The organism is Halonotius aquaticus (assembly GCF_003605575.1).
Lineage (GTDB): Archaea > Halobacteriota > Halobacteria > Halobacteriales > Haloferacaceae > Halonotius > Halonotius aquaticus.
The window spans coordinates 110,844-167,524 of the sequence record NZ_QKNY01000009.1; the positions used below are offsets into that span (position 1 = coordinate 110,844).

Sequence of the window (56,681 nt, forward strand, 5' to 3'; positions counted from 1 at the left end):
CGTAGAAGGCGAGTTGGTGGTCGGGCGTCTCGTACTCCTCGCCGGCCGCCCGGAGGTACGCCCGGGAGGCGCGATCGGAGTGGGTGAGCCAGACGGGGATCGCGCCGATGTCGCCACACTGCTCGTAGAGGGCGACAGCGAGATCCTCGGCCTCGGGTGGGAGTTGGATGACGACACGGTCGCCGGCCGCCAGATCGACCGCGTGGTCGACGATGGTGGCGGCGTGCTCGCGGATGCGTGGATCCATACCGGTGTGTGGGTCGCCCGGTGGAAAAGCGTCATCGATCAATGGGTTCGGAGGAAACGAGATCGGTTAGCGTTTTGACAGCGACAACATGGCTGGAAGAAACACGAGAAACGAAAACACAGTCTCTATTGAAACACTCAGAAACGGATACGAACCGGGTACTGAATACAGAGAATCGATTTAGCATTCGAATGGCGTTGATTCTACCTTACCACTTAGGGGTTAATTGTATGAAGATAAATTCACAGAACAAACCTTGTAGCAAGCAGACCTCCCGTCAATGTAGTTATTATAAGATAACACAAAAATTTCGAAATATCCGATGGCCCGAAATGTGTGGTTGGATGCCTAAATTCGTCAGCTTTGTTTAATACTTGATTCGGTAGTATCTAATCCGAATCATACTCTTGATCTTCCGTCTCTGGTAGTTGGAAAAAGTCGTTTGCCTCAAACTCTTGATCATCCATAGCCATGATTTCCGTTGTTAGTTGCATGGCAGCAGCGACGTATACTCGCCCCTCGTTTTTTAGGTCAAACTGGTTTCTTACGTACAGAAACACGAGCGTAGCCACAATCAGAATAAATGACGTATATAGGATATCATACGCAATCTCATTTGGACCCCGTAATTGGATCGGCAGTAGTGTTCCCGCAAACAAGACATACAGAGCGACTCCCGCCCATGCTGATTTCTCTTTATGTTCATGATAGTTGTTGTAGTGCTCTCTGATATCCTGTAGATACTCGATTGCATCCTGTTTGGTTGTCATATATTAGAAATTCACCCCATGTCATATATTAGAAATTCACCCCATGGAAGAATGTCGTTAGGTTACAAACGTACGGCTAATAAAATAACAATTACGCTAGTGATATCTATCAATTACTGCTCTCTTTGGGACCTCGTTTTAGATATAGACTGGTCACTGTGAACTCAATCACCGACGCGCGCTATGCGGAACTCGCGCTCTGTATTCAGCAGTTGGCGAATCATTCTACCCAGTCGTTGATAGAGAGCCAAGTGACCGGTAGAGAGAAGCGATGCAGCCCGACGACTATTTTTAGGGTGGGAATTAGTGGTCGAGGATGACGAGCCGACCAGCGCGGTGTTCGTCGTCGAACACCCGTTGCACGAGCCGTATATGGCGTGCCGGTTTCGAGTCGGCGAACTCCGTTCATTCGCGTTCAGCGATGGCACAGAATGGCGCACCTGTCGGTAAGATTCTCAAGCCAGTGTGGGAAGACGAGGGAGTTCATCGCCAGTTCGGCGTTGATACGCATAGTATGAGAGTACTGGAACTGAAATAAGAAACAGTTCTGTGAAGAGAATACCTCCCAAGTGAACAACGCCTGAAACCCCCCACAGGAGACTCAGTAACCGCGCGCTATCCGTGTTGAGTGCCCACAGATCTGCGAGTAAACAAACGAGGACGACGACCGCGACGAGAAGCCCGATCCCCAACGAGAGTGTTTGGAGAAGGAACCAGATAATGGAGATACCAGCAGTTGTGTCGGGTGATCGAGTCGTAAGGAAAAACGACTTCGACGCGAAATCGGAGATCAACGTCATCAAAACCACTATCGGGAAAAGAAGAATTCCGTACCACCACGGTGACTGTGACACGTCTCGTGGTTGCAGCTGAGTCGTATAAAATGAGCGAAATGTGGTATTCGGTTCGCTGGCCGTCCGCGGGGGCTATATCGGCGATGGATTCGCGGCGAACCGAGCGGTCGGGGCTCCGATTGTCAGCCTCACAGTGATTTGGATGAACCAACCAGGCAGTAGACTTCCGTAGTCAGCATACCAATAAGAACTACTCAACTGATGACAGTAGCCAAAACAATGAGCGACGAACCGGACGCCGAGCCGACACAGCAAGACGGCACGGAGCGGTCACTGTGCGAACTGGCAGGGATACTCACAGACGAGGAAGCCGAAGCGATGCGCACAGCGATTCGAGACCGAAGACAGCGAGACGCCGAGGCAGCAAATCGGGTTGTAGACCTACTAGACAGCTAACTGGTAGCCGCCATTTCTCAGCCGTCGTCGGAATGCTTTTAGCGAATCGTAGGCCAACACAGGCGTAATGAGTGATCTCGAAGCGGAGTACCGTCTCGATTATTTTGCGGAGGAGGATTTCGTCCGGAAGGAGTGTCCCTCCTGTGGGGCGCACTTCTGGACACGCGACCACGATCGAGAACTCTGCGGGGAGCCACCGTGTGAGGATTACCGATTCATCGGCGAGGAAAGCTTCGCGGAGCCACGGAGCCTCGAGGAGATGCGAGAGGCCTTCCTCTCGTATTTCGAGGACAACGGCCACGAGCGCATCACGCCCTACCCGGTCGCCGCCAACCGCTGGCGGGACGACGTGCTGTTGACGCAGGCGTCGATCTACGACTTCCAGCCGCTGGTCACCAGCGGGCAGACGCCGCCGCCGGCCAACCCGCTCTGTATCAGCCAGCCCTGTATCCGAATGCAGGATATCGACAACGTCGGCAAGACCGGTCGGCACACAATGGCCTTCGAGATGATGGGCCACCACGCGTTCAACGTTCGGGAGGACGCCGAGGAGGAGTACGCCTACGAGGGCGAAGTCTACTGGAAGGACGAAACCGTCGAATTCTGTGACGGCCTCTTCGAATCATTGGGTGCCGATCTTGAGGAGATCACCTACATCGAGGATCCGTGGGTCGGCGGCGGCAACGCCGGCCCGGCCATCGAGGTCATCTACAAGGGCGCGGAGCTGGCGACGCTGGTCTTCATGTGTATGGAGCAGGATCCCGACGGCGACTACGAGATGAAGGACGGCAACACCTACTCCTTCATGGACACCTACGTCGTCGACACCGGCTACGGGCTCGAACGCTGGACATGGATGAGCCAGGGGACGCCGACCGTCTACGAGGCGGTCTACCCCGAGATGATCTCGGTGCTCAAGGAACACGCCGGCATCGACCACACCGACAGCGAGGCCGAACTGATCCACCGCACCGCCAAGCTCGCCGGGCGGATGGATATCGACGAGGCCGAGGATATGGCGACCGCCCGCCGTGAGATCGCCGACCGCCTCGATGTCGATGTCGACCACCTCACCGCGCTGATGGAGCCACTAGAGGATATCTACGCCATCGCCGACCACTGCCGGGCGCTGGCGTACATGTTCGGCGACGAGATCGTCCCCTCGAACGTCGGCACCGGCTACCTCGCGCGGATGGTGTTGCGACGCACCAAACGCCTCGTCGACAACGTCGGGATCGACGCACCGCTGGACGAACTCGTCGACATGCAGGCCGAGCGACTCGGGTACGAAAACCGAGATACGATCCGGGAGATCGTCCGCACCGAGGAGGCCAAATACCGCGACACCCTGGAGCGCGGCGGTCGCAAGGTCGAACAACTGGCCGCCGAGTACGCCGACAGCGACAAGCCGATCCCGACCGAACAGCTGCTTGAGTTGTACGACTCCCACGGGATTCAGCCGGATATGGTCGCTGAGATCGCTGCCGACACCGACGCCACCGTCGAGGTGCCCGACGACTTCTACTCGCTGGTGGCCGCTCGCCACGACGACGCCGGCGACGACGGCGGCGATGCCGACCGCGACGAGCGGTTTGCCGACCTGCCCGAGACAGAGAAGCTCTACTACGACAATCAGGAGCGCACCGAGTTCGAGGCCGTCGTCATCGACGTCTTTGAGGCCGAGGATGGGTACGATGTCGTCCTCGATCAGACGATGTTCTACCCCGAGGGCGGTGGTCAGCCCGCCGACCACGGGACGCTCGCCAGCGATGAGACGGTCGCGGAGGTAACCGATGTCCAACTCGTCGACGACGTGGTGCTCCATCGCACCGACAGCGACCCCGGCAAAGGCGAGTTCGTCCGCGGACAGATCGACGCCGACCGCCGCCGACAGCTCATGGCCCACCACACCGCGACCCACATCATCGGCCACGCGACCCGCCAGGTCGTCGGCGACCACATCCGGCAGGCCGGAGCCCAGAAGAGCACCGATTCTGCCCGCCTCGATGTGCGACACTACGACCGGTTAGCCCGCGAGGACATCAAGGAGATCGAACGCGTCGCCAACGAGATGGTGCGGGCAAACCACTCGGTCAGCCAGGAGTGGCCCCACCGCAACGACGCCGAAGCCGAGTACGGCTTTGACCTCTATCAGGGCGGGATTCCGCCGGGAACCAACATCCGGCTCATCCACGTCGGCGACGATGTGCAGGCCTGCGGTGGCACCCACGTCAGCCGCACCGGCGAGATCGGCGCGATCAAGATTCTCTCGACAGAGCCGGTACAGGACGGGATCGAACGAATCACCTTCGCGGCCGGCGAGGCCGCAATCGAGGCAACCCAAGCCACCGAAGACTCGCTCTACGATGCGGCCGACGTACTCGATGTCAACCCCGAGGATGTCCCCGACACCGCCGAGCGGTTCTTTACCGAGTGGAAACAGCGCGGGAAGGAACTCGACCGGCTCAAAGATGAGCTCGCGGAGGTGCGGGCGACCGCCGGGGCCGAGGAGGTCGAAATCGACGGCCAGTCGGTCGTCGTCCAGCGACTCGACAGCGATATCGATGAGCTCCGGGCGACCGCTAACGCCCTCGTTGAGGAGGGCTCGGTCGCCGTCCTCGGCAGCGGCGCGGGCGGCAGCGCGCAGTTCGTCGTCGGCGTCCCCGACGACGCCGGGATCAACGCCGGCGAGGTCGTCAGCGAACTCGCGGGACGGGTCGGCGGCGGCGGTGGCGGCCCGCCGGATTTCGCCCAGGGTGGCGGCCCGGATGTCGACGCGCTCGACGACGCACTCGATGACGCGCCCGAAATCCTGCGCGGCGTGTTGAACGCTTGAGTGTGTCATAGAGTTGAATTGAAACAGTGATCCAAGATGCAGTCGGATGCTGTAGAAGACGGCATGCTGCCTTGACAACGCTCACCGTCCAGTCGGCCTCAAAGCGACCACATTGACTAGTAGGCGGCAGCGATATTTTTTGTTTTAGACAATACTATCTGTCCGCGACAGGAGTGAGGAGCACGGGTTGTATTTGTTCGATGTGAGTTATGAGCTATTTCAGGGGGTATTCTCGCGTGCTCAAACGGTTATTGTGTCCATAGAGCGCATATGGTCTCTTCGATTACGCAGTGCAGCAGGTTTAATACTGTGTAGCTAGTATTGTGCTTAAATCCCTATACTATGGACGACCACAACCGATCACGAGTCGGCCGAATTGTTGCAATAACGACACTATCAATACTGCTTATCATCGGAAGTACCGCTGGTATCGGAGCCGCTCAGTTCGTTCCTAGTGGCGACCCCGATCCAGAGGCGTATGTGCCAGAGCCAACGGTGGAGCCTGGAACAACGACGACGCTATCCGTGCAAATCGCAAACGATGCACATGTAAACACTGGTGCACCAGCGAGGCGTGACCGGGTTACTATGGCGCGGAACGTCGTTGTCAAACTCAACGCTGGTGGCACACCAGTGACAGTTGAGACGCCGGAGCACTCTATCGGATCGGTAAGTGAAAACGAACCGCGGTCAGTGCCGTTCAAGATTGATGTGCCTGAGAGTGCCAAACCAGGACAGTATGAGGCAACCGTGGACATCAGTTACTCATACACTGAAGCAATCGCGAGCAATACTGAGCGAGAACTAACCGAGACACGAACTGAAACGATCACCTTTGAAATCAGCGACGACCCACAGTTTGAACTAACGCGGGCCGATGATACGCAGTTGCGAGCCGATGAAACAAGTCTCTTCCCGGTAACTGTGGAGAATACCGGGGGTAAAGCTGCGGAGGATATCGCCGTGTCACTCTCCTCACAGAGCCCAGAAATTAGATTTGGTAGTGGGACAGGTGCTGTTTCACGCATCGATTCACTCGAACCGGGTGAGACGACAGAGGTCACCTACGAGGTCACGGTTGGATCGGGTGCTCCAGCGAGGTTATACAACCTCAACGGGCATGCTACATATACCGACAAACAGGGGATCGATGGCCGAGATGACGACCTCTCAGTCGGAGCCAAGGTTGGCCCACAGCGTAATGATTTCAACGTCGCTGTCGAAGATTCCACAGTCACAGTCGGTTCCGCTCGGCTAGTAGCGGTAACAGTAACCAACAACCGCGACCAGCGACTCACCGATATCCAAGCGAGTTTGGGTACGAGTGCCCCGCTTGATAGCGATGATGACGATGGCTATATCCCGTCACTTGACCCCGGTGAATCTGCGACTGTAACGTTTGGGCTATCCGCAACGACCGATGCCAACCCGAAAACCTACGCCGCAGACCTCGACTTCAGCTACGAGGACGAACGGGGCATCTCTCGGATGTCCGAAACATATCAGCTACCGGTTGATGTGACAACCGACGATGGCGTCCAGCTGCTCTCGATCATTCCCTTTGCGGGGGGTGGACTACTATTCGCAGGAGCAGCAGTGTACGCCCGGCGGCAACAGGAGATCCTCCCGTGGAGCTAACCATTGTGTCCCACGCTGTCGAAATAGTCGACACTAGTGACTCACCACCAGCAATACGCTATCGGTAATCTATGAGCGATCCATCGCAGCTACTTCGTGACGGGCTCGAACAACTCGGCCGGTTTGCCGCAACAAACCGCCGAACGGTGTTTAGCGCTGTTGCCGTCGTCGCGCTGCTGTCGCTCGTTGTGGCCGGAGCGTCCGTCCAGATGAGCCTGGGGATGGAGCTGTACATCGATGATGATTCACAGACGAATCAAAACTGGCAGGAGGTGAAAGCAGATGACAGCTTCGACGTTGGCAACAACGTCTTTGTCATGGTCGAAACAAATCATCTGTACAGTCCAGAGACAATACGCACGATTGATCGACTCGATCAGAGCTATGCCGACTCCGGAACGTTCTCAAGCGTTACCAGTCTCGCAGATGTAGTGCGACAGGGGAATGGCGGCACCATTCCGAACACAGAAAGAGGGGTTCGGCGATCAATCGACCGCGTCGAGTCGATGGGGACGAGTGCCGAAGCATTGGTCAACAATGTCAATCCCGATGATGAGACGGCACTGTTGGTTGCGACATACGGTGAGGCTGATGTCCCTGACGCAAATGATCAGTACTTCGGCTTCCTCCCGGGAACAGCAGCGGGATTCCTCACCGACACGGTGAATGATAAGACGGACGATGTGCAGATTCCGCCACACGTGGATGTCACTGTCACCGGCGCGCCGGTCTTCGAGAACGCGGCGTTCGGGCTAATGTTGCCGGAGATGATCCAACTGTTTGCGGTCGCCTTTGCGATTATCTTTACCGTCGTCTTCCTCGTGATGCGCGGTCGGTTGCGACATACCTGGAAGGTATTCCTGCCGGTTGGAACGGCCCTTGTCGCACTCGTCTATATGTTGGGCATGATGGGACTTGTCGGCTTCAACTTCAATGCGATCATGCTCGGTGTGTTGCCGATCGCACTGGGACTTGGGATCGACTTCAGTCTCCAGTTGCAGACGCGGTATATCGAGGAACGAGAGGCAGGCCGCCAACCTGTTGAAGCCGCTGCCGCCGCCGCGCGAGTAACAGGCAACACGCTGCTGTTGGCCATGGCAACAACCTCGATCGGGCTCGGCGCGTTGCTTGTCTCTGCAGTGCCACCGACCCGACAGTTGGGCGCCACCGCGGCGTTCGGTGTCATTGCGGCGACGGGCCTCTCGTTGACACTGCTTATCGCCTTGCTTGTCCACTTCGATACCGACGAGTATCCGGCCGAGCGGCAGGCGACAGACCCGTCGAACGACGGAGCATCGACAGCGACTGACGGCGGGAAGCAATCCACCGCCGAGCAGCCGCTGTTTGAGCGGGTTGTGGGCTATCTTGCCGACGGTATCTCCGCCTCACCGGTGCTCGTGGTGTTGCTATTGGTTGCGTCGATCGGCGGTGGGGCAATGGTGTATCACGATGTTTCAACGACCCAGGAGATGCTTGACTACTGGCCGGATATCGAGGAGCGTGATGATCTGACCTCCCTCGAAGAGACCGCTGAAAGCCCGAATGTCATGTATCTCGTTGTCGAGGGGCAGGACACATACTCACCAACAACGTTCCAACGGGCCGCAGAGTTTGAGTCCGCGATCGAAGATCATGAGGATGTCAACGCCGCGATGAGTCCCGTCACGGCCGTCGAGATGACACACGGAAGCATTCCACGCGATCGTGAGACCCTGCAGACGATCGTCGATAGACAGGTCGAATCAGAGCTGATGCCAATCGGCTCGCGGGCAGCGACGCCGAACCGGTTTTTGATTCAGTTGTTCGTCGCTGATATCGAGGGCAAGGAGGTTCGGCATCTTATCGACGATACGGAGGCGATCGCGGATCGCCATCTCCCAACCGAACGGACAGCAGTAACCGGGAAACCGGTTGTCAACCGAAACGTCATCGAGAACGTTACCTCCGGGCGCGACCCGATGACGGTGTTGAGCTTCGGGATGGCAACGCTGTTTCTGATTGTGGCGCTCCGGTCGGCTCGTGAGGCGGTGTTGCTCATCGTAAGCGTCGCGGTCAGTGCGGTGATGTTGATCTCGATGGCAATGTACGCGCTTGGCATTCCATGGAACCCCTTGACCGTGGCGACAGGGTCGATCGCACTGGGAGCCGGGATCACATACGGGATCCACGTTCACCAGCGGTTCAAGGAGGAGCTATACGTCCATAATTCCACGCCGGCAGAGGCGATGTGGGAGGCGATGGTACAGAAATCACGGCCGGTTGTCGGCTCCGGGGCGACCACGCTGTTTGGCTTCGGCGCGCTCGGCATCTCACAGTTCCCGGTACTCGCCAACTTCGGGATCGCCGTTGCCCTCGCGATGACATTCGCGCTTGTGACCGCGTTCGTGTTCCTGCCCGCAACAGCACTCCTACTGGCACGGTTGACAAACACCTACAAGGCCGTCTGATCAGCTGACAGCTCGGGAACCCGCACCGACGCAAAAAAGCCGATTCAGTCGTCGGCGCGGGCCTTGTTGAACCGGTCAGCCGGGAGTTTGAGATCGGCGAGATCATCCCGCTGTTCGAGGTTGTAGACGACCTCTAAGGAGTCGCTTTCTGGCTTGCCGTTACAGGAGAGTCGAATCCCTTCCTCGGTGAGTTCGTCGGGAAGAATGTGGTCGACGAGCTGGGAGAGTTCGCCATCAGTAACAGCGACCGCGCAGTTCGCACACGCCCCGCCCCGGCAGGCAAAGGGCCAAGCGTGGCCGCTGGCCTCAGCGGCGTCAAGCAAACTTTGCTCATCTTCAACGGTGAACTGGCCGTAATCGACCTCGTCGAGATCGGCGGCCGCGGCCTTCTCAAAGAGGTCGTCGTCATCAAGTGACCAGCCGTGGTCGGAAAGTACCGCGTAGTTGAGATAGGTGACCTCGGTATCAGGCTCCGGTTCGGGCTGTGGCTCTTGATCGACTGTCTCCGCGCCGAGGTCGTCGACGAAGGCCTCAGTGTCGTCGTCGACCTCGCCAGCCTGAATCGCCTCGTAGGCGTCTTTGACCCGTTTGAACTCAGCATCGCTGCCGCCGCGGTCGGGGTGGGTTTCCTTTGCCCGATGGCGGTAGGCCCGCTTGATTGTCTCGTCGTCAGCATCGCGGTCAACACCGAGCACCGCAAACGGATCCATTACTGTCAGATGGTAGGCGACAGACGGGGATTAAACGTTCGCTCACAGCCGATCGGTGCCGACGTTTCACACGCCCAACTCGGGAGTCGCGCCCTTTTCGTAGCTGGCCGACCAGCCCCAGGGTATGCCTTCCGTCGACACCGGTGGCTGTGCGATCCACTACACGCAGGCCGGCGAGAACCCCGACGCGCCAGCTGTTGTCTTCCTCGGCGACCTCGGCTTCGGCGCCTGGGGATGGAGCTGGCAGTACGGCGCGCTCGCCGGCCCCTGCCGGGTCGTCGTCATCGACACCCGCGGGGCAGGCCGCTCGGACGCACCCGAGGGCCCCTACGCGATGACCGATCTCGTCGGCGATCTCGAAGCCGTCTTGACCGACTGCAACATCCGAACGGCCCACCTCGTCGGCTGCGGGCTGGGCGGCGCGGTCGCGTTAGTGGCTGCCCGGCGGACGAACCGCGCGAAAAGCCTCACGCTGATCGGGACGCCGCCGAGCGAGGAAGCGTTCGATCCCGAACCACTCAGTCCCGATCCGACCGACGAGGCTGAGCTGCGGGCGTCGACAACGACGCTGCTGTCGGCGGCGTTTTGCGAGCGCGAGGACGCGCCGATCGAGCAGATCATCGAATGGCGACGCGAAGAGGACGCGACGCCGGCCGCCAGGGAGGCCCAACTGGCCGCATTGGACGGATTCGATCCCGAACCGCTGTATGAGCTGACCCTCCCAGTTCGGATCGTTGCTGGCGGTGCTGATCCGGTTGTCGACCCCGAAGCGAGCCGGCGGCTGGCCGAGGAGTTGCCAAACGGAGAGTTCAAACTGTATCCGGAGGCGAGCCACCTCGTGACGGTCGAGCGATCGGCCGCGCTCAACGATTTTCTGCTTGGATTTATCGAGGCAGTCGCCGATCGCTGATTTTGGCGGTTCACGGATTCCCGTCGGCGAATCCACGTGATCGAGCGACACTGGCTGGCTCCGAGGGACCGGCAGTCCTCGCGGGCGACGCAAGGCACTTGTCGCCGGGCGACCGAGAGGCTGGCAATGCGACGACCGCGGATCGCGCTGCTGGAGGCAGCGCACAACGACGACAACAACCTCCGGAACTTCCGGCGGGAGCTCGACGCCGATCTCGTCGAGTTCGACGCCGCCAACGGCGACCTTCCAGCGTCGACGGCCGGCTACGATGCGATCGTCATCACCGGCTCGCGGGCTTCGGTGTACTGGGATGAAACGTGGATTGATCCGCTGATCGAGTTCATTGCGACAGCGGTCGACGATGGTCTGCCGGCACTTGGCGTCTGTTACGGCCATCAAGCGCTCGCGGAGGCGTTGGGCGGCCGGGTCGCCGGCATGGACGACTTCGAGTTGGGGTACAACGAGATCGAACGCGTCGGCGACGACGAACTGTTTGCGGGGATCGACGAGCGATTCACCGTCTTCACGAGCCACGGCGACACGGTGGTCGACCTCCCACCGGGGGCGGAGCTGCTGGCGCGCAACGACCACGGTGTCCATGCCTTCCGGAAGGGCCACGCGTGGGGCGTGCAGTTCCACCCCGAGTACGATATGCAGACCGCCCGTGAGATCGCTGAGGACAAACGCGAGCAGGTCGGCGACGCACAGGTCGACGCCGTCTTGGAGTCGATCACGCCTGACGCCTACGAGGCAGCCTGCGAGGCCAAGGGGCTCTTCGAGAACTTTACCCAGTATGTTCGTGAGGTCACCGCCGAAAAGAACCGCGCCGAGGCCACAGCCTGACGGCGCGTTTAAGTTGTTGACAGCCTGAGATTCGTCAATGGCTATCGATCCGAACTTTGACCAGAACCGCGAGCGCGTCGGCGAGGAAAACGGGGTGACCGTCTGGGGCCCCGTCGACGAGCCCGAGCAGTTGGGTATCCACGGCACCCACGTCGCCGTCGACTACGACATCTGCATCGCCGACGGCGCGTGTCTCGAAAACTGCCCGGTCGATGTGTTCACCTGGGTCGACACCCCCGGCCACCCCGCCAGCGAAGAGAAGGTCGAACCGACACGGGAATCCCAGTGTATCGACTGTATGCTCTGTGTGGATATCTGTCCGGTCGATGCGATCGATGTCGACGCCAGCCGAAAATAAGGTTAGCTGCTGGTATTGCTTGACTGCAGTCGTTTTGCGGTTCTCACCCACTCGTGATCCGGGAACGGGGCTGGCCGTACCTGATAGCTGTAGTTGGCGGTGGTGTCGTCGGCTTCGATCGTGAGATCGTAGGCGTAGATGAGGCCATCGTCGACGCCGAGCCGCAGCGTTCCAGCCTCGGCTGGCTGAGCGCGATCAGCGTCCGGCTGCCGACCGGTGAGCCGATAAGTGATGACGGGAACGCCGTGGTGGGTTGTGGTGTTGACCGCCTCCCAGGTGTACGCTTCGACAATGTCGGTGTGGCGACCGATCGTTGTCGGCGCAAGCTGGCCGTAGCGTGGATCGTACCGGTAGTACGTGTCGGTGGCGTTGTCGTAGCTGTATGCCTCGTCGTCGGCCAACTCCCCGCGGTGGCGGTCGGTCGGCAGCTCCCCGGCAGGCTGGCGGAACGCGTAGGTCGATCCGTTGCGGTAGGCCGTCGCGCCGTGGAAACGGTCAGTGATGATCTCGCCGGTCGTGGCGTTGATGTAGTAGGTGCCTTCCACCGGCAGGGTGTCAGGCGTCTCCGTGAAGCCGAGAACATAGCTCTCCCAGTGGGCACGCGGCGTATGCGTGAGATTTGTCTCGGCAGCGTCGAGTGCGGTGAAGTTGATCGCATGTGGCCCCGCACCTGGTGGATATTGCTGGTCGTCGGAGAGAGCGTTGTCATCGCTCGTCGGTGCCGGCCCCACAGCAACGAGTAATCCGACGCCGACAACGACGACGAGAGCGACGACAAGCAACCATCGACGCTGCATACCCCACTCTCTCCGGCCAGTAGTAAATGGGTGGCGAAGGTTCAAATCGGCGTTTGGGGAAGCGCACTCAGAGGCCAAGCAGATCGACGACAGCAACAACGACAAAGGCGATCGAGAGGAGCCACACCGGAACGTCACGCCGGCTAAACTGGAGTCGTGGAAGCGTCGGATTCCACGCGAAACAGCGCGCCTGCAGCGCGATCGCCAGCTGATCGGAGCGACGAAGCGCACGATCGACCAGCAACACCGTGAGCCGCTGGCTGCGTTCCCACAGCGAGCGAGTGTCGCCGTTTCGTGCCCGGATCGCATCGCGCACCGATCGGAGATCCGCTCGCAACACCGGCACATACCGGAAGGTGAGCGCGACACCAACGCCGAGCAGTTGGCCCGGCCGTCCGGGGATCGTCCGCTGGATCGCCGCCCTCGTCTCACGGATCGGCGTGGTATGGATGTAGGCCGCGCTCACAAACAGGATCGGGACGATCCGCGCGATCGAACGCAGCGAGACGAGCGCGGGATCGAGCCGAAGCCACGGCGGGCCGAGCGTCACGGCAGCAAGCACCGGGCCGAGCGCCAGGATGAGGAGTACGACCCAGTAAGCCCGCAGCACCGCCCGAACCGCCAGCTGGGCAAGTCGGAGTGATCCGAGTCCGACGACGAACAGCCCGATCAGTTGCGGCGCGGTCGACGCTGTGAACGCCACAAGTGCAAACGCAAACTGAACGGCCAGCTTCGTCCGTGGATCGAGCCGGTGGACGAGCGTCGATCCGGGCGTGTAGGTGAGCATCGCTTAGGGTGGCGGTCGCACGTCAATCTCTGGGAGGCGATCACGGGCGGCGTCCGGCGGGAGGTCGAAGCGAACCGAGCCCGCATGGAGCCCGATCACGCGATCAGCGCGGTCAAGGAGGTCACGGAGCTCATGGCTGACGACGATGATGCTCATGCCCGCAGCATGCCGGTCGTCAAGATGTTCCAACACCGACCGCTGGGCCGGCCAATCGAGGCCGGTAAACGGCTCATCAAGCACGAGATGATCCGGCTCCATCGCCACCGCGGCGGCGATGGCGACCCGTGCCTGCTCGCCGCCCGATAAGGAATCGATGCGTTCGTCGTGGCGGCCCTCTAGATTCACCGCCGCGAGCGCGTCGTCAACGCGGCGGTCGATCTCGTCGTGATCGAGTCCAAGGTTTTCGGGGCCGAAAGCCACGTCCGCGCCGATCGTCGCGCCGACGAATCCGTCCCGGGGCGACTGAAACACCATGCCGACGCTGGTGCGGGCGGCCACCGGCTGGTCGGCCGCAGGTGTTCCGTTGACTCGAACCGTCCCGGCGTCCGGTTCGAGCAGGGCGTTGAAATGCCGGACGAGCGTCGTTTTGCCGCTGCCGTTCGGGCCCGCGAGAACGACCCACTCGCCGTCATCGATCGTCAGCGACACGTCGTCGACGGCGGTCGTCTCGCCGAAGGTGTGTGTCAGGCCGTCGACGGTGATCATCGTCGGTCGGCGAAGAGTTCCGTCCCACCGGCAACGATCCCGGTCGTGATCGCCGTTTTGAGCAGATCACCGACAGCGAACAGCGCCATGAACGACGCCGCCCGGGTGAGTGTCCAGCCGTTGACGCTTGCAAGCCACGGCAACCCGATCAGATAGATGACAACGAGGCCGGCAAGCAACGCGATTGCTGTCGGGATCGCCGAGAGTGACCCGATCGGGGTCGGCGTCAGCGACCGGTGGGCGACAGCACCGATGACAACAGCGGCGACCGCAAAGCCGACCAGGAAGCCACCGGTCGGGCCAAACACGTAGCCAAGGCCGGCAGCCGCATTCGAGTACACCGGTGCGCCGGCCAGCCCGACGAGCACATAGAGGCTGATCGAGAACCCACCCCACACCGGGCCCAACAGGAGCCCGGCGAAGAAGATCCCAAACGGCTGGAAGGAGAATGGGACGCCGCCGGGCAGATCGATCGAAAACTGTGCGAGCACCGCGGTCAGGGCGGCGAGCATGACGGCCACGCTCAACTGCCTGACCGTCTCGGCATCAACAAGGTCTATCGACGCGGTCTCTTCGCGTGCCATGTTGCATCCGGTGCCGTCAACCTGATTTAATCTATTGGTTTACGGACGGGAGCTACACCACAGAGACAAGGTTTTATATCCGCATCTGCTGGGCTTCGATCCATGGACGAAAAGACGGAAGAGCTCCGGGACATCTTCATGGAGACCACCGACTCGGAGACCGTCACCGAAACCCAATCGGAGTCGCCGGGGTCGCTGACCGACGACGCGGCGGATGTTGGCGATCGACTCCGGACGCTCATCGAGCGAATGCGCGACCAGTACGACTTCGAGACATCGCTGGAGACCGACGACCTGATCACGGTGCTGCGTGGCTTCCACGACGACGAAGACGACAAGTCGATCGCGGCGACGCTGGACTGTGAGCCGGCGACCGTGCGACAAGCCCGGCTCGACCTCCATCTGGTTCGAGACGCCGAGCGAGAGGCCCCCTTCGAATTCGACCAGCTGCGCCGACTGCTGGCGGAGGACGTGTCGCTGGAAGAACGCGCTGAACAGCTTGCTGTCTCCGTCGAGACTGCCCGCCAATACAGCGAAGTGGCGGCTGCCGACCGGCGATCAACACGAGCCAACAGCCGCTTCCGCGATGAGTTTGCCGAACTGCTGACCGACGCTGATCTCACGAATCGCCTCGCCGCCGATGCCCACGAAGACGGGCTGCAGGAGGCCACTGAGGATATGGAAACTGACGTCTCGTTCTGAGCTACACCGTTTATCGGAACGTCGCTTGCGCCCCGAGAGTTCAAATATCAAGCCGCGGCAACCCGAAGCTGTGCCGACGTTCAGCGAACTGAGTCGGGCGGCATACTGTCCCCGCCAACTCTACTACGCCCGCAAACACGACGATGAGGGGCCGCCAGCGTCGGTCGAGAACACACAACAGCTCGCCTTTCGCTACCGCGAGCTTCGGGAGGCCGACAACGAGACATTGGCGGCGTTGCCGATCGAGCGGTCGCCGGCGGCCTACCGTGAGGCCCTTGAGTCGCTATCGACGCGACCGATATGGGAGGATCTCTGTGAGCCCGTTGAGACCGACTACTACGTCGAAGGGAAGGACTGTGCTGGGCTGCTCCACAAGATCCTTGGCGGCGAGCTACCGACGCCGACGCTGATCTCGCCGGGCAACCCACCTGAAAACGGTGTCTGGAAGCCCCAAACTGTTCGGGCGGTTGCCGCCGCGAAAGCCCTCGCCTGGGAGCGAAACGAGGAGATCCCACGGACGCTCATCGAATATCCGGCTGTTGGCGTTGTCCGAGAAGTGCCGCTGACAACGCGGCGCACAGCGACCTACCGGCGGGTGTTGCGAACAGTCCGCGCGATGGATGGGCCACCGCCACGCGTCAACGACAGCAGATGTGACTCCTGTGAGTACCGGACAGAGTGTGGCGTATCGACCCGGTCGCTAAAATCGCTACTCGGATTATAACGACGATCAGTGCTCAGCGAGCCACACCTCGATCTCGTCAGCCAGCGGGCCGCGGCGGTGGATCTCGGCGGTGGCAACGTTGACCACGGTGCTCTCGCCGCCCGGCGTCTCACCGGTGTCGATGACCGCACCGACGGCGTCGGTGATCGACGCGGCGAGGGCGTCGACGTGGCGAACGCTCGGCGTGCCGCTTTCGTTCGCGCTGGTGGCGGTGATCGGGCCAGCGCGGCGGGCTAACTCACGGGCAACAGCGTTGTCTGGGATGCGGATGCCGACGGTCGCTCGGCCGTCGACCAGTACGTCCGGAAACACGCCATCGCGATCAAGCAGGACGGTCACCGGGCCTGGAAGAAAGCGGTCAATGAACGCTGTCTCGCGGTCGGTCGGTGTGACATACTGGGTGAGCATGTCGCGGTCGGCAACACCAACCGACAGCGGCTTCGATCGGGGGCGACCCTTGATCTCGAAGAGCCGCGCAACCGCATCGGCGTCGGTTGCGTCGACGCCGAGCCCGTAGACTGTCTCGGTTGGGTAGACGACAGCCGCGCCCTGCTGGATCGCTGTGGCGGCCGCCACAAGCGCGTCGTCGACAGCGGGGGCGAACGTGTCAGCGTCGGGGGCTGGCTCGGAGCGATCAGCAGGGGCCATACCGCAGGGTCGCCGGGCGGTTGAAAAAAGGGTGCTGATCGATCCCACCGACGCGTTCCAAACCGTTTATACTGGCTCCTCGAAAACAACGGGGCATGCCACGAGAGCAGAAGCAGGTTCGTGATCTCCAAGAAGGCAGCTACGTGATGATGGATGACGCGCCGTGTAAGATCAACCACTACAGCACGGCCAAACCGGGCAAACACGGGAGTGCGAAGGCCCGCGTCGAAGGCAAAGGCGTCTTCGATGAGAAAAAGCGGAGCTTCAGCCAGCCGGTCGACGCGAAGGTTTGGGTGCCGATCATCGAGCGGAAACAGGGTCAGGTCGTCTCGGTGACCGGCGATGACGCCCAAGTGATGGATCTCGACACCTACGAGACGTTCACGATGCGGATTCCGGAAGACGAATCCTTCGAGAGCGACCAGGATATCGAATACCTCGAATACGAGGGCCAGCGAAAGGTCGTGTGATGTTTCCGGGCGCGACCGCCGACCGCGAAGCTGCTTCCTATGTGGTCGTCGGCGCGCCGCTGGATGCGACGACCACGTTCCAACCGGGCACCCGATTTGGGCCCGACGAAATCCGGCGATTTGCTCGTTCCTTCGACGATTACGACCACCAGACAGCCCAGCACTTCACTGAGCTTGGCATCCACGACGCCGGCGACGTGCGTGCATGGGACGATGTAGCGGAGTACGTTGACTACCTCGGCGGCCAACTCCGCGATATCGTCTGGGACGACGCCATCCCACTCGTTCTCGGTGGCGAACACACGGTGACCGTCCCGGCTGTCGAGGCGGTCGATCCTGATGTCTTCGTCTGTCTTGATGCTCATCTCGATCTCCGTGAGGCGTACGATGGCACCGCATGGAGTCACGCTTGTGTGACGAACCACGCCCTTGACACGGCCGAGGAGGCGATCATCATCGGTGCACGCACCGGGTCAGAAGCCGAGTGGGAACGCGCTGCGGAATCCGATGTCACTGTCGTCGAACCCGACGCTGTCGACGACTGGCTGGCAGATCCACCAACGTTCGACGACAAGGCAGTGTATCTGAGCGTCGACATCGACGCCGCGGATCCGGGCTTCGCGCCGGGAACGGGGACGATGGAACCCGGCGGGCTGACACCCCGGCAGCTACAGGGGCTTGTTAGCGCGGTCGCGCCGGCTGCGGCGGGCTTCGACGTCGTCGAGGTCAACGACCGCGATGATGGGCAGGCCGCTACGCTGGCGGGCAAACTGCTCCGAACGTTTGTGTATCAGCACGCGGCGGCAAAGGCGACATCGTGAGATCGATCGTAGACGAACAGTACGGCAGCCACGATAGAACGGATCGATAGCGGTCATCCGTCTGTGGGCGATAGTCGGAGAATCCGACTGCTTTTGCTGTGGGCGACGCAACATTGACTCACAATGTTACCGAGAGGGACACTCGCTGGGGCAGGGCCATTTGAGATCGCGGTTTTTCTTGCAACCGTGACCGCCGTTGCCGGTGTCGTTGCCTACGTGTTGTGGCGGCGTGGCGTCATCCCTGTTGAGTGATCTCCACGCGAAAGCCTCCCGTTTGGGTGTCCAATGACACAATAGCACATGGGTCGATGAAAAACAGCACAGAGCCCTGCGAGTAGTCGATGAGATGAGCGACGAGTACGACGGCAGCCGGGTCGACGATTTGGAAAAACGGGTGCAGTGCGAACCAAAGCGTACTGCTGTTATTGTGGGGTGCTAACGGAGGGACTAATGAACTTCTCGGCCGGTCGCGCTTCGTGGGTTTCCTCGGCGGCGACAGTGATGAGTTCATCATTCCGCCAATCGTAGGCCGTTAGCTGATTGCCGTACACACAGCCGGTATCAAGTCCGACCGCATGCTCGCGGACGATCGGTGCCGAAAGTACCGTGTGGCCGAAAAAGACGCGTTCGGGGCCGTCGTATCGGTCGAACCAAAACGGCGGCTGGTAGCTGGCATCGGGTACCATCGATCGAACAGTCTGGAGGTCGTCGACCGTGTGATCGGCTCGTGGTTTGCGAGGGTCGACGCCGGCGTGGGTAATCAGTGTCTCCGGCAGCGAGATGACCGCCGGTCGGTCAGCGATCCAATCGAGGTCAGCCGCGGTGAGCGCAGCGACGGTCTTCTCGCCACGAAGGAGTTTCTCCTCGTTGTTGCCGCGAACCGTCAGCATGTTTGGTGCCGATCGAACGAGATCGACAACCCCCTTTGTGTCGGGGCCTTTGCGAACCAGATCGCCAACAAAGATGAGTAGATCCGAGTCGGTGAGCGACAGCCGATCACAGAGTGTTTCGACGGCCTCGCGGCACCCATGTGGATCGCCGACGATGTAGATACCATCCCACGCAGCCGGGTCGACGTGTGTGTGTTGGACATCGAACGCGACGGAACGAGCCATAGGGCTAGTGAAACCACACTCGCATGTAAACACTGGTAAGAGTCCTCTACAGCACTATATAGTGCACTGTGACCGACGGCGAGGGCAACGAAGCGGGCCATCGGCGTTGTGACCCGGATAGTTCAGGTGGAGTCCGCCTGCCGGCGACCGGCTGTCCGACCACCGATCCGCAGTCGAAGCCACCCGACCGAGTGTATATATCGCTATTGAAACCATGTATTCTATATATTGAAACGCCATAATTCGGGCGTTCCAAAGGGTTAAAACACCAAAATTCGAAATTCACCTGTGCCAGTGACACGACGACAGTTGCGCCGGCGTGGAGCGGTGGGGACGTTGCGACATGCGTTACACAGAGCAGCCGGGCATCGCAGACGGCGGCCCCGCGATGGTCGACCGGCGATCAGTGGTGAGGTGTCATGACCGACGAGTCAACACAAGCGGGCGATGAGATGAGTCCCGACGACGCGACCGCCGACAACGCCAGCAACGAAGCAGCGGCCACGGCCGCGGCGACAGCACCCGACGAGCCAACGGAGGCGGCGGCCGCAGTCGAGGCAGACCTGTCGTCACATGAGTACTATCTGAACCGCGAACTCTCGGAACTCGCCTTTCAGGAACGGGTGCTGCATGAGGCCGAAGACGACCGCAACCCCCCGCTGGAGCGACTCCGGTTTCTCGCTTACGTCACCAAAAACATCGACGAGTTCTTTATGAAACGCGTCGGCGGGCTGAAACAACAGATCGAGGCCGGCGTCACCGAGCCAACAGTCGATGGGCGAACGCCAGCCGAACAGTGGGCGGAGGTGCTTGCGACCGTCCGGCCGCTCTTTGACCGCCAAACGCGAGCGTGGGAAACCGAGATCGAACCAGCACTCGCCGAGGCAGGTGTGCGGGTTCGCGACTACGACAGCCTCCCAGCGGAGACGCAGGCATCGCTTCGCGAGGAGTTCCGCGAAACGGTGTTGCCGACGCTGACGCCGCTCACATTCGATCCGGCCCATCCGTTTCCGTTTATCTCGAATCTCTCGCTGTCGCTTGCGGTGTTGACCCGGCGCAACGACGAGGCCGAACCGCAGTTCACGCGAATCAAGGTACCGGAAAACCACTCACGGCTGATCGAACTCGACAGCCCGGACGACACCCACGAGTATGTGCTGTTGGAGGACGTGATGGAGGCCAACCTTGACCTCCTGTTGCCGAACGTCGAGATCATCGATGTGTCGACGTTCCGACTGACACGAAACGCCGAGGTCGGCCGCAACGAAGAGGTCGCCGAGGATCTGATCGAGGTGATCGAGGATGTCGTCGAAAAACGACGGTTCGCGAACGTCGTCCGGCTTGAGGTGACCGACGATATCCCGGCACGAAGCCTCGAACTGCTGACCGAGCAGTTGGATATCGATCCCGAGGAGATCTACTACCGGAGCGGGCCGATCGATTACGAGGATTTCTTCGCCCTCGTCGACATCGACCGCCCGGATCTCAAGCTACCGGCGTGGTCACCACAGCCCCACCCACGGCTCGGCACCGACGAACCGATGAACACGGCCGACAACGCGACGGCAATCTTTGCGGCGATCAAAGACGACGACATTCTCGTCCACCACCCCTATCATTCCTTCGAGGACACCGTACAGCGCTTCCTTGAGACAGCCGCCAGCGACCCAGATGTCCTAGCGATCAAGGTCGCCATCTATCGAACCGCCAGTGACTCGAAGGTGATCCAAAGCCTGATCGAAGCCGCCGAAAACGGCAAGGAGGTCGCGGTGATGGTCGAATTGAAAGCCCGATTCGACGAGCAGAACAACTTAGAGTGGGTGCGTCGCCTCGAAGAGGAAGGGATCCACGTCGCCTACGGCAGTCTCGGGCTCAAAACCCATACCAAAACCGCTCTCGTCGTTCGGGAGGAACCTGACGGCGTCCGCACCTACTCACACATCGGCACCGGCAACTACAACTCCGAGACCGCCAAGGGGTATGTCGATCTCGGGATGATGACCGCCGATCCGGAGATCGGCCACGACCTCGTGAAGCTGTTTAATTTCTTTACCGGGCCAACACTCGACGAGGAGTTCAAAAAGCTGCTGGTCGCACCGGTGACGATGCGAACGGAGTTCACCGAGCTGATTCGCCGAGAACGAGCGTTAGCCGAGGCCGGCGAGGGCGGTCGGATCGTCGCTAAGGTCAACGGGCTAGAGGATCCGGATATCGTCGCCGAACTCTATCGGGCAGGGATGGCCGGCGTCGACATCGACCTGATCGTTCGGGATATCTGCCGGCTGCGACCGGGGATCGAGGGGATCAGCGAGACGATCACCGTCCACTCGGTTGTCGGGCGGTTTCTCGAACACTCCCGGATCTTCTATTTCGGCAACGGTGACGACCCCGAGTGGTATCTCGGCAGTGCTGACTGGATGACGCGCAACCTTGACAACCGGGTCGAAGCGATCGCGCCGGTGACCGACGACCGGCTTCGCGGGCAACTCCAGTTCATTCTCGAAACGATGTTGTCGGACAATCGCCGGCGATGGCTGCTACAGGCCGACGGCAGCTACCAGCAGGTTACACCGGACGAGGACGAGGCGGTACGGGATACCCAGTCGCTGTTGATGGAGCAAGCCTACCGGACAGCAACCCAGGACGGCGAGTCCGACGCCGACACCGAGCGATTCATGATCGAACACGGGCCCGGTCGTGTTGGCCATATCATCGATATGCGACCGGCGACCGGCGACGCCGGCACCCGCTGGTCGGTGCGGCCTGGCCTCCCCGGCACGAAGCTGTGTTCGCGTGGAGATCGCCGCAAACACGACACGCGAGTCCCGTTTTCGGAGTTTGCTGCAGCACACGACATCGAGCGACCGCTGTTTGATGCCGAAGCTCCGGATGCGGTCTGTGCGTACTGTTGGGCGGCCGCGGCCGATCACACAGCGCAGCCAGCCGGCAGCGACGACACACCCGATCCGGCTCAATAGTTCAGCGAGGCCTATAGAGCCCTCATAGTCGATTTTACACGGGTGTCGAGCCAGATATAGGTATGAGCGCACAGACCGCTGAACGACACGAACAGTGCACAGTTATCGCTGAGTACAACGCCTACGGTGCGATGACGGTGCAGTCCTCCCGCGGAAAGACGTATCAGATCGTCGGTGCCGCAAGCCAGCGGGTTGCCCAGCAGTTGGCCGCGCTGACCCACAACGACGAAACAACCGTCTCGCTTCGGCAGGCTCCCGGCCGCGGCAACACATGGCATGCGGTCGCTGTCGGCACAGCATCACCGCCTGAACCGCCTCGGTAGTCCAATGACAGGATTCGAGACGCCAACCTCGAAGCTGTGTCGCTGTCACGCCTGCGGACGACTGTACGATAGCTCGGTAAACGGGAGCTGTCCGGCCTGTGGCGACGACTGACGCTCCGCGCCAAGCCCTATAGACGCCTAAATATACCCCATACCTACGCTTATCGGTTCGCGTGCCGTTCACTGAGTTGCCATGTCCAAGGGGCGATCCCCCGCTGATCGGCCGACGCCACAGCTCCCGACTGCATTCAACGACCTCGACATCGGCATCGCCGTCCACGAGCCGAGGACAGGACGAATCGTCGACGCCAACGACGCATTGGAACGGCTGTACGGCTATACGACACCCGAGCTGCAAACAAGAGCGATCACCACGTTCAGTGCCAACACCTACGGCGACGGCCAACAGGCAATCACCCGCCGTCTCCGCGCAACCGCCGAGGGGTGCCCACAGACGTTCGAATGGCGGATCAAACGGAGCGATGGCCAACTTCGCTGGGTCGAGATCACGTTCACTCACTACCCACACAACGGCATCCCATACGTTCTCGCAGAGGTAACCGACATCACCGACTACAAACACAACGACCGGCGGGTGAGTCTGCTGCAGCGCGTGCTTCGGCACAATCTCCGCAATGAGATCAGCGTTGTTGAGGGGTTTGCCGACCAGCTAACCGATCCAGCCCCCACACCGACGATCGACACCTGCGCCGAGAAGATCACCACATCGGCACGAAAGCTCGCCAGGGTCGCCGAATCGATGAAACAGATCGAGGCGACGATTACGAGCGAGGCCGCCACCCGATCGCGGCGATCGGTCAAGGCAGCCGTCGGCGATATCGCCGACGATGTCCGAGCGGCGTACCCGGCGGCAACGATCAATGTGATCGAAACAACGCCGTTGTGGATTGAAATCGACGAGGCATTTGGGTATGCGATCAGACACGCCCTCGAAAACGGTGTCGAACACGCCGAGTGTGCCGCGCCGACCGTTCGCGTCGAGATCGACGAATCACCAAACACCGGGCGAGTTGAGATCCGCATCGATGACGAGAATCCGCCGATCCCGCCGATGGAGCTCTGTGCGCTCGACGATCACCAAGCGACGACACCGACCTGCCATGGCTCCGGCTGTGGGCTGTTCGTGATGAAGTGGTGTCTCGAATCCCTTGGCGGCGAGTTGCGGATCGAACCGGCGAGTGATCGTGGCAACTCGGTGTACGTCTATCTCCCACCACAATCGCCACCCGAGGGCGACGCGACCTACTCGTAGCTACTGGTCGTCGACAAATTCATCGAAAAGGTTGCTGACGCGCTCTTCGATCTCATCGCGGATCGCCCGAACGGCGTCGAGATCCTGTCCGTCGGGATCGTCGAGTGCCCAGTCACGTACCTCGACGCTGTCGGCATCGAGTTCAAGCGTCGAACAGCCCATCGTGGCGACAACATCACAGGCGTTCAGCGTCTCGGTCGAAACCTCCCGCGGCGTCCGGTCGGAGAGGTCGATCCCGAGTTCGTCCATCACGGTGACAACCTCCTCGTGGACGTGATCGGCCGGGTGTGTGCCGCCGGTGACGATCTGGACGCGGTCATCAAGGTCGCGGCGTTCGACCTCGCGCTCGGCGAAGGCCGTTGACATCTGGCTGCGGCCGGCGTTTTGGACACAGACGAACCCGAACTGGAACGTCTCAGCAGCAGTTTCGGACATACCCGTCTGTGGAGGCCAGCCAGTATGAAGATTGATATGTGAACTATATAGTGGTCAGTAGTTACGGCGACGGGGCGGCTTTCTGGAGGGCGGTTTCGGCGATGTTGCCGCCGTAGTCGGCGGTTCGGGACACCGAATCGACGATGAGGCCGACCAGTTGTGCGTGGGCGGGATCAAGCTCCCGCAGCAACTCGTCGATCCCGCGGGCGGTTTGGTCGATCTCACGCACCTGCTCGCGCACGTCGTTTGCCAGCCGGGTCGCTTCCTCGCTGTCATCGGTGAACAGCGCGTCCATGCCGCCGTCGATGACCGAAACAACCTCCTCGTGGAGCTCTTCGATGGCGACGACGACATCCTCGGGTACCTCTTGGTCGATCTCTAAGGTTAGGTGAGCAATCTTCGTTGCGTGGTCGCCGATGCGTTCCAGTTGGCGGGCACTCGAATGGTAGTCGAAACAGACCTCCCGCGGGAGGCCAAGTTCCTCGCTGGCTTTCGGGGTTCGGAGCGTCGCCCGGAAGATACGGGAGACGACCATCCAGAGGCGATCAACGTCGTCGTCGCGTTGGATCACGTCGTGGGCGAGATCGCGGTCGAGATCACGGAGGGCAAGCAGCGCGTCTTCCAGCATTGAGGCGGCGATCAGACGCATCCGGGTGACAGCGTTGTGGATCGATAGCTCCGAGGAGTCCAACAGGTCGCGGATGACGATCTCGTCTTTTGTCTCCTCTAACACCTCAAGGCCGACGAGGCTCTGGGTTGCCTCGCGGATCATCCCGCGTTGGTCGTTGGTGATCCGACCGCTTTCGAGGATGATCACGTCGAAGCCGCTGACGTACATCGTCATCACCGCCCGGATCAACTCCGTGCCTTCGAGATTGGTGATGTCCAACGTGCCCTCGGTTTGGTCGTCGCCGCCCACCGGCGTCATGAACAGCGAGTCACCCTCGGGGTAAAACTCGACGGTGCTGCCCGCGCTCACGTCGTTGTCGTTCGCCCACGTTTTTGGGATCGAGACTGTGTACGTCGAGCCGCCGGTCACCTGGACTTTCCGCGTCTCCATATTCATGTCATAGTGTGTGGAACTAGCTAATAAATCCGTTCATATATTTATATCTATGCCGCACAACATACTCCTAAAATCGCCGTCTCAGTCGCGTTTCTCGTCGATATAGTCTCTACATCACCTAATAGCTACAAGTGATAAACAGTACCGCATATAGATTATATACTGATAACAACCGATCCAGATATCGGCGTCACACGAACAGTGACCCCACCACAGAACGAAAAGCGGAGACCATACTGACTCTCTTTTGCGAGCTCACGGCGCAGCGCAAACACTAGCTGGTGGAACCCCCAGCGATGAGCACCGATACCGGCGATATACATATGTATGCCGCGAATGAGTATATAGACTATATAATAGAAAGTAGTAATGCATAGGTCTATTAGCACCCTTTTTATTATCGGTTGCACCACGGATATGTGATGGCATCTAACCAGACGGGAGAGAAACGGCGAATTACACGGAGAGCAACACTCGCAGGAATCGCTGGTGCCGGGACGGTCGCTATTGCTGGCTGTTCCAGCAGCACCGGCAGCGGCAGCGGCGATGAAAGCGGTGGCGACACCGAAAGCGGCGATGGCAGCAGCGGATCCGCAACCACGAGTCCGCTCGAATCCGGTGGCTCCTCGACGGTGTATCCGATCGCCAACTCGGCCGCCTCCTACTGGAACGCCAACCGGCCAGCATCCGATTCGGAATACTGGCCGCACGGCGAATACGACATTGACACCGACAAAAACCTCGCTGACTACTGGGCTGGCCTCTATGGTTTCGAGCCGGGCGACGACGGTGATTCACCATTCCAGTTTACCGTTGGCCTCTCACACTCCGGTACCGGTGTCGAGAAGGTTCGAGACGGGAAAAACGACATCGGCAACTCCTCAGGCAACGTTGAGGACGAGCTCCCGGATCGAGACTCATACGAGAGCTTCGCCGACCACGTTGTCGGTGTCGACGGCCAGCCGCTCGTTGTCTCCCAAGAGCTCGCCGACGCCGGACTCGAACAGATCACCGGCGACCAGCTCAAAGATCTGTACAAAGGCCGGATCACCAACTGGCAGGAGATCAACAGCGACCTTCCAGACCGAGAGGTACAGGTGCTCGCTCGCGTGAAAGGCTCCGGTACGCGAACCTCCTTCGTCTCAAACGTCTTCGGCAACCCCGAGGAGGATACCACCGTCGCCAACCGCTACGGCCAAAACCAGCGCCTCGCCTCGGCGATCGCCGAAGCGGACAACGCGATCAGCTACCTCGCGTTGGCGTTTATCGACACCGACGGACTCGCACCGGTCGCCTTAGAGTGGGAAGGGACGACCTACAGATACCAGGCCTCGGAGAACGGCCTAGATGCCACGGAGTACCCGCTGTCGCGTGACCTCCACATGTACACGTGGGAAGGAACCTCGAAGAAAGAGGCCGCTGTGCTCAACATGATTCTCTCTGACTTTGGGCAGGATACCTTCGTTGCGCCGAACAACTACTTCCGACTCAGCGAGTCGCGGCGTGAGGAAGAGCGCAACAAGCTACCGGACCAGACACCCGTATAAATTCCCGGCCTCACAGCGTCGAGTCGCCTCCGACAATCGAAAAGACAAAACCACCTCACACCCGTTCATTCCGTTACCAACCGCATGTTACACCAAGTCTGGGTTGACGTACAACACACACTGTTTGGAACCGATGAGGCTGAAGGATCACGGCTCGCGGTTGGCGCGTCGGCAGGCATGTTGTTGGCGACGATCGGTGCGTTCCTGTTTGCACCAGCCGTCGCTCTCCCTGTCTTAGCTGGCTTCGTTATCATCACCGCGATCGGCTGGATAACACACCAGGGCGCGATCGCACGCTTGCTGACGCTGTTTGCGACCGTGCTGACCGTCCTCACCGTGTTTCTCATCACCGTCTTCTTGTTCGTAAGCGCGTTGCCGGCGTTCACCGAGCACGGAAGCGGCCTGCTGCTTGTCCCCGTTGAGAATGGGGAGCCACGCTGGTTCTTCTGGCTTGAAGCCGTGCTCCCGACCGGCGAAACGTTTTGGAACCCACTCAGCGGTGCCTACTCGCTGATTCCCGCGATATGGGCGACCGTGATTGTCACCTTCATCGCCGGTGCGGTCGCCATCCCGCTTGGGCTCTTCGGCGCGCTGTTTATCGCTGAGGTTGCCGACGATCGGCTCAGAGAGATCATCAAACCCGGCGTCGAGGTGTTGGCCGGAATCCCGTCGATCGTCTACGGCTTCATCGGGTTTGCGGTGCTCAACAGCTTTATTCAGGATTCATTTCTCGATGACGGCGCGAGTTTCCTGATCGCCGGCATCGTCGTCGGGATCATGGCGCTGCCGACGATCGTTTCTGTCGGCGAGGACGCCCTCTCATCGGTGCCAGATGCGATGGGTGATGGGGCGGTTGCGATGGGCGCAACCGAATGGCAAAAAATGAAAAGTATCTCGATCCCCGCGGCGTTTTCGGGTATCTCTGCGGCGGTCATTCTTGGCTTGGGCCGGGCGATCGGTGAGACGATGGCGGTCGCGGCGATCATGGCCGCCGGAGTCGACTTTGCGAACCCGCTGTTCGATGTCTTCGACGCAAGCGCGACACTGACGAGTCTGATCGCGGTCAACTACGGCAGTGCCTCAGAGAGCACACTCGATGTGTTGTTCGTCGCTGGGGTAATGCTGTTCGTGATCGTCGCCGGAATGAGCATCGTCTCACAGTATATTGAACGACAGATGAAACAGAAACTCAAGGGCCAATCATGAGCGAGGCATACGCACACGATACCGCACTGGTCAGCGAGGGCTCAACCAGCTACGACCGCTTTGTTGACGGGGCGATCGCACTCAGCATCGTCGCCTTCGCAACAACTCTGGTGGCACTCGTCGAACTCGTCCCGCTGGGAACAGCCGGGACGGCACTCGGCAACTACTTTCTGACACTCTTTGCGGCCGTGAGTGGTGGGGTCGGCCTGACGGCCGGCGCGTCGTGGGCAAACGTTGTCTCGGTCACCTCACAGCGCGTCCGCGGCGTCGCCGGCGGGTTGCTCGTCACAACCGGGCTCCTGACAGCGGTGGCGTATTTAACCACGGTTACGCTGGCAACCCTCCTTGGGTTCGTACTCATCAGCCAAGCGCTCATTATCAGCGCGGCTGGCATCAGCTCACGACTGGACATTATCGATACCGAGCCCGATGCCAGTGCTGGCTTACTCGCCGGCGGGGCGTTCGCCGTTATCGGGGCCGCGATCGGCGGCGCCCTCGGCGGGACAATAGTCGGCTTTGACTCGATCGCATGGCTGGTGTTTCCGGTTGTCGTCGGTGCCGGGCTCGCAACGCTCACCATCGTCCCGCGTGAGGATCTTGGCTCAACGATCCCGGTTGGGCTCGTCGTTGGCACACTCGGCATCGTCGTGGCGACGGCGGCCATCGGGATCGGCTGGCAGTGGAACCCAGAAACGCTCGACGGCGGGTTTACCGGCGGCGTGGTCATCCCGATTTTCGCCGCGTTTGGGGCGCTCATCTCCGCGTGGGCAGCGGCCAAATGCCGAGCCGGATTTGGCGCGCCGGGGCGAGAGTACGGCGCGTTTCTGATCATCAATCTCAACGCCCTGCTGATGGTCGTAACGATGGTGTCGATCGTGTTGTTCGTGCTTACGCGTGGGGCTACCTACGCGACGCGCGGCCTGACAGCGAGTGCCCTTACCGTGTTGGTACTGCTGGTGCCGCTGTTGGCGCTTGCTACGGAGTTTGCTCGCAGCCGGGTCGGCGGCGGCGAGTGGAACCGGACGGTTCGGCTGGTGACCCAGATCGCCCCGCTTGCGACCCTCGGAGCGGTGGCGGCGGTGATCACCACCGTGCTCATCACCGGCAATCCGATCGAATACGGGTTCAACTACCAGATCCTCCAAAATCGGAATCTCATCCCGAGAGAGACCGCGATCACGATCACCCCGAACCCTGAGGTCGGTGCGGTGATTCTCGCGGTCGTGGCGTCGATCATGTGGATCGCGCTGTTCAGAAACTATGGATCGCTTCGCAACGTCGGTGCTGCGTTCCCCCGCGCCGAGTCAGCCCGACAGCTCGTTCCGGTCGCGGTCGCAGGGATGGCCGTGCTCATCGGGGGCGTCCTCCTTGTCGGGCCGACACCGGCTGGCATCCCGCTGGGATCGGTCGTCGGCGTCGGCGTTGTCGCGGCCGGCACGCTTGCGGCACTCGGCCTCGCCGCGTTGCCTGTTGCCGGTGTGGCGACCAGCAGCGGATCGATCGCCGATCGAACGCAGGCCAGTGCGCCGCTGTTTACACTGGGTGTCTTCGGTGGGCTTGCCGTGTTGACAGCGGCACTCCTCCTCCAGCCGGTCACCGGGCAGACACCTGGTATCGCCGGGGTTGATATCGTCGCGGTCGGCGCGTTGTGTGCGACCCTCGCATGTGGGCTTGCGGCCGGCGTGAGTGCGTACGCGCGGCGTACCACAGCCGAGACGCTCCAGGATCGACTGCTCGGGGAAGAAACGATCCTCGGGCTCACCGGGGCAGCAGGCTTTATCGCCCTGCTTGGCCTGCATGTCCTCGCCACCGGTTCCGGGTTCACGGTGCTTGGCGTTTCGGTGACAACCGAGGGGACGCTCTCGTGGCCGATGATCCTCCAGCCATACATCCCGCTGGGAGCGGAACCCGGTGGGATTATGCCGGCCGTCGTCGGCACCGTCTGGCTTGTGATCGGCGCGACGCTGTTTGCCGTCCCGCTGGGGATCGGTGCGGCGGTGTTCCTTACGGAGTACGCCGAACAGGGTCGGTTCACCGCGGTTGTCGAGATCGCCACGAATGCCCTGTGGAGTACGCCAAGTATTGTCTTCGGGCTGTTTGGGGCCGCGTTCATCATCCCCCGTCTCGGCGGGAATGAGTCGCTACTGGCCGGGATGTTGGTGTTAGGATTTATGTTGTTGCCGTTGGTGTTGATCACTAGCCGAGAATCAATCAAGGCTGTACCCGACGAGTATCGTGACGCGAGTGCGGCCCTCGGTGTCTCCCAATGGGAAACAATCAAAAGCGTCGTCCTGCCAGCAGCGATGCCAGGGGTGATCACCGGCGGGATCCTCGGGATCGGCCGGATCGCTGGCGAAACCGCGCCGCTGATCCTCGTGTTGGGCTCGACGCTGAACGCCACCGAATCGGTGAACGTGCTGCAAGGATTCCAGTTTGTGGCCGAACCACCGTTTATCGTCAACGATCAGTTGCTCGCCGCATCGGCGTCGCTGCCAACGCAGGTTTGGGCCGTGATCGCCGCCGGGGTGTCGGGCTCACCACAGATGGGCTGGGCCTCGGCAGCGGTTCTCCTCTCGGTTGTCCTCACATTCTATGCCATCGGTATTACCGCACGAACCTACTTCAGGAGGAAGCTAAACTATGAGTGAAACAGACATGACTCCGGACACTGGGAGCACAGCAACAACAACGACAGCCGGCGAAAGCGAAGAGGAAGCACGCGCGGCGTGGACAGACTATCACGCGGCTGGTGAGACAAAGCTCTCAGTGGAAGATATCAACGTGTGGTACGGCGATGATCACGCGCTGAAGAACGTGTCGATGGATATCCCCGAGGAGTCGGTGACGGCACTGATCGGCCCCTCCGGCTGTGGGAAATCAACGTTCCTCCGCTGTCTGAACCGGATGAACGACCGGATCAAGGCCGCCCGCGTCGAGGGCTCCGTCGAGGTCGATGGCACCGAGATCTACCATCCGGACGCCAACCTTGTCGAGTTACGCAAGCGGATCGGGATGGTCTTTCAGTCACCAAACCCGTTCCCGAAGTCGATTCGTGAAAACATCTCCTATGGACCACGAAAACACGGGGAGATCGAGAAGGGGCTGCTCGCCCGGCTGTTCGGCCGCGACGACACCGCAGCCGAAAATGAGCTTGTCGAACGGGCGCTCAAACAGGCTGCCCTGTGGGATGAGGTCAGCGACCGCCTCGACGACAACGCCCTTGGGCTCTCGGGTGGGCAACAACAGCGACTCTGTATCGCCCGCTGTCTGGCGGTCGACCCCGACGTGATCCTGATGGATGAGCCGGCCTCCGCGCTTGATCCGATCGCTACCTCGAAGATCGAGGATCTCGTCGAGGAACTCGCCAAAGACTACACCGTCGTCATCGTCACCCACAACATGCAGCAGGCCGCCCGCATCTCCGATCAGACCGCGGTCTTCCTCACCGGCGGGGAGCTCATCGAATACGACGACACCGAGAAGATCTTCGAAAACCCCGAGAGCCAACGCGTCGAGGACTATATCACCGGCAAGTTTGGATAACCCGCGATGTCGCGGAACCAGTACGACGAACGGCTCACCACCCTTCGCACCGACGTTGTCCTGCTGGCCGAAACCGTACTGGAGCGATACGAGGACGCCGTTGATGCGATGACAGCCGGCGACACCCGGCGAGCCGACCAGATTATCCGACAGGACGACGAGATCAACAGTCGGTATCTTGCACTTGAACAGGAGTGTACAACGCTGATCGCCCGTCGACAACCCGTTGCCAGCGAGCTCCGATTGGTGACCGCCTCATTCAAGATCCTCACTGACCTCGAACGCATCGCCGACCTCGCGGTGAATCTCGCTGGCCGAACAGCGTATGGTACCACCGAACTTCACGACGCGACCGATATCCGAACGCTCGGGATGACGGCCGGCGAGATGGTTGCCACAGCCGTCGAGGCCTACGAAACCGAAACCAGCGACGCCTGCCGGTCGGTCGCCGCAACTGACGAGGAGCTAGATGCGGATTGTGAGACAGCCAACAGACAACTCATTCGAGAGCTCATCGCTGAACGGGCGGCTGACGGCCACGACGAGCGAGAACTGGCGGCCACAGTCGATCGGACAACACGGGCACTGCTCACCGTCCGCGATATCGAGCGCGTCGGCGACCACGCGGTCAACATCGCCGCCCGGACGCTGTATATGATCGACAGCGATGCCGAACTGCTGTACTGAAATCGAGAGAAAATCCTTTCCCGTCAGCACCCGCCCTTGCTGGTATGCCACGCAACGAGTATCAATCACAACTCGCGGAACTCCGTGAGGATGTGGTCGCGATGAGCGAAACCGTCGCTGATCGACTGGAGATGGGGCTGACCGCGCTGGAAACAAACGATAAAGAGCTCGCCCGGACGGTGATCGAGGGCGACGACGAGATCAATCAACTGTACCTAGATCTCGAAAAGCAGTGTACGGATCTGATCGCCCTCCAACAGCCGGTTGCGGGCGATCTCCGATTTATCGCCGCCTCGTTTAAGATCATCACCGACCTCGAACGCATCGCTGATCTCGCAACCAATCTCGGAGAGTACGCTGAAGCCGCCGATGACGACGTCTTCCCCAGTGTCGACATTCAGGGGCTCGGCGAGGTGACACTGGAGATGTTGGCGGACTCAATGGCCGCCTACGCCGACGAGGATCGGGAGCTCTGTTATGCGGTCAACGACCGTGATGACGAGCTTGACACGGAGTGTGAGATCGCCAGCGACACCGTCGTCCGCGAGCTAATCGAAGGCGAAGAGATGGCCGACGAGGAGATCGAGACGTTCATGGAAGATGTCTCCCGGCTCCTGTTGACGATCCGAGATCTCGAACGTATCGGCGACCACACCGTCAACATCGCCGCCCGCGCGCTGTATATGATCGACAACAACGATGAGTTGATTTACTGATCGCTGTCTCAACCTGTTACTACCCGACGACGCGACAGCCCAATTTCTCAGTCGGTCTCAGAAGCCGTTTCTGACGGCGATGTCGACGCTGTCGCTGTTGCGGACGCATCCGCCCCACTGTCGTCGACAACGCGACCCGTCCACGTGCCACGCAGGAAGTACGCGCCAACCGCCGCCGCCATCAGTACATTCGAGGCCGCTTCACCGTACCAGATGCCACTCGCCCCCCAGCCAAGCGGCACCGCCAAGACGTAGGCGATCAGCGACCGGAGCACGATGTAGCCGAGGAACGCAAACAGGAGTGCCAGCCGGGTACGACCGCTGCCGCGGAAGCCGCCCTGAATCACATAGAAGACGCCAAGGAAGACGTAGGTGGCACCGACAACCCGGAGATACTCCGCCCCAACAGCGATCACCGTCGCCGAGCCGGTGCCCGTCACGAAGATGTCGATAACAGCGCCGGCAAAGACGTAGACCACCACGCTGAGAACCGCGAAGGCGACGACAACGAGACCAAGCGCGGCCCGGACGCCGTCGATCGCACGGTCGCGCTGATTCGCCCCGAGGTTCTGGCCGACGACCGTTTCGACACCACGAGCCAAGCCGAGGGCTGGCAGGACGACCATTGATGTGACCCGTGTCCCGATCCCGTAGGCGGCGACGGCCTCAACGCTCGTGATCGCCACCAGCGCGGTGAGGATCGTCACACTGAGGGCCTTCGTGCTGACCTCAAGGCTGGCCGGGACGCCGATCCGAAACAGCTTCCCGATGGTCTCACGCTCCGGGAGAAAATCAGTACGGACGAGTTCGATGCCGACCCGCCCGGAGAGCAGCAGCCAGATCCCGATAACCGCGCCGATCCCGCGGGTGAGAATCGTGGCGATAGCCGCCCCCTGGACGCCAAAGCCGGTGAAGCCGGTCAGCCCAAACAGCGTCGCCTCCAGCGATTCGAGGCCAACCCACGCAAACAGGACATTGTCCTGAAAGCCGAGGATGAAAAACGGGTCGGCGATGACGTTGAGCCCGACGCCGAGGGCCATCAGATACAGCGGCGTGCGGGTATCGCCCCACCCTTGCAGCAGCGATTGGAAGACGAAGAAGCTGAAGACAAACGGGATGCCGAGAAACATCGTTCGGGTGTAGTCGACGGCCATCGCGTACTCGGTTGTCCCCGGCACCGCCCCGACCAACCCCAAGAGCGTGGGTGCCAGGAGGTAGCCAAGTACCGAGAAGAGGATCGAGACAGCGACGACAAGCGAGATCGTCTGGCCGGCGACATGGCCGACGCGGTCGGTGTTGCCCGCACCCTTGTTTTGGGCGACCAACACCGTCCCCGCGATCGAAAAGCCAAGCGAGAGGCTAATTACCAGAAAGACGATCGCCCACGAAAACGACAGCGCCGACACCGCCGGCTGGCCGAGACGACCGACCCAGAAGGTATCCGCGAGGTTGTAGCCGACCTGGAGGAGGTTCGTGAGCACGATCGGCAACGACAGGATGACCAGCGGCTTCAGCAGCGCGCCGTCGGTGACATTGACAGCCCGATCGCGTCCCGACTGACTCATCGATCACCCGTCTGTGTCTGCCCAGCGGCGACGCTATCCGAGGGGGGAGATAGAAGCGATACTCCCAACGCAGCCGACCAGGGTGGCCACACATGGCTATCGGTGGGAGGGGCTCGCGGCGAACGCACCATACCCACAGTTAGGGCGGTAGACGGTTACCGGTTCCGCTCGGTCGGTGGGCGGCTCTCGCGGCGGTAACGAAGTTAGTTGTAGTGCTCTTTGAGATACGCGGAGATATCGCCGCTGTCGGCGATGTAGCCGTCTGGAAGTTCGTCGTCGACGAGGGCAGGAATGCCGCGTTGACCGGTCGCCGCTTCCAGCTCGTTGCGGTCATCCTTATCATCCGGGACGACGATCTCCTCGTAGTCGACGGACAGCACATCCAGGACGCGGCGGACACGTTTCGAGTACGGACAGTCTGGCCGATCGTAGAGGGTGAACTCTGCCATGATCTGTGATTCGGCTGAATGAATCTTATACGTACCCCGGCTGTGTATCGAACTCGCATAACCGGGATGGGACAGCTGCGTGACATCTGTCTGACTGGTATTCATATGCATGCGTTTGCAGAACTACACCGAACAATGCCAAGTCACACACCCGATCAGTCACCGGAGTCAGTCACCGAGGCTGACGAGCACATAAAGGCCGTTATTGACCAAGCCTGGGACGCGCTGTGAGTGGGCTGCTGGGCGACAGTCGATGTCAGTGTGGTGGGTAGCTGTCGGCTACGCGAGCGGTAAGTAGCCGAGTCACAAGCAATCTCGCTGTGGCAAAACAAGCGATACGGGCGTTCAGAACCGTGATACTAGCTGAACAATCATCGCAAACAGGGTTATAGCCGTTGAACGCCTATCCTCCATTATGAACCAAGCGCCCTCTACGAAGCAAGCGACGGTCGAACAGAAGACCGTCTTATTCTGTCACGGCTGTGAGTATCACGCCCCACCGACCGGCCGCTGGATTGTCCACGAGAAAACCGACTGTGACGTATATGAATGTCCGCGCTGTGGCGAAACCCTCACCATCCGCGATCGGATGGAACGCTAATTAGCGTCGGCCCACTCGCGGGCATCCTGTCGTAACTCCTTGTCGCGGGCTGATTCGACCTGTAACTCCGGCACCGTCGTCGGTGAGCCATCATCGCCGATCGCCACAAAGACAAATACACTTGTCGTGGTGAGCTCTCGCTGGCCGGTACAGGGATCCTCACGGAACGCTCGGAGTCGCACCTTGATGCTCGTCGTCCCGTGATCGAAGACGTAGGCCTCGACGACCGCGGTATCGCCCTCGGGGATCGGCCGCTCGAAGTTCATCTGGTTAATGCTGGCGGTGACACAGGTCTCACCGGCAAACCGCATCGCCGACAGCGCGCCGGTTTGATCCATCCACTTCATCACGTTGCCACCGTGGGCCGTCTCGTAGTTGTTGGTGTGATTCGGCTGGATGCGGTGGCGGTTCTCAATGTAGGTATCCTCGATTGTTGGCATACACACAATGGGGAGGCCGGACGGAAAAACAGTGGCTCCCCCGGAAACGCCGACGAGAGAACGGCGACCGCCGACTGAACTCGTCAGAGTGTGTTCTGAGCGGGGTGATCCGATAAAACCTAACGCGGACAGCGAATATTTTACCTATGTTAACAATTATACGCGCCGCTACTGTTTAGTGTGATATGAGTCGAGCACCGTTGGAGACAAACCAAATACATCCGCTTGAGTCGTCGCCGGATTCACTGACGGTTCTGCATGTCGACGATGAAAAACCGTTTCTTGAGCTTACCAGCGAGTATCTCAGCCACGAGCTTGAGGATACGACGGTCATCACCCGAACCGACCCCCGTGCAGCGATCACATATCTGGAGGACAATCATGTTGACTGTATCGTCAGCGATTATCAGATGGGGACGATAACCGGCGTCGAGTTCTACGAACACGTACGCACTAACGGGGCGAATATCCCGTTTATTCTGTTTACCAGCCATGGCAGCGAGGCGATCGCCTCAGAGGCACTTGAAGCGGGCGTTGATTCATATCTCCAGAAATCACCCGATGCCGGGAATTTTAGTGTGCTGGCAAATCGGATTTCGATGCTCGTCGAGCAGTTTCATGCCAAACGACAAACACGAAAGCTCAAGCAAACCTACGAGGTGATCGCAAAGACATCAACAGACGCGTTTTGGATTCAGGATATGGCAAGCGGCAAAACGCTGTACTCCGAGGGCATCAAGTCGTTTGGCTACGCGCCGGGGATTCGGGACGATGGATTTGAGTGGTGGATCGAACGCATCCATCCCGACGACCGGGCTGACGCCAAGGCCGTGATCGAAAACAAGAGTACTGGCACAACAACAGAACTCGAACCATCCGGGCATGAACAAACGCAGTTTTCGCATGCCTATCGGTGGCAGACGGAGTCCGGCGAGTACGTGTGCTGTGACTCGCGTGGGGCGATCGTTTTCGAAGACGGTGAGCCCGTAGAGATGACGGGATCGATGACAAAACGAGAGCAGTCCGGCTGTTGTCCCTGAGCGGGTAGCTAATACACAGGGGTATCACGACTCGCTTCGATTACGCGGTCGCAATCGGAGACCCGTCAGTCGGCTGCGGCCTCTTCGAGCGGTTCGACATCGAGACAGCCGCAGGCGTCGAGTTCCGGATCGAAGCAGTCGGGACACTCGGATTTGCGGTCGATGATCGTATCCAACCGCTCGGCGACAGTGCCGTCGATGACGGGTTCGAGTTCGCGGGCCTCCCCACGGAAGTCCTCGACATCAAGTACATTGACGAGGAACCGTTCGATGATGCAGTACGTCTGGAGGGCATCACGCGCTTTGACGATCCCATCATCGGTCAGCGAGACACCTTTGTACTTCTCGTGTTCGGCGAGCCCGCGCGCTTCGAGTTTGCCGATCATCTCGTTTGCGCTGGCGGGACTTACGTCCAACATCTCAGCGACGCGACCGGTGGCAGCCGGGCTGTTGTCGTCCTGTTGGATCAGATAGATCGCCTTGAGGTATTGGTCGGCCGTATTCATCGGTTGGCCTCCGGTGCGGTGAAGGAACTCACAACTGATTGCTGAAGGGTCATTCGCGTTGCTCCATAATGGTGGTGACTGTTTCGACGGCGTCGCGTTCGGCGTCTCGAAGCGTCCGCAGCACCGACAACAGGTGGGCTCGATCCACCGAGAACGCCGCATCGCTGGCTTCGATCGCATCGATCATATCGTCGTAGAACTTGTAGGCCGTCTCCTCGTTGCAGAGCTGATCATAAAGGACGCCATCGAAGTCCTCGGGTTTCGTCTGGCCGTAGCTCGCCTCCACGAGGGCGTCGATCTCATCGAAGGGGATACTGTCGGCCGCAAGGCTGTCGATGAGGCCATCAAGCCGGTCGCGGTGGGCCGCCGACTCCTCGGCGGCATCGGCCAACAGCGACTCCAGTTCGGCGTCGGGTTCCGGCAGCGACTCACGGTGGTTGTTCGCGCGAGCCTCAGTGACCTCCTCAAGGACGATCCCGATCTGCAGCAGCCGCGCAAGCTGTTGATCGGAGTCAACGCGCTGACTGAGACTCATTGGATATCGCTCCGTGCTGCCGACACTCGCATAACTATTGGTCTGGGATGTGCGAACTTACCGTTTTCCATTCGACAACCGCAGACAAAAATCCGCGCCGCAACGACGGCCGTCAGTCGAGCCGGGCGATGATCAGCTCTGAGAGATCCTCGCGGAACTCCTCGACGTCGATCTCTTCGAGTACCGGCACGAAGAAGCCCTCAACGAGCATGTTGCGGGCCGTGTTGGGATCGATCGAGCGGGAGGTCATATACAGCAGATCCTCCTGGTCGACCTGTCCGACCGTCGCCGAGTGACTGGCCTCGGTGTCGTGGTTTTTGATGATCAGCTTGGGTGAAGCGTCAGCCTCCGAGTCATCAGACAGCATGAGCGTATTCTCACGCTGGTAGGAGCTCGTATTCCAGGCGTCTTGGCCAACGTCTTGGACACCCTCATACACCGACCGGGCCACGTCGTCGAGGACGCCGCGGGTGACGAGATCGGCGGTCGTGCTCTCGGCGTTGTGCCAGACACGGGCGTTGATATCGAGGTGCTGCTCCTTGTGGCCGAAGAACGCGCCGACAACCTTCGTCTCCGAACCCTCGCCGTCGAGAGCCGTTTCGACATCCGAACGGGTAAGCCGGGAGCCGATGTTGCCCTCGATCCAGTTGATCGTCGAGTAGGTGTCGGTCACACCGCGTTTGAGCGTGATGTGGTAGGTATCCTGATCGAGGTTCTGCAGGGAGCCGAACTGTACGTAGCTGTTCTCGCCGGCGCTGACCTCGACGATGTTGCTGAAGAACCGATCGCCGTCGACCTCGTCGCCGGACTCGATGGATTCCAGAATCGTCGCTGACGACGACTGCTCGGTGACGACGAGCGTGTGGCTGAACAGCGATCGGGAGTTCATTTCCGCGCGGATGGTGATGTCCTCAACGTCGACGCCCTCCGGCACGTAGATGACCGTTCCCGTCGTAAACAGCGCAGTCGACAGCGCCGTCAGATAGTTGCGCTCGGGGTCGACAACGGAGCCGAAGTGCTCCTTGATGAGCTCCTCGTGCTCATCGAGGGCTTCCTCGAATGAGAGGACGGTCGCGCCCTCAACGCTCTCACGAACGGTCTCGTCGGACTGATCGCGCGGATCGACGAGTTCCTCGAAATCAAGCGATTCGAGATCAGTCCAGCGTCGACCCGGCGTGTGGATCACGTCCGGCAAATCGAGGGAATCGAGGCTGTCGAGTGCCTCAAGCCGCTGTTCGAGCAGCCACTCGGGTTCGTCGCGGGCCGCCGAGATCTCTTCGACGGTCTCTGCGGAGATGGAGGCTGGTACCTGCACGCTCATCCGAGCGAGCCCTCCATTTCGAGTTCAACGAGGCGGTTGAGTTCAACCGCGTACTCGATCGGGAGTTCCTCCGTGATCGGCTCGATGAAGCCCGAGACGATCATCTGTTTGGCGTCGTCGTCGTCAAGCCCGCGCGACTGGAGGTAGAAGATGTCCTCGTCGCCGATCTTACCAACGGTCGCCTCGTGGGCGACGTCGACCTTCGACTCGTTGATCTCCATGTACGGCATCGTGTCGGAGGTCGACTCGTTGTCGAACATCAGCGCGTCACACTCGACGGCCGTCGAGGAGTTCTCCGCGCCGTCGGCGATGTGGACGAGCCCGCGGTAGTTGGTGCGGCCGCCATCCTTCGAGATCGACTTCGACTCGATGGTCGATTTCGTCTCGGGGGCGTTGTGGTAGACCTTTGCGCCCGTGTCGATATCCTGGCCTTCGCCGGCAAAGGCGATGGTGATGTGGTTGTCCGACGCGCCGCGACCTTTGAGGATTGTCGAGGGGTACAGCATCGTCGCCTTCGAGCCCATCGACCCCGAGATCCACTCCATGCGCCCGCCCTTCTCGGCGATGGCGCGTTTCGTGTTGAGGTTGTAGGTGCTTTTCGACCAGTTTTGGACGGTCGAATACTGGACGTGAGCGTCTTCTTTGACGAAGACCTCGACGCCGCCGGAGTGGAGGTTGAACGCGGAGTATTTCGGGGCCGAACAGCCCTCGATGTAGTGGACTTCGGAGTTCTCCTCGGCGATGATCAGGGTGTGCTCGAACTGCCCCATCCCTTCGGAGTTCATCCGGAAATACGCCTGAATCGGCATCTCGACGGTCGTGTCTTCCGGGACGTAGACGAAGGAGCCGCCCGACCAGATCGCGCCGTGGAGCGCGGCGAACTTGTTGTCGCTCGGCGGGACGGCCTTCGTCATGAAGTACTCTTTGACGAGGTCTTCGTGTTCCTGGACGGCCTTGTCCATGTCACAGAAGATGACGCCTTTCTCCTCCCACTGCTCCTGCATGTTCTGGTAGACGATCTCCGACTCGTATTGGGCACCGACGCCGGAGAGGGCGTTCTTCTCGGCCTCCGGGATGCCGAGTTTGTCGAAGGTGTCCTTGATGTCATCGGGGAGGTCGGTCCAGTCGTCGACACCGCCGCGAACGTCGATATCCGGGCGGATGTACGGGACGATCTCGTCGATGTCGATCTCGCTGAGATCCGGGGCCTCGGGCCAGTCGGTCGGCATCGGCATCTCCTGGAACTGCTTCAGGGCACGGAGTCGCCGCTGGAGCATCCAGTCGGGTTCGTCCTTGTCCTCGCTGATGACGCGGATCGTCTCATCATCGAGTCCTTTCTCGCTTTTGAAGGCGGAGGCTTCCTCCTTCTTGAACTCGAATCGGGATTCGGTGTTGGTTTCTTGAAGTTCTTCGTTTGAGCTCATGTATTGTGGTTGTGTTTGGTTGCTTATAGTGCTGTGCGTAATCGGTTCTTGTTACGCGGCCTCGTAGACTTCGTCACGAACCCAGTCGTAGCCTTTGTCTTCGAGTTCTTCGGCCAACTCGGCCCCGCCGCTTTTGGCGATCTCGCCGTCGAGCATGACGTGGACGTGATCGGGTTCAACGTAGTCAAGGATGCGCTGGTAGTGGGTGATCTGGAGGATGCCGGTGCCCTGCTCGTCGCGGAGGGCGTTGATCCCCTTGGCGACATCCTGAAGGCGGTCGATGTCGAGCCCGGAGTCGATCTCGTCAAGCACGGCGACAGCAGGCTCAAGGAGGGCAGCCTGGAGGACTTCGTTCTGTTTCTTCTCGCCGCCGGAGAAGCCGGCGTTGAGGTAGCGGTGCATGAACTTCTCGTCCATATCGAGCAGCTCCATCTTCTCCGAGAGGATCTGCTGGAACTCGGCGACGCTGACCTCGCCGTCGTCTTCGGGGCCTTCCATCGGGGACGTTTCGTAGCCCTCGTCGTCCTCGTCGTCGGCCTCGGCTTCTTCTTCGTCCTCGTCTTCGAACAGTTCCTCGCGTTCCTCGGCTTTGGCGTTGAGTGCCTGTCGGAGGAAGCTTGTCATGGTGACACCCTCGATCTCGGCGGGGTACTGGAAGCCGAGGAAGATGCCGAGGGCAGCTCGTTCGTTCGGTTCGAGCTCAAGGAGGTTCCACGAGAGATCCTCCTCGTCGATGTCGGCGTCGATATCTTCGACATCTTCGTCCTCAAGATGGAGGAGAATCTCGCCGTCGGTGACCTCATACGCTGGGTGGCCGGCGATAATCTTCGCCGTTGTCGACTTCCCGGAGCCGTTGGGACCCATCAGGGCGTGGATCTCACCGGAGTTGACTTCGAGATCGACACCGCGGAGAATCGTTTCGCCGTCCTCTTCTGCGACTGCTGCGTGGAGATTGCTGATTTCAAGTGTTGCCATTGGTGGTTCGTTGCCTCGTATCCAAATGGTAGTGAGTTACGCCCATAATGGTTTCGCATTCACCCCCGTAATCGATACAAGAGCGAAAAGAAAAGTTTTCGATCAGCAAAACCACCGGAGAGGAAATCGGCTACCAGTATTGTTCGAGGCCGGTCTGTGTTTGGCCGGTTTTGATCTCATCCCACGACATATCGAGGGCTTCGATGACACGGGAGATCGGCCCCTTGAGCGTCTTCTCCAACATCGTTTCGAGGTCGATCTCGAATTCGTCGGGGAGTTGGTCGGCATACTCGAAACAGATCACATCGGGATCGCGCTTGAACTCGCCGTAGAGGGGATCTTGCCGTGGATCAAGCCCCTGCTCGTCTTCCATCCGGCGGAAAAACGAGGAGTGAACATCCTTGAGGTAGAGCCGCTTGGGTTTCGAGCCGCGATCGAAGTTGGTGCCAAGGAGGAGATTGGCGTACTGCGCACCCCGAACCTGTGCGGTCGGCGTTTCGTAGGCATCGAGTCGCTTGCCGATGCCGCCAGGGATGCCGATCTCTTCGACGCTTCGTTCGCCATTAAGGAACTCCTCGATAACCGTCGTCAGGTATGTTCGAACTTCCTCGCGGTCGGCTTCCATGTCGTCGCCGGTGACGATGGTTTCGATCACCTCTTTCTGGACGCGCTTGGTGATCGGTGCGATATCCGAGCGTTTGTACTCGAAGCCGGTGATGTCGATGTCGTCGACATCCTTGCCCTCCTTCCAGATGATGTGGCCGGCGTACCGCTTCTTGCGACCGGCTTGGAAGAACCGTCGGTAGAGCTTTTCAAATTCGATCTGGAAGCGGTGCTCGTCGGCGTTGAGTTCGTTGCTTGCGAAATCGTCGTAGCGGCTGTTGATGTACTCCTCGATCTCGAAGGATTGCTCGATAGCGTCCGACTTTTTTTCACTTCCATCCAACTCTAACATAACGCTATCCGTATCGCCGTATGCGACTTCGTAATCGAGTTCGCTGGCGACGGTTTCGGTGAAATCGATTACCTCACGGCCGGTCGCCGTGACAGCTGCCGCGCCCTCCTTGTCGTAGAGCCGGAACCGATCCCACCCCGTTACGCCATAAAGGCTATTCATAATAACCTTGACAGCTGCCTGTTGAGTGTCGTAAATGGCGTACTTGGAGCTATCTGGGTCGTGTTTATTCCGCAGTTCTTTCTTTTCCTCTCGTTCTGTTAACAGTTCATCAACCATCTCGCGCATGATGCCGTCCGGCTCTTTCCGGAACCGGGTGCCGTTGGGCGCACGGTAGGTCTCACCCTCGAAGTCCTCGTCGACCTTCGTTTCAGGGCCGGCGTTGATCGTCACCATACACATTGGGTACAAACTCTTTAGATCTAGTACACTGATGTTTTCGCGGACGCCAGTAATCGGATCGAAGACGGCTCCGCCCTCAAAATCCTCGGACTCCTGTTGTCCTTTTGTCGGTAATGCGAACTTTCCATACGCCTTGTGCAGCACGTACTGGTCGACGGCGTCGCCCGGTGTCGGCGCGTCTTCGATCTTACAGCCGACGAACTTGCGGACTTCGTCCCAGAAATCAATCAGACCTTGCTTGCGGTCGATCTCGACACAGAGTTCCACGTCCCGGAGATTGTATTCGAGGAGGCGTTTCGGTTCCTCTTCCCAGAGATCGCCGATGTCGCCGGCGTATCGCTCCTTACCAACGCCGAGTTCGAGTTCGCCGACAGCGTCGAGGCGATAGGAGTCGAGTTCGGTGAACTGCGTGCGCTTGTAGCCGTAGAGGAGATCGAAAACGACCCGGCCCTTGATATCAGGGCCACCCCACCCGGATCGCCATACCTCATCGATCCGAGAAAGGCGGTCGACCGAGAGATTGTACTGACTCGCCGGACCAATCTCTTCCATCCGGTCGAGGAAGTACGGGACATCGAAATCCTCACAGTTATGAACGAGACAATCATCCGCGAAGAAATTGTGCGTGGTCGTCTCGATGTCGTAGGTCGTCTCCGTCCCGACACGCTCCACGTCCTCAACTTTTACAAACACGTACTCCTGCCACTCGTCGAGAGTCGTTTCGTGTCGTTTGAGGCTGATCCCTCGGCGGTGTTTATCTCGACCGATCCGCCGGTCGTCGGTTCCGGTGTCGGCCTCAAAGAGCGCGTACGGGATGTTCTCGCTTCGGCCGCTCTTTCCGCCGTCCAGTGCTTTCAACGCGTCTCGCTTTTCGGAGTGAGAGAGGTGTGGAAGAACCCTGTCTCTGAGCCGCTGGATCTCACGCTCCGCGTCCGGTACTCGAACCACGTTCTCGCGCTGCTCTGCGTAGATGCCGAGTCGGCGAAATAACTTTGCGTACCATCGTCCGATAGACCGATTTTCGGCCGCAACGGTCACCGAAGACGAGACGTGCCCGTCTCCGTCGATAACGCCCGCCAAGAACCGTTCTATGTACGATTCCGGAAGTTCGAAAACCTTCGAGAGATCGACATCTCCCTCGTTTTTGTCGCCGAACGGAATCCCGAGCCCGTTGAACGCGTACATGCGGGTGTAGTCCAGTACGTTCTGCTTGTAGCAGCCCTTTCCGTCGGGTTCGAGACGCGTCTCACCGGGGAACTGTTGGTGTAACTCTTCGTGCGTGTTATAGAAACGGATGCCGTCATCGGACGAGATCGTCCCGTCCGTGAGAACGAGGCCCGCAAGATACAGTTCGTGTTCCGTGAGTTCCCTGTCGAGGTCGTTCCGCGTGCGGCGGTACTCCCGCCCGCCATCAGGAAGCGCAACGTCGTACCGGTCAGCCGCGAGTTGACAGCGCTCTGGAGTCCATATATCTGTATCTGGGTGATATAACGTTCCCGTAGTGAGGCCGAACTCCGATGCGAGTTCCGAGACCGCACCGGACGGGAGTTCGGATTTGAACGATTTGATCGCCTCTGTACTCCCGAACCGCTGGCATTCGACCGGGACGAGATCACTGAGGGTCGGAACACGCTCCGAGTCGATATTCAATTGTCGCGGTTTGAGGAGATAGTCCCCAACTTCGATCTCTCCCCCCTCCTTCCAGTCGACTTGATCATCGTCACCAACCATCACACGATGATCCGCTGAACTGCGGAGATCAGTTCCGTCTGCAAGCCTGTATCTGAGAATCTCTTTCTCGCTTTCCCATTTGTTCGTGACCTCCGCAGTCGTTGTCCGCTGGTCGTCGCTCCCCAACACCTTGTCGCCGACAGATACGTCCTCGATCCGTTCCTCAGTCCCGTCCGCTTTGAGAATTTGACTATCCGCCGGTAGACAGTTCCACCCGGTGAAGAGATCCGGATCGGTATCCTCGATGTAGTCGATAAACGCATCCAGCATCGCCGCCTCGGAGTCGTAGGTTCGGACATCGACCGCAATGTCGTCCTGATATGGGTCGTAATCGGGGAGATCGGTCGGTATCTCGCCGTCGCCGTCGGGCGCCTCGTAGAGCCATGCAATATACTCCTCATCGAAGGAGTCGTAGCTCGTGAGACAGACGATCGGCTCCTCGCCATCCTCGGGAAAGCCCCGGCGGTCGTCGACCTCGATGTCGAAGATGTTGACTCGGAGGTCGCTGTCGACATCGGCAGGGACAACCTCGGTGTGGGGGACTTGGATCGTGTCGCTTTCGAGCCGTCGCTCCGAGACCTCGATCCCGCTGTTGATGCCCTTATCGATCAGAAATCGGTTCGGAAACAGAATGTCGGCCTCGTAGTGGTCAAACTCGTCGCGAACCTCGCCCACGTCACGCGGCGTGCGGCCGATGATCTTCGTCAGTTGCTCGCCGCGAATACTCTCGAAGGAGTCGCCGTCGGGGTCGGTCTCTCGGCTGTCGACGATGACATCGTACGCCTCCTCGGGCGGCGTGTCGAGTGAGTCAGTTGGGACGTAGAAGTAGGGCTCAAACCCGAGGACACGGACGTGTTCGTGAGTGCCGTCCTCGCGGCGGCCGAAGACGTGGATCACAGGGTGTTCCTCGCGGCCACCGCCCTCGATGGTGTAATCGACCTGTGTGACCATCAAGTCGACTGTCCCCGTTGAGTCAGGGAACTTCGCGTCCTCAACGTCGACGACCTCGCTGATCCGACCGCCGCCGTTGCCGGCGACGACCGCGGCCGCATCGGCGGGGTCAGTCGCGTCCGCAGCATCCGTCTCGTCGTCGGCATCGTCGGCAGGGGAGAAAGACGAGAGATCCGACTGTGTCATAGCGAGTGGTTGCGTCGTTCAGATAAAAAGTCCCGGTGTTCGGTCGGTCAAGCCGTTACGAACGATCCCGCTCGGCGGAGCGCGGCAAACCTCGGGGCGATAACAAACTATTTACTATGTCACCGGTTACCAAAGGGCAGCATGTCTACCCACGCGGACGACCGACAGGAGCACAGTGCGGCAGCGTCCGAACCGACCGGGGTCGCAACCGTCGAATCCTATGAGGTCGACGACGGGGTGGTGCTCTTCGATGCCGAGAACCCGCTTGCGTGGGTTGAAACCACCGAGGCGATTCCAGTCAGCGAAGCCCTGTAAAAGCCGAATCCTTTTGCTGGCGGCCCATTGACTCGGAGTATGCCGTCTGAGCCACCGACAGAAACCGGTTCTAACGGTGAGCCAACCGATCCGGCGATCGGTGAACCGGAGGAGGTCGCCGACAACGCGGCCGAATCGGATGGCGAAGACGATCGCTCCTATGAACAGCAGGTCGTGGACGAACTCGTCCCAGATATCAGCATCGGCGACGATGCCACTCCAGACAGCCACGAGATCGACGCCGAACCCGACAACGATACTGAAGCGGACGCCGAAGACGGTCTCTCCGACGCCCTTGAGGAGATCGACGACGACCTGTTGAACGCGTTTATCAAGATCGTCGTCTCGATCAAAGCCGGGATCCTGCTGATCAGTATCGGGCTGTTAGTTATCGGCTTTCGAGAAATGCTGGCCCTCGGCGGCGGGCTCATCGCCGTCGGCTGTCTCGCCTTGGCCCGCGCAGCCTACCGGTACTGGAACCACAAACAGATGAGACAGCAGAGAGACGACGAGTGATACAAGGCAAACCAAAGCCGGACGTAACGGCTAACCGGCCGGACGGCGTTAGGGTAGCTAATGCGAACGGTTCAGGATGACGACGGCGACCATTATCTAGTGGTCAAACAGTCCGGCGACAGCAGCCTCGTCCGCGATCCGGAAACCGGAGCCGAACACTACGTTGCCAACAGCGATCTGACGCTCGTCGACGACGAGTCGCCGCTGTCGACCGCCGCCGGCGGGATCGACCCTGCAATCCGGCGACTAGTGACGGCGACCTACGATGACCAATCCTTGGGGCTTGTCATCGAGTTAGTCGATCGTGAGTCGATCTCGACGGTCGAACTGCTGGAAAGCTACGACCTCTGTGAGAGTGATCTCCACGGGCTACTCGCCGAATTCCGCGCAGCCGGCCTCGTCAAGGAAGCCGACAGCAACGGTCGCCGCGGCTATGCGGCGACAGAACTCGCCACACAGGCCGTCAACAAACTCCGCGAGGGGGACGCTACCGAGACCGATTCCAGTGGCGATGCCGACGCCGAAGTCAGCGACACAGCGTCGACGACACCAGAGTAGGTCAGTCGTCGGCGACCCCACCGAGCAGTTCGAGATCCGGGTCGGCGGCGCGGGTCGCCGTCGAGCGATTTGTCGTTGGATCTTTTTCGACCGTGATGAGTTCGTCGGCCGCGCCGACAAGTTCGTCGTCGTGGCTGACGATCAGAATCTGCCGGACGCCGAAGCCGCGCATCTCCTCGACAAGGTCGACCAGTCGGCCGACGTGACCGGCATCGAGGAAGACGGTTGGCTCATCGAGGATGAGCGGCGGGGTTGGAGCCGCACCCTCGATTCCCTCAGCAAGCAGGCGGTAGATGGCACACCGGAGACTGAGGTTGAACAGCGCGCGCTCGCCGCCCGACAGCTGGCCGGGTTCCAGCGGTTGGCCGTCCTTCTGATAGACCGTGAGATCGTACTCGTTGTCCAGCTCGATGCGTGCGTAGGCGTCGTTGCCGTAGACGAGATCAAACGTCTCGTTGAGCATGCGTTCGAGGCTCTCGACGTTGCGGCGGCGGAGTTCAGCCCGGAGGTCGCCGTACATCGCCTCGATGTCCTCGGTTTCGTTGTGGACTGATTCGAGGCGGTCGACTCGTTCGGCTATTTTGTCGCGCTTCTCGCGCAGATTTTCGAGTTCATCAAGATCACCAGTAACATCACCGATAGCAGTCTGGAGTTCATCGCGTCGCTTTCTCAGATCAGCGAGTTTCTCGTCGAACTGTTCGATGTGTTCTTCAGCGTTTGTTTTGCGCTCACGTGCGGTCTCCACTCGCTCGTCATCGAACTGATCCCGGAGCTCGTCACGTTGTCCGCGCTTATCAGCCAACCACTCTCGGCGGTCATCGTTACGGTCAGCGAGCGATTCTCGCTTTTCAGTCAGTTGTTCGATTTGGCCGTCGAGTTCCTCAATCCGCTCGCGCGTAGATTCGAGACTGTCGAGGCGGTCGAGTGCGTCGCTGACGGTCTCCCGCTCATTGGTCTTACTCTTAATTGTCTCACGGAGTTCGTCCGCGTCTGCGTCCTCAGCGTCGGCCGCCTCACGTTTCTCGACTGCTTCATCGCGTTTCTCCTCAGCAGTCTTTTGCTCCTCGTCCGCTTGTTCTCGTTTGTTTGTTGCTTCCTTGCGGTAACTTTCGATCTGGTCAGTGAGTCGCTCGCGTTCATTCTCTATTTCGGAAATGCGGGTTTCGATTTCGACCAGTTGCTCGGCAGTGTTGAGCCGCTCGTCAAGTGATTCCTGTTCGGCTTCCAGTTCCTCGATCTGGGCTTCCAGGTCCTCAACCCGCTCGCGTTTCTCGTCGAGGTCGTCGACGTGGGGTGCATTCTCGACTGGCTGGCCACAGGTCGGGCAGTTACCCTCAGCGAGAAGGCCCTCTGCCTCCGCGACGGCATCGCGGGCAGCTTCGAGTCGTGTTCGCGTTTCGGTGAGCTCATCACGGATTTCTTGACGTTCCGTCTTGAGTTCTTTTTTATGTGTCTCAGCGTTGCCGATTTCGATATTGGCATCAAATTCCTCAAATCGCTTGGTTAATTCCTCACGTTCTTGCTCAATGTCGTCACGCTTGTCCTCGGCCTCCTCTGCATTTGCTTTTTTTCTGTCGGCTTCAGCTTCGAGATCAGCGGCACGATCTTCAGCCTCGTTAGCCTGCGTTTCGAGGTCATCAGCTTTGTTACGAAGATTTTCGGCTCTGTTCTCGCACCCGCTCACCTCAACCTCAAGGTCTCTGATTTCCTCGCCGAGGGTTTCGTAGCGATCCGTGAGCGTCTCGCGGCGGTCAGCGATGGCCTCGGCGGTCGCTTCAGTAAGTTCGGTCTCGGCAAGCTGGTCGTCGAGTTCGGTTTCGAGTTCGTCGCGTTGCTCGATGGCCTCGCGCCGTTGGTCGCCAAGCTCATCGCGTTCGGACTCCGTTTCGTTGATTTCAGTTTCGAGATCATCGATTTCGTCTTCTAATTCCTCAATCTTGGCCTGCTGCTCCTCGTACTCTGTCAGCACCGATTCAGCCTCCGACAATGCGTCACTGGCTCGTTCGCGTTGCTCCTCGTAGTGATCGATTTGCTCCCGGATATCCTCACGTTCCGTTTCAAGCTTGTTGAGTTCGGCGTGGAGATCCTGTTTCTCTTTCTCATCAATCTGCTCGTCGAGGGTCTCCAGCGAACCGTGGGCGTTCTCCAGCAGTTTTTCCACCGCCAACCTGGCCTCGCCGGCCCGATCCCGATAGGTCTCTAAGACGCCCAACTGCAGGAGGTCGTCGATCATGTCCTGCCGCTGGCTCGGGCTGGCGTTGATGAGCTTGTTCACCTCGCCTTGCCGGACGTACGCGCAGTTGACAAACGCCTCGGCGTCCATTCGCAACAGGTCAGTGACGAACTCACGGACTGCTCGCGCGCCGTCTCGGGAAATCGAGTCACCGCTCCCGTCGTCGCCTTCCAGCACGCATTTCCGGGTCGACACGCGGTCGCCGCTGCGACGGAGTTGGCGTTCGATATGGTAGTCGACGCCATCATGAGTAAACCAGAGTTCGACGGCGGCCTCCTTCTCGCTGTTGCTGATCACGTCGTCCAGCGTGCCGGGCAGGGCTTTCGAGCCGTAAAGGGCGAAGAAGCAGGCCTCCAGCAGCGAGGACTTGCCGCTGCCGTTGAGCCCATGAATCACAGTCACACCATCGGTCAGCGACACGTCGGCGTCGCCGTAGGGCTTGAAGTTCGAAAGGCGGAGCCGGCTGAACCTCATAGGAAATCCTCCATTGTCGAGAGTTCGCCCTCGGCGGTGTCGCTGTCCGTCGCCTCATCGGCGGCATCGGTATTTGCTGGGTCGGCAGCGTCGCCATCGATATCGTCTTGCGTATTGGCGACTTCATCGGCGTCGGCAACACCATCAGCACTCGGCTCGTCGTGCTCGCTGTCGGCGGAATCGTCGGAACCGTCGCTGTCGTCGCTTTCGGGCGGTGCCAACGCGGCAGGATCGTTCTCGATCTGCTCTTTGAGCCGGGTTTTCACCCTCTCTCGAAGGTTGCTGTCGGCGATATCGGGCGACCGAACCGCGTCGTCGATATCGAGGGCGGCTGCCGACAGGCCCAACTCCTCGATCCGCTCGTCGACAGCGGCATCGGGATCGGCGAAACTCACCGAGAGTTCTGTTTCGGTTTCGATCTCGCGGCGGTCGGTGACCCGGGCGATCAACGCACCGTTGTCGAGGGCACCGGATTCGATCCCGCCGGGCGTGACAGCCTCGCCGTCGCCGACGATTTCGACGATAACGACGGCATCGGTGAGGTCGTGCTGGCCGATCTTCTCGCGGACACGCTCCGCACCCTCGCCGGGTTCGAGGTCGACCGTCACAAAGACGAACTCACGGGTCGGCAGCGACTTTCTTCGGATGTCAACGCCCGCAGGGCCAGGGTCGTCGGCGTCGAACTGGACGATGTTGTACCCGCGCTCGGCTGTCTCGCTCGCGCTCGCGCGCTCTGTCGATCCACAGTAGGTCACCCACACGTCGTCGACGCGTTCAATTCCGGGGGCGTGGTTGTCGCCGAGCAGGACAGCGTCGAAATCGACGGTCGACTCATCAAGGACGGTTTCAGTCTCCCAATTCGCGTGCGCGAATGGGGTGAAGAGGCCGTGGCCGACGAGGACGTGGTGGGTTGGCTCAGTGTCGAGATCGCTGTCAGCAGGTCGGGTGAAATCGTAGTCGAGATCGTCACGGCGGGATTCGGGGACGTGATCGAGGCCATAGAAAGCGGTAGAGTCGATGGCGATCGGATCGTCGCCGAGCCGGGTGGCAAGCCCGAGCCGTTCGAACAGATCGAGCCACTGGCCGCCGCGGGTCGACTCGTGGTTACCGACGACCGCGAGAAACGGAATATCGGCGGCGTTGAGTTCGCGGAGGGCCGACAGCGTCCCCATCAGCTCCGGAAGATCCGGTCGGCGGTCGTGGAACAGATCGCCAGCGTGGACGACGGCATCGACATCCATCTCGACGGCATCGTCGATGACGGTCTCGAAGGCCGACAGGAAGTCCGCCCGCCGCTCCGGCGAGTGGTACTGTTGGTAGCCGATATGGGTGTCGCCAGTGTGTAGCACCCGTGTCATTGCCACCCTGTTATTGCCGGGGTGGTATATCGGTTCCGCGAGCATGGGATGGGAACTATCGACGCGCGAGCGGAGCCTGGGATGGGTCGATGTAGACGCTGCTCAGCAGCGCTAGACGAATGGTGAAGGGAACCACGACGAGTAGCAACGAAAACAACGGAAATAAACGCAGACAAAGAATCCCTTCGACAGCAGACCGGCCGTTAGATCGTCAGGCTGTAGATCCGTTTGCGAGCATCAGAGAAGGAAAACCGGGAGTCGACGACGCCGGCGTCCTCCAAGCGGTTGAGTGCGTACCGAACTGTTCGCGGCGGCAACAGCGTCTCGTCGGCAAGTTCGCTTTGTGTCAGCGTATCGTTGTAATCAAGCACCTTCGCGACAAGTTTCGCACTCGGCGGCAGGTCGCGGACAGCGTCCCATCCATCGGCTGGTTCATCCGTCGAAACGGTCTCGTGTGTACTCATGCTGAAAGGTACTCCTCAATGCTGTATGATAATACTTGCTATAATTCGATATTATCCATGAACATTATCGCAGCGAACAGGACAGCGACCCGAAGCCTCTTATTCCCGACAGCCGTACAAAAAATGATGAGCGACACCGCGGACGACGTCGAATTTCCCTACGATGAGACGGCGTCCAGACAGGAAAAGATCGAAGCGCTACAGGAGCGACTCGGCGTGATCGAATCTCAAAACGAGGAGATGCGAGACAAGCTCCTCGATGCCAACGCCGAGAACAACAAGTACAAACAGAAGTTAGAGCGTCTGACACACGAAAATAAGAAACTCAAGCAGTCGCCGCTGTTTGTCGCCACCGTCCAAGAGATCACCCCCGACGGCGTCGTGATCAAACAGCACGGCAACAACCAAGAGGCGCTCACGGAGGTCACCGACGAACTCCGAGAAGAGCTCGAACCCGATTCGCGCGTCGCGGTTAACAACTCACTGTCGATCGTCAAACGACTCGATGATGAGACAGATGTGCGCGCACGCGTCATGCAGGTCGACCACAGCCCCGACGTGACCTACGCCGACATCGGCGGCCTCGACGAGCAGATGCAGGAGGTCAGAGAGACCGTCGAGATGCCGCTTGATCGGCCGGAGATGTTCGACGAGGTTGGGATCAACCCGCCGTCAGGCGTCCTACTCCACGGACCACCGGGCACCGGCAAAACGATGTTGGCAAAAGCCGTCGCCAACCAGACCGACGCCTCCTTCATCAAGATGGCCGGCTCCGAACTCGTCCACAAGTTCATCGGCGAGGGCGCGAAACTCGTCCGAGATCTCTTTGAGGTCGCCCGCGAAAACGAGCCCGCCGTCATCTTCATTGACGAGATCGACGCCATCGCTTCGAAACGGACGGATTCGAAGACCTCCGGGGACGCCGAGGTCCAACGGACGATGATGCAGCTGCTCTCGGAGATGGATGGCTTCGACGAGCGCGGCGAGGTGCGGCTGATCGCGGCGACCAACCGCTTCGATATGCTGGATGAGGCGATTCTCCGCCCTGGGCGGTTCGATCGGCTCATCGAGGTGCCAAAACCCAACAACGAGGGTCGGGAACTCATCTTCCAGATCCACACCCGCGATATGAACGTCGCCGACGATGTCGACTTCGCCGAGCTTGCTGAACTCGCCGACGACGCCTCTGGGGCAGATATCAAGGCCGTCTGTACTGAGGCCGGCATGTTCGCTATCCGCGATGATCGCACCGAGATCACCCGCGAGGACTTCGTGAATGCGTGGGAGAAGATCCAGCTCGAATCGACCGAGGATACCGGTAGCTCGCTGGCATTCGCCTAATCGACGCAGGCTGATCGCTGTTTTCCCGCTAGTCCGAACCACTCAACACCCCGCCGACCCAGCCATCGGTATGGGAAGCAGCCTCGATTCAACCGAAGCACAGACGCTGGAGGTTATCGACCGTCTGTATGACACCTATCCCGATCTCGAGATCTCGCTGAACTTTTCGAGCCGACTTGAGCTACTGATTGCGGTGATCCTCTCGGCGCAGTGTACCGACGAACGCGTCAATACAGTCACTGCCGATCTCTTCGAGAAATACGACGGCCCGGCCGACTACGCAAACGCCGACCAAGAGGAACTCGCCGAGGATCTCAACTCGGTGACCTACTACAACAACAAGGCGAGCTACATCCGCTCGGCCTGTGAGGACATCATCGAGCAACACGACGGCGAGGTACCGGATACGATGGACGAACTCACCGAGTTGGCGGGCGTCGGCCGAAAGACGGCCAACGTTGTCCTTCAGCACGGCCACGAAATCGTCGAAGGCGTCGTCGTCGACACCCACGTCCAACGGCTCTCACGTCGACTCGGCATCACAGAAGAAGAACGGCCCGAGGCGATCGAAACAGAGTTGATGGAACTTGTGCCTGAAGATGATTGGCAGTGGTACACCCACCTGCTGATCAGCCACGGCCGGGAGACCTGCACTGCGATCAACCCCGATTGTGAGGAGTGTGTCTTAGAGGATATCTGTCCGTCATCAAAAGTTGACAACGACGTTGATCTGGCATCCAATGAGGCGTGGTAGCTGAACCACCGAAACAGCTACACCCATAAATTCATTATAAATTTGTATGAGTCGGACATCCATCCCTGTCGACGCAACAACGAAAGAGCGATTGGACGATCTGAAACGTGACGACGAGACATGGGATGAGTTCCTCCACCGAGTCACAACGACCGAGGAGCCAATCGAAGCCGGTGCGTGGTCGGATGAGGAAGCTGATCGAGCCAAGGAGTCGATTCGAAACGCCCGGGAGAACTGGGGATGACGTTCCTCGATAGCTCAACGATCATCGAATATCTCCGTGGTAACAAGGCAGTCATCGAGTACCTTGATGACCGACAGCCGTGGTGGACATCAACAATCTGTGTTTTCGAGGTGCTGAACGGGCCGGCAGGCACGCCAGGGTTCGATCCGATCGAAGAACGCCAACGGTTCGGCGGCGTTGAAGCCATCGAGTTCAACGAGGAATTGGCCTTGGAAGCAACGCGGTTACAGAATGCTGCGATCAGTGACGGAAGTGAACTCTCCCAGCGGGACGCGATGATCGTAGCGACTGCGCGATCAACCGGCGACGAGTACGTTGTTGCCGACAGCGATTTTGAAACGGAGCCGATTGAGTCTGTGTTGGAAGTGACAAACCTCCAAACGAGTGGCTAATCTGACGTGTCCGCCAACTACGAAGGCTTCAAACAGACTGAGAAAGCGTTGTCTCACAGCCAATACCGCAACAGATATCGATACAGCCCAACGCCCCACGCGAGAAACCAGAAGATCACGTAGCCGAAGACGCCGATTCGGAGTCGACCACGCCACGCGCTCATATTCTCATGGAGATCATTGAGACTGACGTCCTGGTCGGGGTTCCGGTAGAGATCAGCCTCGCGTTTCGCCTGAAAGATCCGAACGATCCCGGTCAGCGCGAAGACCAACATCGCATACGCCTGCAACCCGAGGACGGCGTGTAACGCTGAAAGCCCACCCAACTGATCCAACAGCCGGGGCATCATCCACGTGACCATCGGCACCGTCGTCAGCGTCAGGCCGACGGCGATGAACTTGAGATGATAGGTGAGTACGTCCCAGGTGACCGTCTCGCTGTCGAGCATGATCCAGGCCCCGTACAGAAAGAAGGGGAGACTCGCCGTCACCGACAGGGCGGTCAGCGTTGCGATCGTCACATCGGCAACCATCATCGGAGCTATGGGCTACGGCGGTATAATGGGCCCGGACGCGGTCGGGAGTCGGAAAGTGCTTTACGCCGGCCAGCCCTACCCTGCGGTATGGATTCCTCAGCCGACGGCGACGACACAACGCCGACGAGCGAGGAGCCCGGCGGCGACACACCGGCGGGAACAGCAGCCGACACCGAGGAGACAGCCGACAACGAGAAAGCAGAAACAGACACAGCGGACGCAGCCGAAACCGACGACGAGTTGGACGAACTCCGCGCAACGGTTGAGGAAAAGTACGATTTCGACGACTTTGGGCCGGCAGAGATGGCCCAGATGAGCGGCGACGAGTGGGAAGCCGCCTTCGACCCCGAGACATGGATCACCGGCGAGCGGTTGCTTGATCGGGTCGAAGCCGATCTCAAATCAAAGATCGCCGCCAGAGAGATTTTCGCGGTTGTCGAACGCGACGACAACCAGCTTGTAGTCTACGCCGATACAGGCTACGCCGTGGTGTCGGCCGACGGCACCGTCGAAGGTGAGGGTGGCGTCCGACGCGACGTCGAACCCGTGGTCGCAATGTGTTCGATGGAGGAGTATGAGGTCTCTGCGCCACCGGCCGACTATGAGTTGCCGTCAGCCGACGAGGTGCCCGAACAGACCGGCGAGTTCGGCAATCTGATGATACAGCTGATCGCCGGCGGGCAGGTTATCGGTGGCGTCGCCCTACTTGGGGCGTTCATTCTCCGGCTCGTCGAAACGGTCGTCGCGCCGGTCGTCGGCGGACTGTTCCTGATCGTCGGCATCGGGCTGTTTGCCCTCGTCGCCAACGCGCGGCTCTCCGATCGGTTCCGCGCCGAGCAGTACCGCAGCCGACTGCGGGCCGTCGAAGCCGGCGGCATTGATCGGCCGGAAATCGAGGGCAACGAGGGGCCGGCTGACGACGAGCGTGAGCCACCCCAGCAGGCCGACAACCACGAGACAGAGGCTTCGTGATCGGTCGGATTCGAGGGTCGTAGCGGTGGGTTTAAGCACGCTGCGTGTCCATTATTTGGTGTATGAAACGGCGGGAATTACTCAGGACAGCGGGCGGGGCGACCGCCGCCGCCACGGCCGCCACCGCGAGCAGCGGGGTGGCTGCGGCTCAAGAGGTACAACCCGACTTGAGCCACATCTCGGACTCAGATGGCGGCTATGAGGATCACCGCGGCGAAAGCGAGGTCACCATCGAAGTCGGTGCCAGCGGCAACGGTGGCAATCTCGCCTTTAGCCCTGCGGGGATTTGGATCGATCCCGGAACAAC

At 60.0% G+C, this 56,681-nt stretch carries 56 protein-coding genes (2 of these 56 cut by a window edge); 32 read left to right on the top strand and 24 right to left on the bottom strand.

Translation table 11 applies throughout. The features are described 5' to 3' along the window. On the bottom strand, positions 1 to 247 hold the 5' end (the start) of the coding sequence (locus tag DM826_RS06825) for an aminopeptidase (protein ID WP_120102649.1). It extends 845 nt beyond the left edge of the window; 247 of the gene's 1,092 nt are visible here — the first part of the coding sequence; the start codon lies at positions 245 to 247; its stop codon lies beyond the left edge, outside the window. A 389-nt stretch (positions 248 to 636) separates the two neighbouring features. Then, positions 637 to 1,017: a hypothetical protein gene (locus DM826_RS06830; protein WP_120102650.1), complete on the bottom strand. Its 381-nt coding sequence runs from the start codon at positions 1,015 to 1,017 to the stop codon at positions 637 to 639. A gap of 1,073 nt (positions 1,018 to 2,090) precedes the next feature. Here DM826_RS06830 and DM826_RS06840 point away from each other — a divergent pair. The 4 genes from DM826_RS06840 to DM826_RS06855 all read left to right on the top strand — a co-directional run bounded on the left by DM826_RS06840 (position 2,091) and on the right by DM826_RS06855 (position 9,188). Then, positions 2,091 to 2,267: a hypothetical protein gene (locus DM826_RS06840; protein ID WP_233735689.1), complete on the top strand. Its 177-nt coding sequence runs from the start codon at positions 2,091 to 2,093 to the stop codon at positions 2,265 to 2,267. Between the two features lie 67 nt (positions 2,268 to 2,334). Next, positions 2,335 to 5,103, top strand: coding sequence for an alanine--tRNA ligase (gene alaS / locus DM826_RS06845; protein WP_120102653.1), 2,769 nt, complete (start codon positions 2,335 to 2,337; stop codon positions 5,101 to 5,103). Positions 5,104 to 5,691: 588 nt separating this feature from the next. Beyond that, positions 5,692 to 6,741 carry a COG1361 S-layer family protein gene (locus tag DM826_RS06850; protein ID WP_165853266.1) on the top strand — a complete coding sequence of 350 codons (1,050 nt, stop codon included), beginning with the start codon at positions 5,692 to 5,694 and terminating at the stop codon, positions 6,739 to 6,741. Between the two features lie 71 nt (positions 6,742 to 6,812). Continuing rightward, positions 6,813 to 9,188 carry an efflux RND transporter permease subunit gene (locus DM826_RS06855; protein ID WP_120102655.1) on the top strand — a complete coding sequence of 792 codons (2,376 nt, stop codon included), beginning with the start codon at positions 6,813 to 6,815 and terminating at the stop codon, positions 9,186 to 9,188. A gap of 44 nt (positions 9,189 to 9,232) precedes the next feature. Here DM826_RS06855 and fer read toward each other — a convergent pair whose 3' ends face one another. After that, a complete protein-coding gene (fer, locus tag DM826_RS06860; RefSeq protein ID WP_120102656.1) occupies positions 9,233 to 9,898 on the bottom strand; it encodes a ferredoxin Fer in 666 nt (221 codons plus the stop codon). 124 nt (positions 9,899 to 10,022) lie between these two features. On the opposite strand from fer, the gene DM826_RS06865 reads away from it, so the two are divergent. The 3 genes from DM826_RS06865 (at position 10,023) to DM826_RS06875 (ending at position 12,009) form a co-directional block, all read left to right on the top strand. Beyond that, a complete protein-coding gene (locus tag DM826_RS06865) occupies positions 10,023 to 10,808 on the top strand; it encodes an alpha/beta fold hydrolase (protein WP_120102657.1) in 786 nt (261 codons plus the stop codon). Positions 10,809 to 10,934: 126 nt separating this feature from the next. Further along, positions 10,935 to 11,651, top strand: coding sequence for a type 1 glutamine amidotransferase (locus tag DM826_RS06870; RefSeq protein ID WP_120102658.1), 717 nt, complete (start codon positions 10,935 to 10,937; stop codon positions 11,649 to 11,651). 37 nt (positions 11,652 to 11,688) lie between these two features. Further along, complete coding sequence (locus DM826_RS06875; RefSeq protein ID WP_120102659.1) at positions 11,689 to 12,009, top strand: 4Fe-4S dicluster domain-containing protein; 321 nt, start codon at positions 11,689 to 11,691, stop codon at positions 12,007 to 12,009. Positions 12,010 to 12,011: 2 nt separating this feature from the next. Here DM826_RS06875 and DM826_RS06880 read toward each other — a convergent pair whose 3' ends face one another. From DM826_RS06880 to DM826_RS06895, 4 genes are all read right to left on the bottom strand, one after another. Then, positions 12,012 to 12,806 (bottom strand): hypothetical protein, encoded by a 795-nt coding sequence (locus DM826_RS06880; protein ID WP_120102660.1) that lies wholly within the window; start codon positions 12,804 to 12,806, stop codon positions 12,012 to 12,014. 67 nt (positions 12,807 to 12,873) lie between these two features. Further along, complete coding sequence (locus tag DM826_RS06885) at positions 12,874 to 13,593, bottom strand: energy-coupling factor transporter transmembrane component T family protein (RefSeq protein WP_120102661.1); 720 nt, start codon at positions 13,591 to 13,593, stop codon at positions 12,874 to 12,876. Between the two features lie 3 nt (positions 13,594 to 13,596). Continuing rightward, positions 13,597 to 14,298: an energy-coupling factor ABC transporter ATP-binding protein gene (locus DM826_RS06890; RefSeq protein WP_120102662.1), complete on the bottom strand. Its 702-nt coding sequence runs from the start codon at positions 14,296 to 14,298 to the stop codon at positions 13,597 to 13,599. Further along, on the bottom strand, positions 14,295 to 14,882 hold the full coding sequence (locus tag DM826_RS06895) for a biotin transporter BioY (RefSeq protein WP_120102663.1): 588 nt from the start codon (positions 14,880 to 14,882) through the stop codon (positions 14,295 to 14,297). The genes DM826_RS06890 and DM826_RS06895 overlap by 4 nt, the downstream gene beginning before the upstream one ends. A 102-nt stretch (positions 14,883 to 14,984) precedes the next feature. Here DM826_RS06895 and DM826_RS06900 point away from each other — a divergent pair, with 102 nt between their 5' ends. Further along, entirely contained in the window at positions 14,985 to 15,584 is a 600-nt protein-coding gene (locus tag DM826_RS06900; RefSeq protein WP_120102664.1) for a conditioned medium-induced protein 4, read from the top strand. A 70-nt stretch (positions 15,585 to 15,654) separates the two neighbouring features. Continuing rightward, on the top strand, positions 15,655 to 16,308 hold the full coding sequence (locus DM826_RS06905; protein ID WP_120102665.1) for a hypothetical protein: 654 nt from the start codon (positions 15,655 to 15,657) through the stop codon (positions 16,306 to 16,308). Positions 16,309 to 16,314: 6 nt separating this feature from the next. On the opposite strand, the gene DM826_RS06910 is transcribed toward DM826_RS06905, so the two are convergent. Then, on the bottom strand, positions 16,315 to 16,956 hold the full coding sequence (locus DM826_RS06910; protein WP_120102666.1) for an L-threonylcarbamoyladenylate synthase: 642 nt from the start codon (positions 16,954 to 16,956) through the stop codon (positions 16,315 to 16,317). 95 nt (positions 16,957 to 17,051) lie between these two features. Here DM826_RS06910 and DM826_RS06915 point away from each other — a divergent pair, with 95 nt between their 5' ends. The 3 genes from DM826_RS06915 (at position 17,052) to DM826_RS13285 (ending at position 18,499) form a co-directional block, all read left to right on the top strand. Continuing rightward, complete coding sequence (locus tag DM826_RS06915; protein WP_120102667.1) at positions 17,052 to 17,426, top strand: translation initiation factor IF-5A; 375 nt, start codon at positions 17,052 to 17,054, stop codon at positions 17,424 to 17,426. Further along, the gene (speB, locus tag DM826_RS06920; protein WP_120102668.1) at positions 17,426 to 18,247 is read left to right on the top strand and encodes an agmatinase; all 822 of its coding nucleotides are present in this window, start codon (positions 17,426 to 17,428) and stop codon (positions 18,245 to 18,247) included. Before DM826_RS06915 ends, speB begins: the two co-directional genes overlap by 1 nt. A gap of 123 nt (positions 18,248 to 18,370) precedes the next feature. Further along, positions 18,371 to 18,499, top strand: coding sequence for a hypothetical protein (locus DM826_RS13285; RefSeq protein WP_267899967.1), 129 nt, complete (start codon positions 18,371 to 18,373; stop codon positions 18,497 to 18,499). A 170-nt stretch (positions 18,500 to 18,669) separates the two neighbouring features. Here DM826_RS13285 and DM826_RS06925 read toward each other — a convergent pair whose 3' ends face one another. Then, entirely contained in the window at positions 18,670 to 19,362 is a 693-nt protein-coding gene (locus tag DM826_RS06925; RefSeq protein ID WP_120102669.1) for a metallophosphoesterase family protein, read from the bottom strand. Between the two features lie 419 nt (positions 19,363 to 19,781). On the opposite strand from DM826_RS06925, the gene ppk1 reads away from it, so the two are divergent. From ppk1 to DM826_RS06940, 3 genes are all read left to right on the top strand, one after another. Further along, the gene (gene ppk1, locus DM826_RS06930) at positions 19,782 to 22,340 is read left to right on the top strand and encodes a polyphosphate kinase 1 (protein ID WP_233735694.1); all 2,559 of its coding nucleotides are present in this window, start codon (positions 19,782 to 19,784) and stop codon (positions 22,338 to 22,340) included. Between the two features lie 62 nt (positions 22,341 to 22,402). Further along, positions 22,403 to 22,663, top strand: coding sequence for a hypothetical protein (locus DM826_RS06935; protein WP_120102670.1), 261 nt, complete (start codon positions 22,403 to 22,405; stop codon positions 22,661 to 22,663). Between the two features lie 193 nt (positions 22,664 to 22,856). Then, positions 22,857 to 23,936 carry a PAS domain S-box protein gene (locus DM826_RS06940; protein ID WP_120102671.1) on the top strand — a complete coding sequence of 360 codons (1,080 nt, stop codon included), beginning with the start codon at positions 22,857 to 22,859 and terminating at the stop codon, positions 23,934 to 23,936. On the opposite strand, the gene DM826_RS06945 is transcribed toward DM826_RS06940, so the two are convergent. Continuing rightward, the gene (locus tag DM826_RS06945) at positions 23,937 to 24,371 is read right to left on the bottom strand and encodes a low molecular weight phosphatase family protein (RefSeq protein ID WP_120102672.1); all 435 of its coding nucleotides are present in this window, start codon (positions 24,369 to 24,371) and stop codon (positions 23,937 to 23,939) included. A 61-nt stretch (positions 24,372 to 24,432) separates the two neighbouring features. Further along, positions 24,433 to 25,431 (bottom strand): phosphate signaling complex PhoU family protein, encoded by a 999-nt coding sequence (locus DM826_RS06950; protein WP_120102673.1) that lies wholly within the window; start codon positions 25,429 to 25,431, stop codon positions 24,433 to 24,435. Between the two features lie 428 nt (positions 25,432 to 25,859). Here DM826_RS06950 and DM826_RS06955 point away from each other — a divergent pair, with 428 nt between their 5' ends. From DM826_RS06955 to phoU (DM826_RS06980), 6 genes are all read left to right on the top strand, one after another. Then, positions 25,860 to 26,984, top strand: coding sequence for a PstS family phosphate ABC transporter substrate-binding protein (locus DM826_RS06955; RefSeq protein WP_120102674.1), 1,125 nt, complete (start codon positions 25,860 to 25,862; stop codon positions 26,982 to 26,984). 84 nt (positions 26,985 to 27,068) lie between these two features. Then, positions 27,069 to 28,190, top strand: coding sequence for a phosphate ABC transporter permease subunit PstC (gene pstC / locus DM826_RS06960; RefSeq protein ID WP_120102675.1), 1,122 nt, complete (start codon positions 27,069 to 27,071; stop codon positions 28,188 to 28,190). Further along, complete coding sequence (gene pstA / locus DM826_RS13365; RefSeq protein WP_120102676.1) at positions 28,187 to 30,838, top strand: phosphate ABC transporter permease PstA; 2,652 nt, start codon at positions 28,187 to 28,189, stop codon at positions 30,836 to 30,838. The genes pstC and pstA overlap by 4 nt, the downstream gene beginning before the upstream one ends. Then, positions 30,831 to 31,733 carry a phosphate ABC transporter ATP-binding protein PstB gene (gene pstB, locus DM826_RS06970; RefSeq protein WP_120102677.1) on the top strand — a complete coding sequence of 301 codons (903 nt, stop codon included), beginning with the start codon at positions 30,831 to 30,833 and terminating at the stop codon, positions 31,731 to 31,733. The genes pstA and pstB overlap by 8 nt, the downstream gene beginning before the upstream one ends. Before the next feature lie 6 nt (positions 31,734 to 31,739). After that, the gene (gene phoU, locus DM826_RS06975; RefSeq protein WP_120102678.1) at positions 31,740 to 32,420 is read left to right on the top strand and encodes a phosphate signaling complex protein PhoU; all 681 of its coding nucleotides are present in this window, start codon (positions 31,740 to 31,742) and stop codon (positions 32,418 to 32,420) included. A gap of 44 nt (positions 32,421 to 32,464) precedes the next feature. Beyond that, on the top strand, positions 32,465 to 33,136 hold the full coding sequence (gene phoU / locus DM826_RS06980; protein ID WP_120102679.1) for a phosphate signaling complex protein PhoU: 672 nt from the start codon (positions 32,465 to 32,467) through the stop codon (positions 33,134 to 33,136). A 47-nt stretch (positions 33,137 to 33,183) separates the two neighbouring features. Here phoU (DM826_RS06980) and DM826_RS06985 read toward each other — a convergent pair whose 3' ends face one another. Together DM826_RS06985 and DM826_RS06990 are read right to left on the bottom strand one after the other, a co-directional pair. Continuing rightward, positions 33,184 to 34,701 (bottom strand): MATE family efflux transporter, encoded by a 1,518-nt coding sequence (locus DM826_RS06985; RefSeq protein ID WP_120102680.1) that lies wholly within the window; start codon positions 34,699 to 34,701, stop codon positions 33,184 to 33,186. Between the two features lie 203 nt (positions 34,702 to 34,904). Continuing rightward, positions 34,905 to 35,150 carry a glutaredoxin family protein gene (locus DM826_RS06990; RefSeq protein WP_165853267.1) on the bottom strand — a complete coding sequence of 82 codons (246 nt, stop codon included), beginning with the start codon at positions 35,148 to 35,150 and terminating at the stop codon, positions 34,905 to 34,907. A gap of 415 nt (positions 35,151 to 35,565) precedes the next feature. Between DM826_RS06990 and DM826_RS06995 the strand changes: the two genes are divergently transcribed. Beyond that, positions 35,566 to 35,751, top strand: coding sequence for a hypothetical protein (locus tag DM826_RS06995; protein ID WP_120102682.1), 186 nt, complete (start codon positions 35,566 to 35,568; stop codon positions 35,749 to 35,751). On the opposite strand, the gene DM826_RS07000 is transcribed toward DM826_RS06995, so the two are convergent. Further along, a complete protein-coding gene (locus tag DM826_RS07000; RefSeq protein ID WP_120102683.1) occupies positions 35,748 to 36,191 on the bottom strand; it encodes an acyl-CoA thioesterase in 444 nt (147 codons plus the stop codon). The genes DM826_RS06995 and DM826_RS07000 overlap by 4 nt on opposite strands. 185 nt (positions 36,192 to 36,376) lie before the next feature. Here DM826_RS07000 and DM826_RS07005 point away from each other — a divergent pair, with 185 nt between their 5' ends. After that, positions 36,377 to 37,231: a response regulator gene (locus tag DM826_RS07005; protein WP_120102684.1), complete on the top strand. Its 855-nt coding sequence runs from the start codon at positions 36,377 to 36,379 to the stop codon at positions 37,229 to 37,231. A gap of 65 nt (positions 37,232 to 37,296) precedes the next feature. Here DM826_RS07005 and DM826_RS07010 read toward each other — a convergent pair whose 3' ends face one another. The 6 genes from DM826_RS07010 to DM826_RS07035 form a co-directional block, all read right to left on the bottom strand. After that, positions 37,297 to 37,737, bottom strand: coding sequence for a metal-dependent transcriptional regulator (locus DM826_RS07010; RefSeq protein ID WP_120102685.1), 441 nt, complete (start codon positions 37,735 to 37,737; stop codon positions 37,297 to 37,299). Between the two features lie 49 nt (positions 37,738 to 37,786). Beyond that, positions 37,787 to 38,272, bottom strand: a complete 486-nt coding sequence (locus DM826_RS07015) for a ferritin-like domain-containing protein (RefSeq protein ID WP_120102686.1) — start codon at positions 38,270 to 38,272, stop codon at positions 37,787 to 37,789. A 112-nt stretch (positions 38,273 to 38,384) separates the two neighbouring features. Beyond that, positions 38,385 to 39,593, bottom strand: coding sequence for a Fe-S cluster assembly protein SufD (gene sufD, locus DM826_RS07020; RefSeq protein ID WP_120102687.1), 1,209 nt, complete (start codon positions 39,591 to 39,593; stop codon positions 38,385 to 38,387). Continuing rightward, a complete protein-coding gene (sufB, locus tag DM826_RS07025) occupies positions 39,590 to 41,017 on the bottom strand; it encodes a Fe-S cluster assembly protein SufB (protein ID WP_120102688.1) in 1,428 nt (475 codons plus the stop codon). Before sufB ends, sufD begins: the two co-directional genes overlap by 4 nt. A 51-nt stretch (positions 41,018 to 41,068) precedes the next feature. After that, complete coding sequence (locus DM826_RS07030) at positions 41,069 to 41,992, bottom strand: ABC transporter ATP-binding protein (protein ID WP_120102689.1); 924 nt, start codon at positions 41,990 to 41,992, stop codon at positions 41,069 to 41,071. 130 nt (positions 41,993 to 42,122) lie between these two features. Further along, complete coding sequence (locus DM826_RS07035; RefSeq protein ID WP_120102690.1) at positions 42,123 to 46,217, bottom strand: DNA polymerase domain-containing protein; 4,095 nt, start codon at positions 46,215 to 46,217, stop codon at positions 42,123 to 42,125. A gap of 141 nt (positions 46,218 to 46,358) precedes the next feature. On the opposite strand from DM826_RS07035, the gene DM826_RS13025 reads away from it, so the two are divergent. From DM826_RS13025 to DM826_RS07045, 3 genes are read left to right on the top strand one after another with little or no spacing between them, the layout of a single operon-like run. Next, entirely contained in the window at positions 46,359 to 46,532 is a 174-nt protein-coding gene (locus DM826_RS13025) for a DUF7331 family protein (protein ID WP_165853268.1), read from the top strand. 39 nt (positions 46,533 to 46,571) lie between these two features. Continuing rightward, complete coding sequence (locus DM826_RS07040) at positions 46,572 to 47,048, top strand: DUF7322 domain-containing protein (RefSeq protein WP_120102691.1); 477 nt, start codon at positions 46,572 to 46,574, stop codon at positions 47,046 to 47,048. Between the two features lie 60 nt (positions 47,049 to 47,108). Then, positions 47,109 to 47,606, top strand: coding sequence for a DUF7346 family protein (locus tag DM826_RS07045; protein WP_120102692.1), 498 nt, complete (start codon positions 47,109 to 47,111; stop codon positions 47,604 to 47,606). 1 nt (position 47,607) lies between these two features. Here DM826_RS07045 and rad50 read toward each other — a convergent pair whose 3' ends face one another. The 3 genes from rad50 to DM826_RS07060 form a co-directional block, all read right to left on the bottom strand. After that, on the bottom strand, positions 47,608 to 50,313 hold the full coding sequence (rad50, locus tag DM826_RS07050) for a DNA double-strand break repair ATPase Rad50 (protein ID WP_120102693.1): 2,706 nt from the start codon (positions 50,311 to 50,313) through the stop codon (positions 47,608 to 47,610). Further along, a complete protein-coding gene (mre11, locus tag DM826_RS07055; protein WP_120102694.1) occupies positions 50,310 to 51,671 on the bottom strand; it encodes a DNA double-strand break repair protein Mre11 in 1,362 nt (453 codons plus the stop codon). The genes rad50 and mre11 overlap by 4 nt, the downstream gene beginning before the upstream one ends. Positions 51,672 to 51,874: 203 nt before the next feature. Further along, the gene (locus DM826_RS07060; RefSeq protein ID WP_120102695.1) at positions 51,875 to 52,135 is read right to left on the bottom strand and encodes a MarR family transcriptional regulator; all 261 of its coding nucleotides are present in this window, start codon (positions 52,133 to 52,135) and stop codon (positions 51,875 to 51,877) included. Between the two features lie 126 nt (positions 52,136 to 52,261). On the opposite strand from DM826_RS07060, the gene pan1 reads away from it, so the two are divergent. From pan1 to DM826_RS07080, 4 genes are all read left to right on the top strand, one after another. After that, entirely contained in the window at positions 52,262 to 53,476 is a 1,215-nt protein-coding gene (pan1, locus tag DM826_RS07065; protein WP_120102696.1) for a proteasome-activating nucleotidase Pan1, read from the top strand. 70 nt (positions 53,477 to 53,546) lie between these two features. Beyond that, positions 53,547 to 54,230: an endonuclease III gene (nth, locus tag DM826_RS07070; RefSeq protein ID WP_120102697.1), complete on the top strand. Its 684-nt coding sequence runs from the start codon at positions 53,547 to 53,549 to the stop codon at positions 54,228 to 54,230. A 46-nt stretch (positions 54,231 to 54,276) separates the two neighbouring features. After that, entirely contained in the window at positions 54,277 to 54,474 is a 198-nt protein-coding gene (locus DM826_RS07075) for a DUF7557 family protein (RefSeq protein WP_120102698.1), read from the top strand. Continuing rightward, positions 54,471 to 54,866: a PIN domain-containing protein gene (locus DM826_RS07080; protein ID WP_120102699.1), complete on the top strand. Its 396-nt coding sequence runs from the start codon at positions 54,471 to 54,473 to the stop codon at positions 54,864 to 54,866. The genes DM826_RS07075 and DM826_RS07080 overlap by 4 nt, the downstream gene beginning before the upstream one ends. Positions 54,867 to 54,919: 53 nt before the next feature. Here DM826_RS07080 and DM826_RS07085 read toward each other — a convergent pair whose 3' ends face one another. Continuing rightward, on the bottom strand, positions 54,920 to 55,399 hold the full coding sequence (locus DM826_RS07085; RefSeq protein WP_120102700.1) for a DUF7321 family protein: 480 nt from the start codon (positions 55,397 to 55,399) through the stop codon (positions 54,920 to 54,922). 90 nt (positions 55,400 to 55,489) lie between these two features. Here DM826_RS07085 and DM826_RS07090 point away from each other — a divergent pair, with 90 nt between their 5' ends. Beyond that, positions 55,490 to 56,374 carry a DUF7319 domain-containing protein gene (locus DM826_RS07090; RefSeq protein ID WP_120102701.1) on the top strand — a complete coding sequence of 295 codons (885 nt, stop codon included), beginning with the start codon at positions 55,490 to 55,492 and terminating at the stop codon, positions 56,372 to 56,374. Positions 56,375 to 56,436: 62 nt separating this feature from the next. Continuing rightward, a protein-coding gene (locus DM826_RS07095; RefSeq protein ID WP_120102702.1) for a halocyanin domain-containing protein crosses the window boundary here: on the top strand, positions 56,437 to 56,681 show its 5' end (the start). It continues 406 nt past the right edge of the window; the window shows 245 of its 651 coding nt (coding positions 1-245); the start codon lies at positions 56,437 to 56,439; its stop codon lies beyond the right edge, outside the window.

Coding starts and splice junctions, on each gene's coding strand:
- DM826_RS06950 (WP_120102673.1), bottom strand. CDS start 25,431: ATGGAGACGCGGAAAGTCCAGGTGACCGGCGGCTCGACGTACACAGTC.
- sufB (WP_120102688.1), bottom strand. CDS start 41,017: ATGAGCTCAAACGAAGAACTTCAAGAAACCAACACCGAATCCCGATTC.
- DM826_RS06840 (WP_233735689.1), top strand. CDS start 2,091: ATGAGCGACGAACCGGACGCCGAGCCGACACAGCAAGACGGCACGGAG.
- DM826_RS07080 (WP_120102699.1), top strand. CDS start 54,471: ATGACGTTCCTCGATAGCTCAACGATCATCGAATATCTCCGTGGTAAC.
- DM826_RS07000 (WP_120102683.1), bottom strand. CDS start 36,191: ATGCCAACAATCGAGGATACCTACATTGAGAACCGCCACCGCATCCAG.
- DM826_RS06925 (WP_120102669.1), bottom strand. CDS start 19,362: ATGGCTCGTTCCGTCGCGTTCGATGTCCAACACACACACGTCGACCCG.
- DM826_RS07035 (WP_120102690.1), bottom strand. CDS start 46,217: ATGACACAGTCGGATCTCTCGTCTTTCTCCCCTGCCGACGATGCCGAC.
- DM826_RS06940 (WP_120102671.1), top strand. CDS start 22,857: ATGTCCAAGGGGCGATCCCCCGCTGATCGGCCGACGCCACAGCTCCCG.
- DM826_RS06880 (WP_120102660.1), bottom strand. CDS start 12,806: ATGCAGCGTCGATGGTTGCTTGTCGTCGCTCTCGTCGTCGTTGTCGGC.
- phoU (WP_120102679.1), top strand. CDS start 32,465: ATGCCACGCAACGAGTATCAATCACAACTCGCGGAACTCCGTGAGGAT.
- DM826_RS06910 (WP_120102666.1), bottom strand. CDS start 16,956: ATGGCCCCTGCTGATCGCTCCGAGCCAGCCCCCGACGCTGACACGTTC.
- pstA (WP_120102676.1), top strand. CDS start 28,187: ATGAGCGAGGCATACGCACACGATACCGCACTGGTCAGCGAGGGCTCA.
- DM826_RS06915 (WP_120102667.1), top strand. CDS start 17,052: ATGCCACGAGAGCAGAAGCAGGTTCGTGATCTCCAAGAAGGCAGCTAC.
- pan1 (WP_120102696.1), top strand. CDS start 52,262: ATGAGCGACACCGCGGACGACGTCGAATTTCCCTACGATGAGACGGCG.
- DM826_RS06895 (WP_120102663.1), bottom strand. CDS start 14,882: ATGGCACGCGAAGAGACCGCGTCGATAGACCTTGTTGATGCCGAGACG.
- DM826_RS06990 (WP_165853267.1), bottom strand. CDS start 35,150: ATGGCAGAGTTCACCCTCTACGATCGGCCAGACTGTCCGTACTCGAAA.
- DM826_RS06945 (WP_120102672.1), bottom strand. CDS start 24,371: ATGTCCGAAACTGCTGCTGAGACGTTCCAGTTCGGGTTCGTCTGTGTC.
- pstC (WP_120102675.1), top strand. CDS start 27,069: ATGTTACACCAAGTCTGGGTTGACGTACAACACACACTGTTTGGAACC.
- phoU (WP_120102678.1), top strand. CDS start 31,740: ATGTCGCGGAACCAGTACGACGAACGGCTCACCACCCTTCGCACCGAC.
- DM826_RS06850 (WP_165853266.1), top strand. CDS start 5,692: ATGGCGCGGAACGTCGTTGTCAAACTCAACGCTGGTGGCACACCAGTG.
- DM826_RS13025 (WP_165853268.1), top strand. CDS start 46,359: ATGTCTACCCACGCGGACGACCGACAGGAGCACAGTGCGGCAGCGTCC.
- DM826_RS07030 (WP_120102689.1), bottom strand. CDS start 41,992: ATGGCAACACTTGAAATCAGCAATCTCCACGCAGCAGTCGCAGAAGAG.
- DM826_RS07045 (WP_120102692.1), top strand. CDS start 47,109: ATGCGAACGGTTCAGGATGACGACGGCGACCATTATCTAGTGGTCAAA.
- DM826_RS06985 (WP_120102680.1), bottom strand. CDS start 34,701: ATGAGTCAGTCGGGACGCGATCGGGCTGTCAATGTCACCGACGGCGCG.
- DM826_RS07075 (WP_120102698.1), top strand. CDS start 54,277: ATGAGTCGGACATCCATCCCTGTCGACGCAACAACGAAAGAGCGATTG.
- DM826_RS07010 (WP_120102685.1), bottom strand. CDS start 37,737: ATGAATACGGCCGACCAATACCTCAAGGCGATCTATCTGATCCAACAG.
- pstB (WP_120102677.1), top strand. CDS start 30,831: ATGAGTGAAACAGACATGACTCCGGACACTGGGAGCACAGCAACAACA.
- DM826_RS06870 (WP_120102658.1), top strand. CDS start 10,935: ATGCGACGACCGCGGATCGCGCTGCTGGAGGCAGCGCACAACGACGAC.
- DM826_RS07005 (WP_120102684.1), top strand. CDS start 36,377: ATGAGTCGAGCACCGTTGGAGACAAACCAAATACATCCGCTTGAGTCG.
- DM826_RS06830 (WP_120102650.1), bottom strand. CDS start 1,017: ATGACAACCAAACAGGATGCAATCGAGTATCTACAGGATATCAGAGAG.
- DM826_RS07015 (WP_120102686.1), bottom strand. CDS start 38,272: ATGAGTCTCAGTCAGCGCGTTGACTCCGATCAACAGCTTGCGCGGCTG.
- DM826_RS06890 (WP_120102662.1), bottom strand. CDS start 14,298: ATGATCACCGTCGACGGCCTGACACACACCTTCGGCGAGACGACCGCC.
- nth (WP_120102697.1), top strand. CDS start 53,547: ATGGGAAGCAGCCTCGATTCAACCGAAGCACAGACGCTGGAGGTTATC.
- DM826_RS06875 (WP_120102659.1), top strand. CDS start 11,689: ATGGCTATCGATCCGAACTTTGACCAGAACCGCGAGCGCGTCGGCGAG.
- DM826_RS13285 (WP_267899967.1), top strand. CDS start 18,371: ATGTTACCGAGAGGGACACTCGCTGGGGCAGGGCCATTTGAGATCGCG.
- DM826_RS07040 (WP_120102691.1), top strand. CDS start 46,572: ATGCCGTCTGAGCCACCGACAGAAACCGGTTCTAACGGTGAGCCAACC.
- DM826_RS06885 (WP_120102661.1), bottom strand. CDS start 13,593: ATGCTCACCTACACGCCCGGATCGACGCTCGTCCACCGGCTCGATCCA.
- alaS (WP_120102653.1), top strand. CDS start 2,335: ATGAGTGATCTCGAAGCGGAGTACCGTCTCGATTATTTTGCGGAGGAG.
- DM826_RS07085 (WP_120102700.1), bottom strand. CDS start 55,399: ATGGTTGCCGATGTGACGATCGCAACGCTGACCGCCCTGTCGGTGACG.
- DM826_RS06865 (WP_120102657.1), top strand. CDS start 10,023: ATGCCTTCCGTCGACACCGGTGGCTGTGCGATCCACTACACGCAGGCC.
- mre11 (WP_120102694.1), bottom strand. CDS start 51,671: ATGACACGGGTGCTACACACTGGCGACACCCATATCGGCTACCAACAG.
- sufD (WP_120102687.1), bottom strand. CDS start 39,593: ATGAGCGTGCAGGTACCAGCCTCCATCTCCGCAGAGACCGTCGAAGAG.
- rad50 (WP_120102693.1), bottom strand. CDS start 50,313: ATGAGGTTCAGCCGGCTCCGCCTTTCGAACTTCAAGCCCTACGGCGAC.
- speB (WP_120102668.1), top strand. CDS start 17,426: ATGTTTCCGGGCGCGACCGCCGACCGCGAAGCTGCTTCCTATGTGGTC.
- DM826_RS07090 (WP_120102701.1), top strand. CDS start 55,490: ATGGATTCCTCAGCCGACGGCGACGACACAACGCCGACGAGCGAGGAG.
- DM826_RS07060 (WP_120102695.1), bottom strand. CDS start 52,135: ATGAGTACACACGAGACCGTTTCGACGGATGAACCAGCCGATGGATGG.
- DM826_RS06855 (WP_120102655.1), top strand. CDS start 6,813: ATGAGCGATCCATCGCAGCTACTTCGTGACGGGCTCGAACAACTCGGC.
- DM826_RS06995 (WP_120102682.1), top strand. CDS start 35,566: ATGAACCAAGCGCCCTCTACGAAGCAAGCGACGGTCGAACAGAAGACC.
- ppk1 (WP_233735694.1), top strand. CDS start 19,782: ATGACCGACGAGTCAACACAAGCGGGCGATGAGATGAGTCCCGACGAC.
- DM826_RS06935 (WP_120102670.1), top strand. CDS start 22,403: ATGAGCGCACAGACCGCTGAACGACACGAACAGTGCACAGTTATCGCT.
- fer (WP_120102656.1), bottom strand. CDS start 9,898: ATGGATCCGTTTGCGGTGCTCGGTGTTGACCGCGATGCTGACGACGAG.
- DM826_RS06900 (WP_120102664.1), top strand. CDS start 14,985: ATGGACGAAAAGACGGAAGAGCTCCGGGACATCTTCATGGAGACCACC.
- DM826_RS06955 (WP_120102674.1), top strand. CDS start 25,860: ATGGCATCTAACCAGACGGGAGAGAAACGGCGAATTACACGGAGAGCA.